Origin of the sequence: Variovorax sp. PvP013, from assembly GCF_050435945.1 — a bacterium.
Classification (GTDB): domain Bacteria; phylum Pseudomonadota; class Gammaproteobacteria; order Burkholderiales; family Burkholderiaceae_C; genus Variovorax.
In genome coordinates this window covers 282,312-338,386 of record NZ_JBNDLF010000003.1, presented here as the reverse complement: position 1 = coordinate 338,386, position 56,075 = coordinate 282,312, and the positions used below count along the sequence as shown (strand labels likewise).

Here is a 56,075-nt window from a genome sequence, read left to right as displayed (position 1 = left end):
TGTCGAGCGTGGTGAAACAGGCCACGGCCAGGATGAGCAAACCGATGCCGGCGAGGATGCGTTCGGATTCGAGGTCGCGCGTCTGCTTCGTCGCGCCCTGGGGCCGGTCGCCGGGCAGGGCGCTCACCGGATGCGGTCTTCGAGCAGTTCCCAGACCGGCTTCAGGGTGCCGGGCAGCCAGGGCAGCTGGCCGAGGTCGGTGTGGCTCTCGTCGGGGCTGTGGAAGTCGCTGCCGCGCGAGGCGGCGAAGCCGTACTCGATCGCCTTCTCGGCGTACTCGACGTACTCGGCCGGCGAATGGCTGCCGGTCACGACCTCGATCGCGCGGCCGCCGTGGGCCTGGAACTCGGTGAAGAGCGCGTGCTCCTCGTTGGCCGTGAAGCGGTAGCGTCCCGGATGCGCCACCACCGCGATGCCGCCGGTGTCGGTGATCCAGTGCACGGCGTCCTTCAGGCTGGCCCAGCGGTGCGGCACGTAGCCGGGCTTGCCTTCCGTGAGGTACTTGCGGAACACCTCGGGCGTGTCCCTGCAGACGCCGGTCTCGACCAGGAAGCGCGCGAAGTGCGTGCGCGAGACCAGCTCCGGATTGCCGACGAAGCGCAGCGCGCCTTCGTAGGCCCCGGCGATGCCGACCTTGGCCAGGCCGGCGGCCATCTCCTGCGCCCGCGCGCCGCGGCCGCCACGCGTGGCGCGCAGGCCCTCGCGGATGCGTTCGTCGTCGGCGTCGAAGCCCAGGCCGACGATGTGCACGGTCTCGCCGGCGAAGGTGACGGAGATCTCGGCGCCGGTGAGGTAGCGCATGCCGTGGGCATGCGCGGCGTCGCGGGCGCGCCGCTGGCCGGCGACCTCGTCGTGGTCGGTCAGGGCCCAGAGTTCGACGCCGTTGGCGGCGGCGCGCTCGGCCAGGGCCTCGGGCGTGAGGGTGCCGTCGGAGACCACGGAGTGGCAGTGCAGGTCGGCGTTGAGGATGGAGGACACCCGTCGATCTTATTCGCGAAGCCCGGCCGGCCGCGGCGCGGGAGCGACAAACCCCCGTCGCCGCGTCGGCCTCCCGACGGGCGTCGGCGCGGCTTCTCTGCGGCCTCTCAGCCGTTCCGGTGACGCCGGAAGGCGACCCAGCCCGCCACGACGGTGAAGCCCAGGACGATCGCCACCACGATCCAGAACCCGTGCGCGTGATCGGCCAGCGGGATGCCGCCGACGTTCATGCCGAACAGGCCGGCGAGGATGTTGATCGGCAGCGCCAGCACCGTGACCACCGTCAGCACGAACAGGCTGCGGTTGTTGTCCTCGTTGACGCTGGCGGCGATCTCCTCCTGCAGCAGCTTGATGCGCTCCTGCAGGCCCTGCATGTCGCGCAGCACGACCGAGAACTCCTCGCTCGCGCCGCGCAGCTCCTGCAGGTCGTCCTCCGGCACCCAGGCCGGCGGGTGCTGCAGCAGGCGGAACAGGGCGGCCGGCTCGGGCGCGAGCAGGCGCTGCAGCCGCACCAGCAGCCGGCGCAGCACGCCCAGGCGCGCGCGCTTGCGGTCGAGCCGGCCGCTCAGCAGCGCGTCCTCGACGTCGTCGACGCGCGTGGTCACGCCGCGCACGATGCCCACCAGCCCGTCGGCCTGGGTGCGCATGAGCTGCTCCAGCAGGCCGATGCTCGAGCCCGGCGCCTCCCCCCGGCGCACCGCCGTGCGCAAGGCGTCCACCGAGCGCAGCGGCCGCGTGCGCGCCGTCACCACCAGGCGCGCGCCGACGCTGACCCACAGCGTCGCGATGTCGGAGGGCTCGAAGCCGAAGTCGAAGTGCACGTCGTTGATCACCGCGACCAGGGCGTCGTCGTCGCGCTCGATGCGCGTCGAGTGCGAGCCGTCCTTGAGCGCCTCGAAGAAGGCGTCGGAGAGGCCGGCGTGGCGCTCGATCCAGCGCTCGGCCTGGGCATGGCTGAGGTTGAAGTGCAGCCAGGCGAAGGCGCCCGGCGCGGCGGCGTCGCCCCGTGCCAGCCACGTGGCGGCCTCGCCGATGTCCAGCGCCCGGGCCGCGCCCGTGCCGCCGCCGGCGAACAGGTAGCCGCAGATCAGGCCGGCGTCGTCGCCGGAAGGGGCGGTGAGACCCGTTGCGTCGGGCACGGGCGTCGTCATGGAAACTCGCGTTGCGTCGGAGAGGGAGGCGGTGCGAGGATGTTCGCGCCGGCATGTGACAGGCGCGTGTCGGTTTCGCGAAACTGTCATGCGGACGTCATGCCGCGCCGGCAGCATCGCGCGCAGTTTTCTCCACTCCTCTTTCTTCGAGCGACGACACCATGCCGGCCAGCTTCACCCCCGACCAAGACGACCTGATGCAGCGCATCGCCCGCGACCTCGTCGACAGCTACGACGAGGAACTGGAACTGGAGATCGAGGACCGTCACGTCGACGAGGCCGGTGACCCGATCGGCGTCGACCGGGTCGCGCGGGCTTCTTACTTCAAGGAGCTGTTCCGCCTGCAGGGCGAACTGGTCAAGCTGCAGGACTGGGTGCAGCACAGCAAGCAGAAGGTGGTGATCCTGTTCGAGGGCCGCGACGCGGCCGGCAAGGGCGGCGTGATCAAGCGCATCACGCAGCGGCTCAACCCCCGCGTGGCGCGCGTGGCGGCCCTGCCCGCGCCCAACGACCGCGAACGCACGCAGTGGTACTTCCAGCGCTACGTCGCCCACCTGCCGGCGGCCGGCGAGATCGTGCTGTTCGACCGCAGCTGGTACAACCGCGCCGGCGTCGAGCGGGTCATGGGCTTCTGCAGCGACGACGAGTACGAGGAGTTCTTCCGCAGCGTGCCGGACTTCGAGCGCATGCTGGTGCGCTCGGGCATCAAGCTGATCAAGTACTGGTTCTCCATCACCGACGACGAGCAGCACCTGCGCTTCCTCGGCCGCATCCACGATCCGCTCAAGCAGTGGAAGCTGAGCCCGATGGACCTGGAGAGCCGCCGCCGCTGGGAGGAGTACACCAAAGCCAAGGAGATCATGCTGGAGCGCACCCACATCGAGGAGGCGCCCTGGTGGGTGGTGCAGGCGGTCGACAAGAAGAAGGCGCGCCTCAACTGCATCGCCCACCTGCTGGGCCAGCTGCCCTACCACGAGACCGAGCACGCGCCCATCAGCCTGCCCGCGCGCATGCGCAATCCGGACTACTTCCGCCAGCCGGTGCCGGAGAACATGATCGTTCCCGAGATCTACTGAGCGGGCGACGAGCGGCCGGCATTGGGGTCGACGGCCGACGCCCGGCCCCGCGGCGACGCGGCACACTGTCGGTCATGTCCCGACGTTCCTCTTCCTCCGCTGCTTCCGTGTTCACGCGCGTCTACCAGCGCAACCTCCAAGCCTTCGCCAAGGCCACGATCAGTGGCTCGCGCCGCATCGCCAAGCAGGTGACGAAAAAGGTCGTCGACGCCGCGGCCGAGCAGCGCAAGCCGCCGCCCGGACCGGGCGACTGGATCAGCGGCATCGCCATGGGCCCCGGCGGCACGCGCGGCTACCACCTCTACCGGCCGCCGGGCCTGAAGCTGGCCTTCGGCGAGAAGGTGCCGCTGATGGTGATGCTCCACGGCTGCGGCCAGACCGGGCGCGAGTTCGCCACCAGCACCCGCATGAACCGCCTGGCCGCGCGCCATCGCTTCCTGGTGCTCTATCCCGAGCAGGACCGCCTGCACCACCCGCAGGGCTGCTGGAACTGGTACGACACGCGCTCGGGCAACGCCGACCGCGAGGCGGCCACGCTGATGGCGGCCATCGACCAGGTCTGCCTGCTGTACGCGGTCGACCGCGCGCGCGTGGCGGTGGCGGGGTTGTCCGCCGGCGCCGGCATGGCGGCGCTGCTGGCCACGCGCCATCCGAACCGTTTCGCGGCGGTGGCGATGCATTCGGGCGTGGCGCCGGGCGCCGCGCAGTCCACGGCCACCGCCATCAGCGCCATGCACGGGCGCCGCGCCGCCTCCATCCCGACCACCGCCGTGGGCAAGGCCATCGGCGCCGCGGCGCAGGGCGCGGTGCTGCCGCCATTGCTGGTGCTGCACGGCGACGCCGACCACGTGGTGGCGTCGAGCAACGCCCAGAGCGCCGCGATGGTGTGGGCGTCCGCCACGGCGGCGCGGCCGTCCGTCGAGCGCCTGGTGCGGCGCGGCCAGCGCCACCCGATGCGCGTGACCGACTTCAAGCGCGGGCGCCGGGTCCACGTCACGCTCTGCCAGATCGAGAAGCTCGACCACGCCTGGAGCGGCGGGCTCAAGAGCGTCGCCTTCAGCGACCCGGCCGGGCCGGACGCCTCGCGCCTGGTGTGGGCCTTCGTGGAGAAGCAGTTCGCCTACGCGGCCCCGGGCGCGGCCGCGCCGGTTCGCCGGGGCGTCGACCCGTCCTGACAGGAACCGGCATGACGACGCTCACGCTCGACGACCTGCGCGCGGCCACCGCGCGCCACGTGCCCGACGCCGCCTGCCCCTGCGAGGCGCTGCGGTGCCCGGGCTGGGAGAGCCTGCCGGCGACCTTCGACGCCGCCGCGCTGCTCGAACGCGTGGGCAGCCTGCGCGCGGGCGACGCCTACGACGAGCCGACGCTGGAGGAGCACCACCCCGAGGGCACGCGCTACGACGCGCCCGAGGCCCCCGTCTCGCTGGCCCACTTCCCGTACAACCGCTGCGAGCTGTGGCGCTGCGTGCGTTGCGCCCGGCCGTTCCTGCGCTACACCGAGTACGGCGGTTACTACGTCGACGCGCGCATCCGCGAGCTCGACGCGCGCCGCCTGGTCGATCCGGCGTAGGCCGGACGGCCGGTCGTCCGTCCTCCATACGCCACCCGGCGTATTGGCCGAAAGGCCTCCGCTGCGCAGACTCCTTCCATCCCAGACACCACCGAGAAGGAAGTCACCATGCAGCAGCAGCAACGCCGTTTCACCCTCAAGGCGATCACCGCCGCCGTCGCGCTCGCCGGCCTCGGCGCCGCGCCGGCCTTCGCCGCCGACACCATCAAGGTCGGCATCCTGCACTCGCTCTCGGGCACCATGGCCATCTCCGAGACCGCGCTCAAGGACGTGGCGCTGATGACCATCGAGGAGATCAACGCCAAGGGCGGCGTGATGGGCAAGAAGCTCGAGCCCGTGATCGTCGACCCGGCCTCCAACTGGCCGCTGTTCGCCGAGAAGACCAAGCAGCTGCTCGGCCAGGACAAGGTCGCCGTGATCTTCGGCTGCTGGACCTCGGTGTCGCGCAAGTCGGTGCTGCCGGTGGTCGAGGAGCAGAACGGCCTCTTGTTCTACCCCGTGCAGTACGAGGGCGAGGAGCTGTCGAAGAACGTGTTCTACACCGGCGCGGCGCCCAACCAGCAGGCCATCCCGGCGGTCGAGTACCTGATGAGCAAAGCCGGCGGCGGCGCCAAGCGCTTCGTACTGCTGGGCACCGATTACGTCTATCCGCGCACCACCAACAAGATCCTGCGCGCCTTCCTCAAAAGCAAGGGCGTGAAGGACTCGGACATCGACGAGAAGTACACCCCCTTCGGCCACAGCGACTACCAGACCATCGTCGCCGACATCAAGAAGTTCTCCCAGGGCGGCAAGACGGCCGTGATCTCCACCATCAACGGCGACTCCAACGTGCCGTTCTACAAGGAGCTGGGCAACGCCGGCCTGAAGGCCAAGGACGTGCCGGTCGTCGCCTTCTCGGTCGGCGAGGAGGAGCTGCGCGGCGTCGACACCAAGCCGCTGGTGGGCCACCTGGCCGCATGGAACTACTTCATGTCGATCAAGAACCCGACCAACGCCGCCTTCATCAAGCAGTGGAGCGACTACGCCAAGGCCAAGAAGCTGCCCGGCCAGGCCGACAAGCCCCTGACCAACGACCCGATGGAAGCCACCTACATCGGCATGCACATGTGGAAGCAGGCGGTGGAGAAGGCCAAGTCGACCGACACCGACAAGGTCATCGCCGCCATGGCCGGCCAGACCTTCAAGGCGCCGGACGGCTTCACGGTCGAGATGGACGCCAAGAACCACCACCTGCACAAGCCGGTGTTCATCGGCGAGATCAAGGCCGACGGCCAGTTCGGCGTGGTGTGGAAGACCCCGGCGCCGATCAAGGCCCAGCCGTGGAGCCCGTTCATCGAAGGCAACGACAAGAAGCCGGACCAGCCCGCGGGGAAGATGTAAACCCCCCAGGCTTGCCCACTTCGTGTGGCAGCGCCTACCCCCCTGCCGGGGGCAACACCGGCGGCCCGGCGGAGCCGGTTCCGCGGTGTTTCTGGCACACCCCCGGCTGGCCTGCTTCGCGGGCCAGCCTGCCCCCTGAGGGGGCCAATACCCGAGGACCGGCAGCGCTGGTTCCCGCTGGTTTCCACATCCAACCATGCCGTGTCGCATCCATCCATGACCATGCGCTTTCTCCAATCCTGCGCGGTGGCGCTCGCGCTGCTGGCCATCTGGCCGGCGCATGCGCTGACGGCCGACGAGGCGAAGGCCATGGCGACGGGCGAGACCGACGATCGCGTGGCCGCCATCAACAAGGCCGTGCTCACGGCCGATGCCAGGACGGCCGACTTCTTCCAGGCGATGGCCGACGACGCCGTCAGGACCACGCCCGATCGCGTCTTCGCGATCAAGGACGACAAGGGCTTCGACCCGGTCACCGGCGCCGAGGCCAAGGTGCCCGACGACGCCGAGGACATCGTCAACAACAACCTGCTGCGCAGCACGCTGGAATCGGCGATGGCCGCGCTCCGGCTCACGAGCGTCGACGAGAAGGTGCGCGGCGACGCCGTGCAGACGCTCCTGAACGAGCCCGACGAATCGCGCCTGCCGCTGATCGAGAAGGCCCTGGCCGCCGAGCAGGTGCCGGCCATCAAGACCAAGCTGGAGCGCGTGCGCGCGGCCGGCATGCTCGACAGCGCCGACCGCGCGCGCCGCATCGAGGCCGCCGGCGCGCTGGCCGGCAGCGGCAGCCCCGAGGTCAAGCTGCTCCTCAACGAGCGCCTGGGCAAGGAGGACGACGCCGAGGTCAAGACCGCGCTGCTCGCCGCGATCCGGAGCATCGACGACCGCCTGGTCTGGGGCGACCGCATCAACGCCGTCTTCAGCGGCGTCAGCCTGGGCTCGGTGCTGCTGCTCGCCGCGCTCGGGCTGGCGATCACCTACGGCCTGATGGGCGTGATCAACATGGCGCACGGCGAGCTGATGATGATCGGCGCCTACGCCACCTACCTGATGCAGGGCGTGTTCCAGCGCTACCTGCCCGAGGCCTGGTTCGGCGGCTACCTGATCGCCGCCATCCCGGTGTCGTTCCTGGCCTCGGCGCTGGTCGGCGCGGTGCTGGAACGCGGCGTGATCCGCTTCCTCTACGGCCGGCCGCTGGAGACGCTGCTGGCCACCTGGGGCATCAGCCTGATGCTGCAGCAGCTGGTGCGCTCGATCTTCGGCGCGCAGAACGTCGGCGTGGAGAACCCGTCCTGGATGAGCGGCGGCTTCACCATGCTGGGCAACGTCTCGCTGCCGTGGAACCGCATCGGCATCATCGTCTTCGCGGTGGCGGTGCTGCTGGCGATGGGCTGGCTCATCGGCCGCACGCGGCTCGGGCTGTTCGTGCGCGGCGTGACGCAGAACCGCCCGATCGCCTCCTGCATGGGCGTGAACACGGCGCGCATCGACACCTACGCCTTCGCGCTGGGCTCGGGCATCGCCGGCCTGGCGGGCTGCGCGTTGAGCCAGATCGGCAACGTCGGCCCGGACCTCGGCCAAAGCTACATCGTCGACTCGTTCATGGTGGTGGTGATGGGCGGCGTCGGCCAGCTCGCCGGCACGGTGTACGCGGCCATGGGGCTGGGCATCCTCAACAAGTTCATCGAGGGCTGGGCCGGCGCGGTGCTGGCCAAGATCGCGGTGCTGGTGTTCATCATCGTGTTCATCCAGAAGCGGCCGCAGGGCATCTTCGCCATGAAGGGTAGAGAAGCATGACCGCCGCAGTGACATTGCCGACCAAGGGGCCGCTGCTGCGCGGCAAGGGCTGGACGGCCTTCTTCGTGGCGCTGATCGCGGTGTGCGCGGTGGCGCCGATGCTCAACATGTGGGTGAGCCCGGACAGCCCCCTGCACATGAGCGACTACGCCGTGGCGCTCGTGGCCAAGATCATGTGCTACGCCATCTGCGCCCTGGCGATGGACCTGATCTGGGGCTACACGGGCATCCTGTCGCTCGGCCACGGACTGTTCTTCGCGCTCGGCGGCTACATGATGGGCATGTACCTGATGCGCCAGATCGGGCGCGACGGCAACTACAAGAGCGACCTGCCCGACTTCATGGTGTTCCTCGACTGGAAGGAACTGCCCTGGCACTGGACCTTCAGCGGCAGCTTCGCGATGACGCTGATCCTGGTGGTGGCGGTGCCGGGCCTGATCGCGCTGGTGTTCGGCTTCTTCGCCTTCCGCTCGCGCATCAAGGGCGTGTACTTCTCGATCATCACGCAGGCCCTGACCTTCGCGGCGATGCTGCTGTTCTTCCGCAACGAGACCGGCTTCGGCGGCAACAACGGCTTCACCGACTTCAAGCGCATCCTGGACATCCCGATCGCCACCCAGGCCACGCGCATGACGCTGTTCGCCATCACCGGGCTGACGCTGCTGGGCTTCTTCCTGTTCGCGAAGTGGCTGGTGGCGAGCAAGTTCGGCCGCGTGCTGCAGGCCATCCGCGACGCCGAGACGCGGGTCATGTTCTCGGGCTACAACCCGCTGCCCTACAAGCTGACGATCTGGGTCGTCTCGGCCGTGATGTGCGGCGTGGCCGGCGCGCTGTACGTGCCGCAGGTGGGCATCATCAACCCGGGCGAGATGAGCGCGGCCAACTCGATCGAGATCGCGATCTGGGCGGCGGTGGGCGGTCGCGCCACGCTGATCGGGCCGATCGTGGGCGCCTTCATCGTCAACGGCGCCAAGAGCTGGCTGACGGTGGCGTACCCGGAGTACTGGCTGTACTTCCTCGGCGCGTTGTTCATCGCCGTGACGCTGTTCCTGCCGCAGGGCATCGTCGGGCTGGTGCGCAAGTGGCGCGCGCCCAAGGGACAGGGCGCGGTGGCGTCGGGCGACGCCCGGCAGGAGGCGCAGCGCGCCCTGGCCGCCGGCGAGGGCATGGAGCCGGAGGCGCTGCCCGTGGCGGGCGTGACGGCCGCCGTCGCCACCGGTGGCGGCATCGAGACGAAGGGAGCGCGCGCATGACGCCCGATCTGATGGAAGCGGGCGCGCAGCGCCTGTCGCAGCGCGGCGGCGCGCTCGCCCCGACGGGCAACACCGAATCGGGCGGGCGCGAGGCCGGCTCGGGCCGCATCGCCACGCCGGGCGAGGTCGACGTGACGCACGGCCGCATCCTCTACCTGGAGGACGTATGCGTGAGCTTCGACGGCTTCAAGGCCATCAACAACCTGTCGCTGGACATCGCCCCGGGCGAACTGCGCTGCATCATCGGCCCCAACGGCGCGGGCAAGACCACGATGATGGACATCATCACCGGCAAGACGCGGCCCGACTCGGGCACCGTGTTCTTCGGCAGCACCATCGACCTGCTGCGCCACCGCGAGGCCGAGATCGCGCAGCTGGGCATCGGCCGCAAGTTCCAGAAGCCCACGGTGTTCGAGCAGCTGACGGTGTTCGAGAACCTGGAGCTGGCGCTCAAGACCGACAAGGGCGTGGCGCGCTCGATGCGCTTCAGGCTCGATTCGGCCCAGAGCGACCGGCTCGCCGAGATCATCGGCACGATCCACCTGGCCGACAGCGTCGCGCGCATGGCCGGCACGCTCAGCCACGGCCAGAAGCAGTGGCTGGAGATCGGCATGCTGCTGATGCAGGACCCCAAGCTGTTGCTGCTCGACGAGCCCGTCGCCGGCATGACCGACGAGGAGACCGCCCGCACGGCCGAACTCTTCCTCACGCTCAAGGGCAGGCACTCGCTGATGGTGGTGGAGCACGACATGAGCTTCATCCGCACGATCTCCGAGATCGTCACGGTGCTGTGCGACGGCTCGGTGCTGGCGCAGGGGACGCTCGACGAAGTGCAGGCCGATGAAAGAGTCATCGAGGTCTACCTTGGTCGTTGAGCTCGTCGTTCCCGGACTTCCTCTTTTCCCTCTCCCGGGGGGAGAGGGAGCAAGACAGGACCGCGCAGCTCATCGCCCCAAGCCCTCGACCCCACTTTCGCTGAAGGCCGAGAGAGCAAGAAAGAAGGACACGCCATGCTCACCGTAAAAAATATCCACCAGTACTACGGCGGCTCGCACATCCTGCGCGACGTCAGCTTCACGGCCGCGCTCGGCAAGGTCACGGTGCTGCTCGGACGCAACGGCGTGGGCAAGACGACCCTGCTGAAGTCGCTCATGGGCCTGGTGCCCATCAAGAGCGGCAGCATCGAGTTCGACGGCCAGCCCATCCAGAAGCGCACGCCCTACGACCGCGCGCGCGCGGGCATGGGCTTCGTGCCGCAGGGCCGCGAGATCTTCGCCCGGCTCACGGTGGAGGAGAACCTGCGCATGGGCCTGGCCTACAAGAGCGGCGGCACGCCGATCCCGGCCGAGCTCTACGAGCTGTTCCCGGTGCTCAAGCAGATGCTGCACCGGCGCGGCGGCGACCTCTCCGGCGGCCAGCAGCAGCAGCTGGCCATCGCCCGCGCACTGGCGCCGGGGCCCAAGCTGCTGATCCTCGACGAGCCGACCGAGGGCATCCAGCCGTCCATCATCAAGGACATCGGCCGCGTCATCCGCATGCTGGCCGACCGCGGCGACATGGCCATCGTGCTGTGCGAGCAGTACTACGACTTCGCCCAGGAGCTCGCCGACGAGTACCTGGTGATGGAGCGCGGCGAGGTCATCGCGCGCGGCCAGGGCAAGGACATGGAAGCGCAGGGCGTGCGCCAGCTGGTGGCGATCTGACGGGGCGGGGCGCGGCGAGGGCGGCGCACCTAAAGCCGCCTCCGGCCGGCTGCCTTTCCAGGGTGTGCGTGTTAAGGTCGCGCGACAGGGTTAACCCCTAGACCACCGCGCCGACTCCCGGCGCGGCATCCCCCGCATTCCGTTCGCGCCTGCGCCCGTCCACCATGACCACGCCCATCTTCTCCGACGACCTCGACGCCGCCGCGTCCTCCTCGACCTCTTCCGTCCGCGATGCCGAAGCCGACCGCACGCTGCTGCGCGCCGTGCTGGCGCTGGGCGTGGGCGGCTTCGCGCTGGGCACGGGCGAGTTCGTCATCATGGGCCTGCTGCCCGAGGTGGCCCGGGACATCGGCGTGAGCATCCCGCAGGCCGGCCACGTGATCAGCGCCTACGCCGTGGGCGTGGTGCTCGGCGCGCCCCTGCTGGCGGTGCTGGCGGCGGGCTGGCGGCGGCGCACGCTGCTCATCGCGCTGATGGCGGTGTTCGCGCTCGGCAACTTCGCCTCGGCGCTGGCGCCGGGCTACCTCTCGCTCAACCTCATGCGCTTCCTGACCGGCCTGCCGCACGGCACGTACTTCGGCGTGGCGGCGCTGGTAGCCGCCTCGCTGGCGCCGCCGGGCAAGCGCGCGCGCGCCGTCGGGCTGGTGATGCTGGGGCTCACCGGAGCGACGCTGGTGGGCGTGCCCATCGCGGCCTGGCTGGGGCAGGAATACGGCTGGCGCGCGGCCTTCGTCTTCGTCGGCGCGATCGCGCTGCTGGCGATGGTCATGCTGCGCCGCGGCCTGCCCGACATGCCGCCCGCGCCCGGCGCGAGCCCGATGCGCGAACTCGACGCGCTGCGCCGCAAGCAGGTCTGGCTGACGCTGGGCATCGCGGCCATCGGCTTCGGCGGCATGTTCGCGGTCTTCAGCTACATCAAGCCGACGCTGACCGAGGTCGCGGGCATGCCGCTGGGCGGCGTGCCCTTCGTGCTGGCGCTGTTCGGCCTGGGCATGGTCACGGGCAACCTGGTGGGCGCGCGGCTGGCCGACCAGGCGCTGATGCGCACCATCGGCACGCTGCTGGTGTGGTCGGTCGCGGTGCTGGTCGCCTTCGTCTTCATGGCGCACCACGTGGCGACGGCGGCGCTGGGCACCTTCCTGATCGGCACCATCGTCGCCATCGGCCCGGCGTTGCAGATCCGCCTGATGGACGTGGCCGGCGAGGCCCAGACCCTGGCCGCCGCGCTCAACCACTCGGCCTTCAACATGGCCAACGCGCTGGGCGCCTGGCTCGGCGGCGTGGCGATCACGGCCGGCCTGGGCTGGACCTCGACCGGCTGGGTCGGCGCGCTGCTGGGCCTCGCCGGCCTGGGCATGTTCGCGTGGTCGCTGTCGGTGGAGCGGCGCACGCTGCGGGGCGTGGCGGCGCACGCCTGACGGCGGCGATGCCCCGGCGCCGGACCGGCGCCGGAACCCGCTAGCGCGGCGTCTTGCCGACCATTTTCGCGGCGCGCAGGAAGTCGAAGTCCACGCCCTGGTCGGCCTGCGTCACCGACCGCAGGAACAGCTTGCGGTAGCCGCGCTCGGCGGAGGGCTGCGTCACCGGGGAGGCCTGGATGCGCCGGGCGAGTTCCTCCTCGGAGACGAGCAGGCTGATCTCCCGGTCCTTCACGCTCAGGCGGATGCGGTCGCCCGTGCGGACGTGGGCCAGGGGGCCGCCGACGGCCGACTCCGGCGTCACGTGCAGCACGATGGTGCCGAAGGCGGTGCCGCTCATGCGGCCGTCGGAGACGCGCACGATGTCCTTGACCCCGGCGCGGGCCAGCTTGCGCGGAATGGGGATGTAGCCGGCCTCGGGCATGCCCGGCGCGCCTTTCGGGCCGATGCGCTTGAGCACCAGCACGTCGTCGGCCGTGACGTCGAGGTCGTCGCGGTCGATGCGCTCGGCCAGGTCCTCCAGCCCCTCGAAGACCACCGCGCGGCCTTCGTGCTCCATGAGCCGCGGGTCGGCGGCGGACTGCTTGATGAGGGCTCCGCCGGGCGCCAGGTTGCCCCTGAGCACGGCGATGGCGCCCTGCGGATAGATCGGATCGCCCATCGGCCGCACCACGTCCTGCGGGAAGCCCGGGCCGGCGCGTTCGAGTTCCTCGCCCAGGGTCCGGCCCGTCACGGTCAGGGCGTCGAGCTTCATCAGCGGGCCGAGCTGGCGCAGCAGCGTGGCCATGCCGCCGGCGGCGTGGAAGTCCTCCATGTAGTGCTGGCCGGACGGCTTCAGGTCCAGCAGCACCGGCGTCTCGCGCCCCATGCGGTCGAGCGCGGCCAGGTCGAGGTCCAGGCCCATGCGTCCGGCGATGGCGGCCAGGTGCACGATGCCGTTGGTCGAGCCGCCGATGGCCAGCAGCACCCGCAACGCGTTCTCGAAGGCATCGGGCGTGAGCACCTTGTCGATGGTCAGGCCGGTGCGCGCCATCTCGACGGCCTGCGCGCCGGTCAGCTCGGCGATGCGGATGCGCTCGGCCGTCACGGCCGGCGGCGACGCGCCGCCCGGGACCGTCATGCCCAGGGCCTCGGCGACGCACGCCATCGTGCTGGCCGTTCCCATCACGGAGCAGGTGCCCACGCTGGCGACCAGCTGGTTGTTGACGTCCATCGACTCCTGCACGTCGATCTCGCCGGCGCGGAACCGGCCCCAGTAGCGGCGGCAGTCGGTGCAGGCGCCCACGCGTTCGCCGCGGTGGCTGCCCGTGAGCATCGAGCCGGTGATGAGCTGGATGGCGGGAATGCCGGCCGAGGCGGCGCCCATGAGCTGCGCCGGCACGGTCTTGTCGCAGCCGCCGATGAGCACCACCGCATCCATCGGCTGGGCCCGGACCATCTCCTCGGTGTCCATCGCCATCAGGTTGCGCAGGTACATGCTCGTGGGCGCCGAGAAGCTCTCGTGGACCGAGATGGTCGGGAAGTCCATCGGCAGGCCGCCGGCGAGCATCACGCCGCGCTTGACCGCCTCGATCAGCTGCGGCGCGTTGCCGTGGCAGGGGTTGTAGGCGCTGCCCGTGTCGGTGATGCCGACGACGGGCCGGTCCAGCGCGGCGTCGGTGTAGCCCGCGCCCTTGATGAAGGCCTTCCGCAGGAACATCGAGAAGCCCTGGTCGCCGTAGCTGGTCAGGCCCTTGCGCATGCCGGCGTCGACCGTGTCCGCGTCCGGTTCGAAGGGTGATTTTTCCTGTTCCATGGTGTGCTGGCTTTCTTCGTGTGCGGCGACGACGGCCGAGGCGGCAGTGTGACGAACGCCGGCACCGCGACGACGCGGAGCATCCAGCGATAGACAACAAATTTATTGTTGTCTGCCGTAGATCGCCTGGGCCTCGACGAGGAACGCCCGGGCGAGCGCGGCGCGCGGTCCCTGGCTCGCCCACACGATGCCCATGCGCCGCACCGGTGCGCGCTCGGGCAGCGCGATGCCGGCGATCTCGAAGCCGCCCTTCCACATGGGCGCCCAGTCCGGCAGCAGGGCGACGCCCAGGCGCTGGTCCACGAAGGCGGCGATGGCCATGAGGCTGTCGATCTCCAGACGCTGGCGCACCACGATGCCGTGGTCGCGCAGGTAGCGGTCGGCCAGCTGCCCGCCGAGCACCGAGCGGTCGTACCGGATGAAGGGCTCGTCGGTCAGGAGCTGGTGCGCCGGCCGGTGCTGCAGGTGCCGGGGCGCCACGACGACGAGGCGTTCCTCGACCAGCAGGCTCCATTCGCAGCCCTTGCTGATGGCGAACTGCGGCTCGACCACGATGGCCGCGTCCAGCGCGCCGGTGGCCACCTGCCGGCAGAGCTCGACGGAACTGCCCGGAGCGACGAACACGGACAGTTCGGGATAGCGGTCGTAGAGACGCCGCAGCAGCGGAGGCAGCATGCCCGTCATGGCCGAGGCGAAGACGCCCGTGCGCAGTTCGCCGAGCGACACGCCGTCGTCCGCGGCGGCGCGCAGATCGCGGACCTCGCGCAGTAGGTTGCGGGCGCGGTCCAGCATCCGCAGTCCGGTCGCGGTCGGCCGCACGGACCGGCCCGAGCGCTGCACCAGCGGGGCGCCGATGTCGAGTTCCAGGGCCTTGACGCGCGCGGCGATGGCCGCCGGGGTCAGGTCCAGGCGGCGCGCGGCTTCGGCCATGGAGCCCAGTTCGACCACGGCCACGAAACTCTGCAGATAGCGGGTGTCCATCTCGCGAATGTACGGCGGCCATGACGCGGAGCATAAGAATCTTGTTGTCTGACTGTCCGTTCGGCGCGGCTTCGCCGTGCCCGCGTCCGCGAGACTTCCGATCCCGTGGCGTCCGCCTTCGACGGCGGTGCGTCGCCGATCGACCCGGAGACACACGACCCATGACGCAGATCCTCCGCGGCACCCCCGCGCCCGAGCCCGCCACCCCCGCCGCCCCGGCCTGGCGCCCGACGCGCCGTGCCGCCCTGATCGCCGGCGCCTGCCTCGCGGCGACGGGGCATGTCCGGGCCGAGGACTGGCCCACCAGGCCGATCGTGATCGTGGTGCCCTTCGCGGCCGGCGGCACCACCGACCTCGTGGCGCGCGCGCTGGGCGAGCAGCTCGGTCGCGGCCTGGGTCAGCCGGTCGTGATCGAGAACCGGCCCGGCGCCGGCACCACCCTGGGCGCGGACCACGTGGCCAAGTCCAGGCCCGACGGCCACACGCTGCTCATGGGCGCAGTGCACCACACCATCGCGCCGAGCGTCTACAAGAGGCTGCCCTACGACTTCGCGAAGGACCTGGCGCCCATCACCACGGTGGCGATGGTGCCCAACGCCCTGGTCGTCAATCCCGAATTCACGCCCGTCGACAGCGTGGCCGAACTCGTCGCGCTGGCCAAGGCCTCGCCCGGCAAGCTGTCCTTCGGCTCGAACGGCAACGGCACGGCCCAGCACCTGATGGGCATGCTGTTCCAGAGCTCGACCGGCACCGCCCTGCTGCACGTGCCCTACAAGGGCAGCGCGCCGCTCACCACCGACCTGCTCGGCGGCCAGGTCAACATGTCGTTCGACAGCCTCACGACGCTGACGCAGCACATCGCCAGCGGCAAGCTGCGCGCCCTGGCCGTGACGACGCGCGCGCGCACGCCCTTCCTGCCCGACGTGCCGACGCTGGAGGAGGCGGGCCTCAAGGGCTTCGGCATCGAGACCTGGTACGGCGTGCTGGCCCCGGCGGCGACCCCGAAGCCGATCGTGGAGCGCCTCAACGCCCAGATGCTGGCGGTCATCCGGAGTCCGGAATTCGTCAGGCGCATCGCCCTGGGCGGCTGCGAACCGCTGGGGAGCTCGATGCAGGAGTTCGAGGCGCGCATCGCCTCGGAGACGGCCCGGTTCGCCAGGATCGCCAAGGACGGCAACCTTCAGGTCGAGTAGCGCGACCCGTCCTCGCTCCCCATCGGCGGCGCGATGTCCTCCAGCGAGCGCCGCTCCGCGTCCACGCCCCAGCGCAGCGCGATCAGGCCGGCGGCGACCACCAGCACGGCGCCGACGGCGTAGCCCGCGGCCACCGCGCCGCGGCTGCCGGTCTCGATCAGCAGGCCGAACAGGAACGGCGCGGCGAAGCCGCCGGCGCCCGTGCCGACGGCGTAGAACAGCGAGATCGCCAGCGCGCGCATCTCCAGCGGGAACACCTCGCTGACCGTCAGGTAGGCCGAGCTGGCCGCCGCCGAGGCGAGGAAGAACACCGCCGACCAGCACAGCGCCTGCGTCAGCGCGTTCATCCAGCCGGCCATGAAGGCCGCGCCCGTGAGCGCCAGGCCGACGCCCGACAGGGTGTACGTCAGCGCGATCATCCGGCGCCGTCCCACGCGGTCGAACAGCGGCCCCAGCAGCAGCGGCCCGAGCACGTTGCCCAGCGCGAACGGGAAGATGTAGAGCGCCACGCGACCGGCCGGCACGCCGTGGAAGCGCGTGAGCACCAGCGCGTAGGTGAAGAAGATCGCGTTGTAGAAGAAGGCCTGCGACACCATCAATGCCAGCGCGACGATGCTGCGCTGGCGGTAGCGGTGGAACAGCACCTGCGCCACCCGCCGCAGCGAGGGCGCCGTGCCGCCGGGCACGAAGGCGTGATGCCGCTCGACGGGCACCGGCGGCAGCGGGCCGTGCTCGGCGGCGACCTGCGCCTCGATCCCTTCGATCACGGCCAGGGCCTCGGCCTCGCGGCCGTGCGCCATCAGCCAGCGCGGGCTCTCGGGCACGTCGCGCCGGATCAGCAGGATCGCCAGCGCCAGCAGCGCGCCCAGCCCGAAGCCCACGCGCCAGCCCCACACGGGGCCGAGCACGCGCGGATCGAGCAGCACCAGGCTCAGGCCCGCGCCCAACGCCGCGCCGAGCCAGAAGCTGCCGTTGATCGCCAGGTTGACGCGCCCGCGCACGCGCGCCGGGATCAGCTCGTCGATGGCCGAGTTGATGGCCGCGTACTCGCCGCCGATGCCCACGCCGGTGACGAAGCGGCAGACGGCGAAGAACAGGAAATCGGTCGAGAACGCGGTCGCGAAGCTCGCCGCCGTGTAGACCGTCAGGGTGATCAGGAACAGCTTCTTGCGCCCCAGCCGGTCGGCCATGCGCCCGAACACCAGCGCGCCGAGCACCGCGCCGCCGATGTAGAGCGAGCCCGCGCCGCCGATTTGCGCCGCCGACAGGCCCAGCGTGTCGGGCCGCTCCAGCACGCTCCCCACCGAGCCGACCAGGGTCACCTCCAGGCCGTCGAGCACCCAGGCGATGCCCAGCGCGATCACCACGCGCCAGTGCCAGCGCGACCAGGGCAGGCGGTCGAGCCGGGCGGGGATGTCGGTGGTGCGCTGGAGCGCGGGCGATGCGACGGTGGCGACGTTCATCCACCGCACTCTATGCCGGGTGCCGGCTTCCCGCCCACAGCAACCGCATCCCGAGCAGCGCCGTCGCCCGGCCGGCGGTCACGAGCACGCGCGAGCTGGGGAGCGGCAGCGGACCGCAGGAGCGACCGCGCAAGCGTGCGGAACCGTATCCATCGCGTGACATGCTGGCACGCTTCTGGCGTCGGAGGCCGTTCCTTCACACCGCTCAAGGACAAGATGCCGGACCGCAAGCTGCTCGGGATGCTCACTCCCTCGTCGAACACCATCCTCGAACCCGTCACCGCCGCCATGCTGGCCGACCTGCCCGAGGTCAGCGCGCATTTCGGGCGCTTCCGCGTGACCCAGATCGCGCTGTCGGCCGACGCGCTGGCGCAGTTCGACAACCGGGAGATCCTGGCCGCCGCCGAGCTGCTCTCGCACGCGCGCTGCCACGTGATCGGCTGGAACGGCACGGCCGCCGGCTGGCTGGGGTTCGAGTCGGACCGCGCGCTGTGCGCGGCCATCGAGCGCACCACCGGGGCGCTGGCCTGCACCTCGATCCTGGCGCTCAACGAGATCCTGCGCGAGACCGGCGTCAAGCGGCTCGGGTTGGTGTCGCCCTACCGCGACGACGTGCAGGCGGCCATCGTGCGCAACTACGCGCGCGAGGGCATCGACTGCTCGGCCGAGCGCCACCTCGGCCTGCAGGACAACTTCTCGTTCTCGCAGGTGACCGAGGACGAGATCTGCGAGATGGCGCGCGAGGTGATGGCCGGCCCCGGCGCGACGCGGCCCGAGGCCATCGCCGTCTACTGCACCAACCTGTGCGGCGCCCCGGTCGCCGCGCGGCTGGAGGCCGAGCTCGGCGTGCCGGTCTACGACACCATCGCCACCGTGGTGTGGAAGTCGCTGCGCCTGGCGGGCGTGGACACGCGCCGCCTGGCGCGCTGGGGCCGCCTGTTCGAGCGCTGACGGACCGGCGCCGCCGCTCGGGGCCTCGGACGGATCAGGCCGCCGCGCCTTCCGCGACCGTCGCCATGTCGACCACGAAGCGGTACTTCACGTCGCTCTTCAGCATGCGTTCGTAGGCCTCGTTGATCTGGGACATGCGGATCGGCTCGATGTCCGAGACGATGCCGTGCTCGGCGCAGAAGTCGAGCATCTCCTGGGTCTCGGCGATGCCGCCGATGAGCGAGCCGGCCAGACGGCGGCGCTTGAAGATCAGGTTGAACACGGTGGGCGAGGGGTGCGGCGTGGACGGCGCGCCGACCAGCGTCATGGTGCCGTCGAGCTTGAGCAGCGCGAGGAAGGGGTCGAGGTCGTGCGCGGCGGCGACGGTGTTGAGGATGAAGTCGAAGCTGTTGCCGTGCGCGGCCATCTCGTCGGCGTTCTTCGACACCACGACCTCCTTGGCGCCCAGGCGCAGGGCGTCCTCGCGCTTGTCGGGCGAGGTGGTGAACAGCACCACGTGCGCGCCCATCGCGGCGGCGATCTTCACGCCCATGTGGCCGAGGCCGCCCAGGCCGACGATGCCGACCTTCGAGCCCGGTCCGACCTGCCACTGGCGCAGCGGCGAGTAGGTGGTGATGCCCGCGCACAGCAGAGGCGCGACGGCGGCGAGGTCGGCCTCCGGGTGGTTGACCTTGAGCACGAACTTCTCGTGCACCACGATGTGGTCGGAGTAGCCGCCCAGCGTGTTGGCGCGCGAGACCTGCTCGGGGCTGTCGTAGGTGCCGGTGAAGCCGTTGTCGCAGTACTGCTCCACGCCGTCGGCGCAGTGCTGGCAGTGCTGGCAGCTGTCGACCATGCAGCCCACGCCGACGACGTCGCCGACGGCGAACTTCGACACGCCCTCGCCGATGGCGGTCACGCGGCCGACGATCTCGTGGCCGGGCACGCACGGGTAGGTGGCCGCGCCCCATTCGCTGCGCGCGGTGTGCAGGTCGGAATGGCAGACGCCGCAGTGCAGGATGTCGATGGCGACGTCGCGCGCGGTCGGGTCGCGCCGCTCGAAGGTGAAGGGCGCGAGCGGGGTGGTGGCGGAACGGGCCGCGTAGGCATGGGTGAGTCGGGTCATGGGAGGGGTCCTCGCGAAGTGGGAAAAGCCATCGACCTTACGCCACGCCGGCGCCGCGCGCACGTCGATGGCGAACGTCCCCGGCAACCCCGCGCGCGCAGCGGAACGGGTCGCGTGCTAAGGTCCCCGCCGCCCGGAGCCCTTCCGGCCGCGACCCTGGAACCGAGCCTCCCGTGCCCCTCCCCGAACCCCCCGTCCCCAGCGCGGCGGCCCTCGCCGCGCGCACCGCCCGCGCCGATGCGGCGAACGCCGCCGAGCGCTCCGCCGCTCCGCCGGTCGTCGGCCTGTCGCCGCGCCTGACCCTGCTCTTCGCCGTCGCCTGCGGCCTGTGCGTGGCCAACCTGTATTTCGCGCAGCCGCTGGTCGGCCCCATCGCCGAGACCCTGCGGCTGCACGCCGGCCTCGCGGGGCTGGTCGTCACGCTCACGCAACTGGGCTACGGCACCGGCTTGCTGCTGCTGGTGCCGCTGGCCGACGTGGTGGAGAACCGGCGCCTGATCCTGCTGTCGATGGCCGGCGCGGTGCTGGGGCTGGTGGGGGTGGCGCTGTCGAACTCGGCGGCGACCTTCCTGGCGGCGTCCTTCGTCGTCGGGCTGTGCGCGGTGGCGGCGCAGGTGCTGGTGCCCTTCGCCTCGCACCTCGCGCCGGAGGCCGGCCGGGGCCGGGTGGTCGGCAACATCATGGGTGGGCTGATCGCCGGGATCATGCTGGCGCGGCCGTTCTCCAGCCTGGTGGCGTCGGCCTTCGGCTGGCGCGCGGTGTTCGCCGTCTCGGCGGTGTTGATGGCGGTGCTGATCGCCGTGCTGTGGCGCGCGCTGCCGCGCCGCGTGCCGCACGGCTCCATCGGCTACGCACGCACCATGGCGTCGCTGCCGGGCATCGCGTGGCGCACGCCGCTGCTGCAGCGCCGGGGCTTCTACCAGGGCATGCTGTTCGCGGGCTTCCAGGCCTTCTGGACGGCGGTGCCGTTGCTGCTGGCGCACGAGTTCGGCCTGGGGCAGGGCGGCATCGCGCTGTTCGCCCTGGCCGGCGCCGCCGGCGCGCTGGCGGCGCCCTGGGCCGGGCGGCTGGCCGATCGCGGACTGACGCGGCCGGCCACCGGCGCGGCCATCGGCGCGGCGCTGCTGTCCTTCGTCATCGGCGCGGTGTCGGTGCACTTCCACTCGCTCGCCGGGCTGGTGCTCGCGGGCATCCTGCTCGACGGCGCGGTGCAGCTGTGCCAGGTGCTCAACCTGCGCAGCCTCTACATGCTGGCACCGGAGCTGCGCGGCCGGCTCAACGGCCTGTTCATGACCTTCATCTTCCTGTGCGCGGCCGTCGCCTCGGGCGTCTCGGCGGCGGTCTACGCCTTCCACGGCTGGAGCGGCGTGTGCCTGATGGGCGGCGCGCTGGCGCTGGCGGCGGGCGTGCTGTTCCTGAGCGACCGCGCCGCGCCGGTGTCCCGGGCGGCCTGAGCCGGCCGAGCGGCGCCGCGTCCGCCGCGACGCCGCGGCGGGTCGCCTATCCGCCGCGCGCGCCGGCCGCGGGCGGCGTCCATTCGTACACCCACGTCTCGCTGACCGCCGCGCCGCCGCTGCGCAGGTACAGGCGCAGCGCCACGGAGCCGCCGCCATCGCCGCCGCCGTCGGGCACCAGGTCGAACATCGCCCGGATGCCGCCGACCGCCGCCAGCGGCCGCGCCGAGGTGATCTCCACCCGGCCGCGCGAGACCTCGATCACCGGCTCGACCGTCGCGCCCGCGGTCACCAGCGCCGCCAGCGGCCCGCCCGCGAAGTCCAGCGCGAAGCGGTAGGACGCGTAGGCGCGCGGCCGGCCGATGACCCCGCCGATGCCGGTGCGCGTGGCCACGCAATGCGCCAAGCCGGACTGCGCCGGCGCCACCGGCGCGCGGGCGCCCCAGTGCAGCCGGTAGGCCCAGAGCAGTTCCTCGCCGGCCCGGGGCGGCCTCGCCGGGTTCCAGAAGGCGACGACGTTGTCGAAGGTCTCGTCCTCGGTCGGGATCTCGACCAGCTGCACCGAGCCCTCGCCCCAGCCGCCCCGGGGCTCGACCCACAGCGAGGGCCGCTTCTCGTAGAACACGCCGTCGTCCTGGTAGTGGTCGAAGTCGCGGTCGCGCTGCATCAGGCCGAAGCCGCGCGGATCGCGGTCGGCGAAGGCGTTGAAGCGCAGCCGCGCCGGGTTCGACAGCGGCCGCCAGATCCACTCGCCGGCGCCGGTGAACAGCTGCAGGCCGTCGGAATCGTGGATCTCCGGGCGCCAGTCGTCGGCCCGGCGGCGGTCGTTCTCGCCGGTCTGGTACATGCTGGTGCACGGCGCGATGCCGATGCGCTCGATGGCGCGGCGCGGGTACAGCGCGGCGTCGACGTCCATCGTCAGCACCTCGCCGGGCGTGATGGCGAAGCGGTAGGCGCCGGCCACGCTGGGCGAGTCGAGCATCGCGTAGACCACCACCGTGGTCGCGTCGGGCGCGGGACGCTCGAAGTAGAAGTCGGTGAAGTCCGGGAACTCCTCGGGCCGGGGCAGGGCGGTGTCCACCGCCAGGCCGCGCGCCGACAGGCCGTACTGCCCCTCGGCGCCGACGGCGCGGAAGTAGCTCGCGCCCAGGAAGGCCGCCACGTCGTTGCGGAAGGCCGGCGCCGTCAGCACGCGGAAGCCCGCGAAGCCGAGGTCGCCGGGCTGCCTCGCGCCGTCGAGGCCGCTCCTGCCGTAGTCGAACATCGCCGGGTCGTAGGCCAGCTGCCGGGCCTCGTCGCCCACGACGTCGAACATGCGCACCGGCCGCTTGAAGAACAGGCCCAGGTGGAACAGCCGGATCTGGAAGCGCAGGCGCGCGTCGGCCCACAGGCCGTGCTCGGGGCGGAAGCGCAGCGCCTGGTAGCGGTCCCAGTCGAGCGCGGCGACGTCGGCCGGCAGCGGCCGGCCGTGGGGTTCGTAGGGCCGCTCGGAGAGATTGCGCGCCGCGCCCTTGAGCCAGGCGTAGCCGAAGCCGCGCTGCACGTCCCCCAGCGGCTTCAGGCCGGCGGCATGGGCGGCCGGGGCGATCGGCGGCGCGTCGGCCGGTGGCGCCGGGGCGACGGTCGGCGCGACGCCCGCGCAACCCGCGGTGCCGAGGGCGCCGGCGGCGCCGAGGAAGGTTCGTCTGAGCATGGTGGCGAAGCAGGAGGAAAGGGTGGAAAGAGGCTCGCGGCCGCGCCGGACGGCTGCGCGCGCGCCGCCACGACGGCCCGATCGTGCCTGCCCGGCGCCGGTCCCGCCGTGGGCGCGGACGCCGTCCGCGCGCGCACGGGCCGTGACGCACCCGCGTGCCGGCCAGGCCCGCCGCTACATCGACCAGATGCGCGGCGCGCCGGCCGGGCGCCGCCAGAGTTCGGCGCGCCAGGCCTGCCACACCTGCCGCAGCAGCTGCATCGCTGGCTCCACCACGGGCGCCAGCACCCGCAGCACCACGATCCCGCCGTGCGGGCTGGTGGCGCCGGCGCTGGCCGCGAGCGGGTGCGCGTCCGCCAGCCCGCGCGCGAGGTCGAGCAGCGCCTCGCGCCGCGCCCGCGCGAGCGGTGTGCCGGCGACCAGGAACAGCGAGGCGATGCAGCGCTGCCCCGCCAGGCCCAGCGGGCTCTCCAGCAGCCGGCGATCGGCCGCGTCGATGCGCCCGCGCTCCAGCCACACGCCCGGCACCTCGACGTGCTGCAGCAGGCTGCCGCGCTCGAAGGGCTGGCCGGCGGCGGGCAAGCCCAGCGCCGTGACGTCCCAGCCGATCATCTCGGCGCCGGGCGCGGCCTCGATGCGCAGCCGGTTCTCGGCTTGGCAGCCGCTGTAGCACAGCGCTTCCAGCGGCAGCCATTCGAGCCGCGCATCGGCGTCGAGCCGCAGCGTGGTGCGCTGCACCGCCGCCTCGCCCTCGCTGCGGTAGAAGCGCGTCGCGCCCGGCGTGGTGATCAGGCCGTGGCTGCCCGGCGCGGCGGTGACGTCGATGTCGAGCGTGTCGCCGCCCACCAGCCCGCCCGGCGGATGCACCAGCACGTTGTGGCAGACCGCGTCGCCCTCCGGGTACAGGCTCTGCAGGATGCGCAGCGGGCCGTCGTGCCGGAAGCGTGCGACGGTGCGGGAAGGGTTCGTGGCGCTGTAGTCGAGCGCGAGTCGGGCGTGCCAGGGCATCGTGGGAGTCTAGAAGGCGAACCGGCCCGGCCCGTGCCAGGGACACCGCGGAACCGGCTCCGCCGGGCCGCCGATGCCGCCCCCTCGAAAGGGGTGGGCGCCGCTACGCGCAGCGAGCGAGCCTGGGAGTGAGCCCAGGACACCGCGGAACCGGCTCCGCCGGGCCGCCGGTGTCGCCCCCTGGAAGGGGGTTGGCGAAGCGACACGCAGTGCGCGAAGACTGGGGGTGAGTCAAGTCCTCCAGGCGCCTTCGTGCGGGATCGTCGCTTCGTCGACGAGCGCCGGCCCGATGCACTCGATCGGATGCGGCGAGGCGGCGAAGACGTCGCGGCAGGACAGCTCGGCGTCGCGCTGGTCCTGGCGCTCGCCGCGGAACACGCGCAGGCGCTCGGCGTCGATGCCGAACACCACGCGCCCGATGTTCGACCAGAAGATCGCCCCGGCGCACATCACGCAGGGTTCGGCCGACGAGTAGAGCGTGGCGCCGGCGAGTTCCTCGCGCGACGGGCGCCGCGCGGCCAGGGCGCGGATGGCGCCCATCTCGGCGTGCGAGGTGCAGTCGCCGTTCTCGGCGGTGGCGTTGTGGGCCTCGGCGATGACCTCGCCGCCGGCCGAGACCACGATGGCGCCGAAGGGCCGGTTGCCGCGCCGGCTCGCCGCGTGCGACCAGTAGATCGCCTTGCGCAGGTAGCGGCCGTCGCGCTCGTCGAGGGCCTGTTCGGCCGGCAGGCGGGTGCGGGCCGATGTCGATGGGGTGGAGGAGAGGGTCATGTCCGGGTCCGTGCGTGCGTGCCGCCGCTCGAAGGCGGCGCGATGGGTTGGGAGGGAAGGTGTCGAAGGAACGGAAGGCGTCGAGGCAGGCGCGGCGAGGAGGAAAGGGATCGGGGTCGGGATGCCGGGACACGTCGTCGATCCGGTGTCCGGACGGCCATCCGGGCATACACCCGAAGCCGTCGGGACGGCTGTCGGACACGGCCACGTGCCGGCCGCCTCGTTCGACGTCCGACGGCCGGCCAAGCACGACGCATGCCATGGCGCCGGGCCGGCCGGGTGGCGACGGGACCGGCCGGCGCGTGCGGCCGGCCGCCGTTCCGTGCGATGCACCACGGCACGGCGTCATGCACCGGCAAAGTTCGACCCGCCGACGGGGGCACCGCGACGGCGTGTTTGCCGGCAGCGCCGCGACTGGGCATCATCGGCCGCTCAGAGTAGAAGCGTTCACCAGCCGCAGGCCGTCCGGGGCTGGCAGGAAATTGCTCTTGAAGCCCGAGTTCCGACTTCCTTCAGGAGATTTTCCCGTCATGAGCGTCACCGACCATTCCCTCACCGAGCTGCAGCGCGAGTCCCGCATGGGCGCGATGGGCCGCACCAACACGACGCGCGAGATCCGCCGCATCGACCTCTCGGACTTCGAACGCCGCCGCGACGTCATCGCGCAGGAACTGTGGGACGCGGCCGTCGACGTCGGCTTCTTCCAGCTCGTCAACCACGGCATCGACCTCGCGAAGATCCGCGGCGCCTTCGAGATGGCCGAGCGCATGTTCGCGCTGCCCGAACCGGTCAAGGCGCAGTACCCGCTGAAGAAGGCGCTCAACGCCGGCTGGGAGAGCAAGGCGCAGGTCCGGCCCTCCACCGGCACGCCCGATCAGAAGGAGAGCTACCAGATCACCCGCCCGCACATGGCCGGCCTGTGGCCGACCGAGGACGAACTGCCGGGCTTCCGCGCGACGATGCTCGCCTTCGAGCGCGAGAGCTGGGAGGTCGGCATGCGCGTGCTGTCGTGCTTCGCCGCCAAGCTGGGCTTCGAGCGCGACTTCTTCGCCCGCGCGCACGATCCGGAGCGACCCAGCTACCAGAGCACGTTGCGCCTGCTGCACTACTACGCGATCCCACCCGAGGCGCAGGCCGGCCTCGACCTCTGGCGCGCCGGCGCGCACACCGACTTCGACTGCCTGACCCTGCTCTACCAGCGCCACGGCCAGGGCGGCCTGGAGGTGTGTCCCGGCAAGGAGATGGAGGCGCAGGAATGGACCCCGATCGCGCCCGACGGCGACGCCATCACCTGCAACATCGGCGACATGCTCATGCGCTGGAGCGACGACCGGCTGCCGAGCAACTTCCACCGCGTGAAGAACCCGCTGCCGGGCGAGTACATGGGTCCGCGCTACAGCATCGCCTTCTTCGCCCAGGCCAACCGCGACGCGATGATCCAGCCCCCCGGCGGGACGCACGCGCCGATCAGCGCCGGCGACTTCCTGAACCAGCGCATCGCGGCGAACTTCAAAAAGTACTGAAGCTCCCCCCAAGCCGCTTCGCGGCTTCCCCCCTCTCTCGCCTGCGGCGGGAGGGGGGCGCACCCGGCGGCCTGGCGGAGCCAGTTCCGCGGATGCCCTGGCGGGCTTGCGGGGGGTGGCGAAGGTTGCGCGCGGAGCCTCAGGCGCCGGTGGAGGGAGCGTCCGGCGTGCGGGTCGCCTCGGCGGTGTCGACGGGGATCCGTTCGAGTTCGGCCAGCCACACCTCGGCTTCCGAATCGCTGGGGGCGCGCCAGTCGCCGCGCGGCGAGAGCGAGCCGCCGGAGCCCACCTTCGGTCCGTTGGGCACGCAGGAGCGCTTGAACTGGCTGGTCTTGAAGAAGCGCCAGACGAAGGTGCGCAGGTGGCCGCGGATGGCCGCGAGCGGGTAGGCGTTGCGCTCTTCGCCCTCCAGCGCCTCCGGCCAGGGACCGCGCGCGACGTCGCCCCAGGCCGCGTGCGCCAGGAACGCCACCTTCGACGGCCGGAAGCCGTGGCGCGTGACGTAGTACAGGTGGAAGTCCTGCAGCTCGTAGGGGCCGATGGTGTCCTCGGTGCGCTGACCGGGCTGGTCGCGCCGTCCGGCGTCGTCGGCATCGGCATCGGCTTCCGGCGAGGTTGGCGGATCGTTCGGCACCAGCTCCGGGCTGACCTCGGTCGCCACGATGGCCCGCAGCACCTCGCTGCCGGCGGCGTCGAGCACGCCCGCGCCGGCCACCCAGCGCACCATGTGCTTGATCAGCGTCTTGGGCACGCTGGCGTTGACGTTGTAGTGCGACATGTGGTCGCCCACGCCGTAGGTGCACCAGCCCAAGGCCAGCTCGCTGAGGTCGCCGGTGCCCACGACGATGCCGTCGAGATGGTTGGCCAGGCGGAACAGGTGGCTGGTGCGCTCGCCGGCCTGCACGTTCTCGAAGGTGATGTCGTACTGCGGCACGCCGTCGGCGAAGGGATGGCCCAGGTCGACGAGCATCTGCCGGCAGCTCGGCCGGATGTCGATCTCGCGCGCCGTGCAGCCGATGGCCGCCATCAATCCGTGCGCCTGCCGCAGGGTGCGGCCGGTGGTGGCGAAGCCGGGCATCGTGAAGCCCAGGATGTCGCTGCGCGGGCGGCCCAGGCGGTCCATCGCCTGCGCGCACACCAGCAGGGCGTGGGTCGAGTCGAGCCCGCCCGAGACGCCGATCACCAGCTTCCCGATGCGCGCCGCCTCGACGCGCTGCACCAGCGACTGCACCTGGATGTTGAAGACCTCGCGGCAGCGCTCGTCGCGCGTGGCGGCGTTCGCCGGCACGTACGGGAAGCGCTCGACCGTGCGGCGCAGGCCGCCGGGCGCCGCGCGCCCCAGCCCGGGCAGGTCGAACTCGACCGTGCGCCAATGCCGCAGCACGTCCTTGTGGCGCTGCGCCGAGACGCCGAAGGAGTTCTGCCGCATGCGCTCGTGCGCGAGGCGTTCCAGGTCGGCGTCGACGGCGATCAGGTGCGAGCGGTTGCTGAAACGCTCGCTCTCGGCGAGCAGCTCGCCGTTCTCGTAGATCAGCGACTGGCCGTCCCAGGCCAGGTCGGTGGTCGACTCGCCGATGCCGGCCGACGAATAGAGGTACGCCGCCAGGCAGCGCGCCGACTGCGAGCGCACCAGCTGGTGGCGGTAGTCCGACTTGCCCACCGTGATGTTCGACGCCGACAGGTTGACCAGCACCGTCGCGCCGGCCAGCGCCGCCTGGCTCGACGGCGGGATCGGCACCCAGACGTCCTCGCAGATCTCGACGTGGAAGGTCAGGAGCGGCAGGCCGCGCGCCCGGAACAGCAGCTCGGCGCCGAAGGGCACGCGCGCGCCGCACAGGTCGATCTCGGTGGCCAAGGCGCTGTCGGCGGCGCTGAACTGCCGGCCCTCGTAGAACTCGGCGTAGTTGGGCAGGTAGGTCTTGGGCAGCACGCCCAGCAGGGCGCCGCCGGCGACGATCGCCGCGCAGTTGTAGAGCCGGTGGTCGACCCGCACCGGCAGGCCGACGACGGCGACGGTCGGCAGCTCGCGCGAGGCGGCGACGAGTTCGGCCAGGGCGGCCTCGCAGCCTTCGAGCAGGGCGGTCTGGTGGAACAGGTCGTCGCAGGTGTAGGCGGAGATGCCCAGTTCCGGGAAGGCGACCAGGGCGACGCCGTCGGCGGCCGCTTCGCGGTACAGGCGCAGGGTTTCGCGGCCGTTGAAGACCGGATCGGCCACGCGGTTGCGGGGCACGGCGACGGCCAGGCGCGCGAAGCCGTGCGAATAGGGGTTGTCGAAGGGAAGATCGGTGGGCATGACCGCGATCCTAGGCCTTCACGATGGCGACGGCGGATGGCACGTCGTGAGGGCACGGGTCGGTACGGCAGTTGCACGGCCATGGCGAAAAGCGCCACGGCACCACCCGCGATCCGGTCCGTCGGAGCGACGGCAGGTCGTGAGCGGTCAGCGTTCGAAGGTCGCCACTGTCGGAATCTCCCAATCAGCGCTGGCCGCATCGGCCGGTACCGCCAACATGAAGATCGCAGCAGAAGCCGTCGAGATGACAACGGTGATGAGGAAATTGACCATGGGAGAGATTCTCGATCGGTCCTTGTAACGGCTTGTCAGCCATTGGCTCCCCCGCTTGCGCGATTTACGCCCGCGCGGTTGGGAGGTGACTGTAAGTCGCGTGTGCGACACGCCGTACCAGGGTTTCTAGCGATCCGGGGTGTCCATGGCTTCGACGATCTTCCCGTCGCCGACGAAGGCCTCGCCCACCAGCATCCGGAAGCCCGTGCCCGGCGCGAAGCGGGGTCGCGCCACGGCGGGCGACAGGAACTCGACCGGCAGGCGCTGCAGCGCGCCGCGCCGGAACTCGCCGCCCGCGGGCACCCGCCAGCGCCCGGAAAAGCCCTCGTTGCCGACCACGAAGGCGCAGTAGTGCTCGCCCTCGGCGATCAGCACGTCCTCGGCCGGGACGGCGGCGGGGCGCAGGGTGATCTCGGCCAACGCGTGCGCGTGGAACGGCGTTTGCGTCGCCAGGGCGATCCGGTCGGCCACGGCGGCCTCCGAGGCGGGCACCGGCTTCGGCGGTCGCTTCAGGCGTCCCATCAGCCAGCCCACGACGTTGCCGATCACCGGGACCCACAGCAGCAGCATCAGGGTGCCGATGTCGCGCGTCGTCGTGCCGGGCGCGGCGAAGTGCCGGATGGCCGCGCCCGACAGGGCCAGGAACAGCAGCACGACGACGATGAGCTTGCGGCGGGACTGGCGGGTGGTCATGGGCGAGGGATCCGGGTGCGAGAGGAAAAGGCGCACCGGGAGGTCGGGCGCGACGGGGCATTCTCGCGAACGTAGCGCGCGAAGGACGGGAACGACGGGACGTCGGTGCCTGGAGGCCGGCGACGCCTACCGTCCGCGCGAAGCCCAGAAACCGCGATGCGTCTCGACCATCTCGTCGGCCACCTCGTTCACCGGTCCGGTCACCTCGATGGTCTTTTGGCCGCGCGCGAAGACCTCGCGGCAGGGCAGCGCGAGCGTCGGGTTCTCCGGGTGGTCGCCGGTCAGTGCCAACAGAGCCTCCTCCCCGGCGCCGTAGACGACGTGGCCGATGTCGGCCCAGTACACGGTGCCGGCGCACATCGCGCAGGGCTCGAAGGTGGTGACCAGCGTGCACTGCCGCAGGTAGGCGGCAGGGTAGTTCAACGATGCCTGGCGCGCGAGCGTGGCCTCGGCGTGATGCACGGTGTCGATGTTGCCCTGCTCGGCCAGCACCGTCTCGCCGTCCGGCGCCACCAGCACGGCGCCGAAGGGATGGCGCCCCATCGCCATCGCCCGCCGCGCCACCGCGTCGGCGCGCCGCAGCGCGGCGATGGCCTGCGCGCGCGTCATCGTCGTCATCCGCCCTGCGAGCCCCTGTGGGCCCAGCCGGTGGTGTGCTTCTCGATCAGGCTGAACAGCTCGTACATCGCCATCGCCATCGCGCCCACCACCATCAGGCCGGCGAAGGCCAGGCCCATCTGCATGGCGGAGCCGGCGGAGATCAGCAGGTAGCCGATGCCCTCGTTGGCCGCCGTCATCTCGCTGACCGTGGTGCCGACGAAGGCCAGGGTGATGGCGACCTTGAGCGAGGCGAAGAAGTACGGCATGGAGCGCGGCAGGCCGATCTTCATCAGCACGTCCCAGCGCTTGGCGCCCAGCACGCGCAGCACGTCCTCCAGCTCGGGCTCCAGCGTGGCCAGGCCGGTGGCGATGTTGACCATGATCGGGAAGAAGCTGATGAGGAAGGCCGTCAGGATCGCCGGGCCGACGCCGATGCCGAACCACACCACCAGGATCGGCACGAAGGCCGCCTTGGGCAGGGCGTTGAAGGCCGTCATCAGCGGGTACATCGCCGCGTAGGCCAGGCGCGAGCTGCCCACCACGAAGCCCAGCAGCACGCCCACCACGATCGCCAGGCCGAAGCCCGCCATCGTGACCCAGAAGGTGCGCCAGGCGTGGCCGGCGATGATCTCCTTGAACTCCCAGAACTGCGTCCAGATGCGCAGCGGGCTCGGGAAGATGAACTCCGAGATGCCGAAGCCGGCGCAGACGATCTGCCAGAGCACCAGCACGGCCACCAGCAGCAGCCAGGGCGACCAGCGCTCGATCTGCTTCGCGTTCCGGTGCATCGCGCTCATGCCGCCACCGCCGAGGCCGAGGTCTGTGCCGCGCCGATGCCGGTGTTGCGGATGGCGCCGATGTGCCCGCGCAGCTCCAGCACCATGTCGGTGAATTCCTTGGTGTAGGTGAGCTCCAGTTCGCGTGGGCGCGGCAGCTCGATCTCGCGGCGCACCACGAAGCGCCCGGGGCTCTTGCTCATGACGTAGACGGTGTCGGCCAGGAAGACGCTCTCGCGCAGGTCGTGCGTGACCAGGATGACGTTGAAGCGCTGCTCGGTCCAGAGGTCGCGCAGGATGCACCACAGCTCCTCGCGCGTGAAGGCGTCGAGCGCGCCGAAGGGCTCGTCGAGCAGCAGCATCTTGGGCTCGTGGATGAGCGCGCGGCAGATGCTCGCGCGCTGCTGCATGCCGCCCGAGAGCTGCCACGGGAACTTGTCCTCGTAGCCGGCGAGGCCGACCTTCCGCAGCAGCCGGCGGGCGCGTTCCTCGTATTCCTTGCGTTTCGCGCGGAAGGTGGAGCGGTAGGGCTCGACGATCTCCAGGGGCAGCAGCACGTTGTCGACCGTGGTGCGCCAGGGCAGCAGCGAGGGCGCCTGGAACGCCATGCCCGAGATCTTCAGCGGCCCGGTGACCGGCGCGCCGTCGATGCGGATGCGGCCCATCGAGGGCATCTTCAGGCCCGTGGCGAGCTTCATGAAGGTCGACTTGCCGCAGCCCGAGGGCCCGACGATGGCGATGAACTCGCCGCGCCGGATCTTCAGGTCGATGGCCTCGACCGCGAAGTGGTTCTCCCGCAGCAGCTGCTCGTTGTAGGCCAGCCAGACATCCTGGAAATCGACGAAGTGGGTGGGTTCGGACATGGGTTCGACGGTGTGCGCGACGGGCGTCACTTCTTCAGGACGGCCAGTTCGGCGGCCGGCGGCAGCAGCGTGCCGTTCCACACCGTGGCCGGGTCGACGCGCGTCTTGGTGGCGAAGGCGTCCGACACCTGCGAGGCCATCAGCGACAGGCGCCCCGCGTTGACGGCGCCGAAGCCCTCGGCGCGCGCGTCGGCGCTGTTGACCACGGTGTCGATGGCCAGCTGCAGGCGGCGCGTCTCCAGCTTGGCGTCGACGATGCCGTCGCGCGCCTTGACCGATTCGACCGCCACGGCCGGGTTGGCGACGACCTCCTTCGCGCCCTTGGCGAAGGCCGAGAGGAAGGCCTTCACCGCCGCCGGGTTGTCCTTGAGCATCTTGGGCGACACGATGATCGCGTTGCCGTAGAGCTTCACGCCGTAGTCGGGGTAGGGCAGCACCACCACGTCGGCGGCCTTGGCGCCGCGCGCCTCCAGGTTGAGCAGCGAGGTGAAGGTGAAGCCGGTGATGGCGTCGACGTCGCCGCGCATGAGCATGGTCTCGCGCAGCGTCGGGTCCATCGCGGTCCAGGTCACCGCGCCGACGTTGTTGGCCTTGGCGAAGATCGGGAACGCGCGGCGGCCGGCGTCGAACACCGGCGCGCCCAGCTTCTTGCCGGCGAGGTCGGCCGGCTTCGAAATGCCGCTCTTCTTCAGCGCCATGACCGAGGCGGGCGTGTTGTTGTAGACCATCATCACCGCGACGGGCTTGTTGGGCGCGTCGGGGTTGTTGGCGTGGAATTCCATCAGCGCGGCGAGGTCGGCGAAGCCCATGTCGTAGGCGCCCGAGGCCACGCGCGTGACCGTGCCGCCCGAGCCGTTGCCCGCGTCGATCGTCACGTCGAGCCCGGCGTTCTTGAAGTATCCCTTGGCGGCCGGATGCAGGAACAGGGCGGCCGGCCCCTCGAAACGCCAGTCGAGCTGGAACTTCACGGGCGTCTGGGCCCGGGCGGTGCCGGCCAGACCGAAGGCGAGCGCGGAAGCGGCGAGAAGGGACTGGAGCAGGTGGCGCTTGTTCATCGTCGGTGGCATCAGGCAGGAGGATGGGGATGGGTCTGGGGGAAGCAATAACGGTGCCTGCACCAGAGCGGTGCTTCGCTGAATGGCGAATCGGGAAGGGTCGCGACAGCCTCCGGCTGACAAGACGGGGGTGGACGGGGTGCCAGCATTCGCCGCAGAGACCGCGCAGCCCCACCGAACAGCCCCTTCCTTCCCATGACCTCATCGCCCCTCGACCCCCGTTCGGATTCCCTGGCTTTCCTCGACGGCGGAGGCGAGATGGGCGATCTCATGCGCCGGACGGACTGGCGCGACCATGCGCTCGGACCGCCGGCGCAGTGGCCGCAGTCCCTGCGCTCGATGGTCTCGGCCTGCCTGAACTCGCCCCTGCTGTGCACCGTGCTGTGGGGGCCCGACCTGCGGATGCTCTACAACGACGGCTACGTGCCCTCGATGGGCGAGCGGCATCCGGGCGCACTGGGACGGCCGGTGGCCGAGGTCTGGGGCGAGGCCTGGACGGCGGTGGCGCCCGATTTCCATGGCGTGCTGGAAACCGGTCGGGGCATGATGCAGAAGAAGGTGCCGCTCACGGTCCAGCGCCACGGCCGGACCGTGCAGACCTGGTGGGACTTCACCGCCACGCCGATCCGCGGCGAGGACGGCCGCATCGCCGGACTGCTCAACCAGGGCAGCGAGATCACCGAGCAGGTGCTGGCCGAGCAGGCGCGCGACGCCGCGACCGCCGAACTGCGCGAGCTCACGGACCACCTGGCGATGACGGTCGAGGAGCGCACGCGCGACCGCAACGCCCTGTGGGAACTGTCGTCGGACCTGATGCTGCGCTGCGGCTTCGACGGCCGCATCGTCGCCGTCAACCCGGCCTGGACGCGCATGCTGGGCTGGGAGGAGGGCGAACTGCTGGGCATCTCGCTGTTCGATCTGATCCATCCCGACGACCTGCAGCACACCGTCGACGGCGCGAGCGCGTCGGCCGACGGCCGGTCGTTCCGGCGCTTCGACAACCGCTACCGCCACAAGGACGGCAGCTACCGCCAGATCAGCTGGTCGACCCGTTCGGCCCACGGCCTGATCAACGCCGTCGGCCGCGACATGACCGACGAGCTGGCGCAGTCGAGCGCCCTGGCCGCCTCGCAGGAGCAGCTGCGCCAGTCGCAGAAGCTCGAGGCCGTGGGCCAACTCACCGGCGGCGTGGCGCACGACTTCAACAACCTGCTGACGGTGGTGCGCTCCTCGGTCGAGCTGCTGCGCCGCGTCGATCCGGCGGCGGCGGACAAGCGGCGGCGCTACATCCAGTCGATCGCCGACGCCGTCGACCGCGCGGCCAAGCTCACCGGCCAGCTGCTGGCCTTCGCGCGCCGTCAGGCCCTGGTGCCCACGGTGTTCGACGTCGTGCGCAACATCCGCATGGTCGGCGAGATGATGGAGACGCTCACCGGCTCGCGCATCCGCGTGCGCATCGACCTGCCGCCCCATCCGTGCTTCGTGCACGCCGACGCCAGCCAGTTCGACACGGCCATCATCAACATGGCCGTCAACGCGCGCGACGCCATGGGCGGCGAGGGCGAGCTGACGCTGCGCGTGCGCCGCGCCGAGTCGCTGCCGGCCATCCGGTCGCATCCGGTGCGGCCGGGCGCGTATGTCGAGGTGTCGCTCCAGGACAGCGGCACGGGCATCCCGGCCGATCAGCTGAAGAAGATCTTCGAGCCCTTCTTCACCACCAAGTCGGTCGGCCTGGGCACGGGGCTGGGGCTGTCGCAGGTCTACGGCTTCGCCAAGCAGTCCGGCGGCGAGGTCCAGGTCGACAGCACGCCGGGCCGGGGCAGCACCTTCACGCTCTACCTGCCCTGGGCGAACGCGGCGGCGGCCGAGCCGGAGCCCGGCGTGCCGGAGCCGCTGCTCACCGGGCACGGCACCCGCGTGCTGGTGGTGGAGGACAACGTGGAGGTCGGCGCGCTCGCGACGCAGACGCTGGCCGAGCTGGGCTACGTCACGGCCTGGGTGGTCGACGCCCGGCAGGCGCTGGCCGAACTCGACCGCGCGCCCGACGCCTTCGACGTCGTGTTCTCCGACGTGGTGATGCCCGGCATGAACGGCATCGAGCTGGCCCGGGAGATCGAGCGGCGCCATCCGGACGTGCCGGTGGTGCTGACCTCGGGCTACAGCGACGCGCTGGTGCACGGCGGCAGCAGCGGTTTCGAGCTGCTGCAGAAGCCCTATTCCTTCGACCAGCTCTCGCTGGCCCTGCGCAAGGAGGCGGTGAAGCGGCACCGCCGCCGCGCCGGCGCCGCCTCCTGAGCCGAGGGGCGCGGACGCCCCCGCGACCCCGGCGTCCCTACTTCTGGATCGCCGCCTGCGCCACGGCCAGGGCGGTCATGTTGACCAGCCGGCGCACCGTCGCCGAGGGCGTCAGCACGTGCGCCGAGCGCGAGGCGCCCAGCAGGATCGGGCCGACCGTGACGCCGTTGCCGCCGGTGATCTTGAGCACGTTGAACAGGATGTTCGCGGCGTCGAGGTTGGGGCAGATCAGCAGGTTGGCCGAGCCCGTGAGCGTGGTCTCGGGCAGCGCGTGGCGGCGCACGTCCTCCGACAGGGCCGAGTCGCCGTGCATCTCGCCGTCGCACTCGACGTCCGGGGCGAGCTCCATGAACAGCTCGCGCGCGCGGCGCATCTTGCGCGCCGAGGCGCGCTCGGACGAGCCGAAGTTCGAGTGCGACAGGAAGGCGACCTTGGGCGGCAGGCCGAAGCGGCGCACCTCCTCGGCGGCCATCACGGCGATGTGGGCCAGCAGCTCGGCGCTCGGGTCCTCGTGCACGTTGGTGTCGGCGATGAACAGCGTGTGGTTGGTCAGCGTCAGCGCGTTGAGGGTGGCGAAGCCGGGGCCGCCTTCCTTGGCGCCGAGCAGCTGGTCGAGGATCTTCAGGTGGCTGTCGAAGCGCCCGACCAGGCCGCAGATCATGGCGTCGGCGTCGCCCAGCTGCACCATCAGCGAGGCGATGGTGGTGTTGGAGCGCCGCACCATCGCCTTGGAGGCCTCGGGCGAGATGCCGCGCCGGCCCATGGTGCGGTGGTAGGCCTCCCAGTACTGGCGGAAGCGCGTGTCGTTCTCGGGGTCGACGATCTCGTAGTCCTCGCCCAGGCGCAGGCGCAGGCCGGCCTTCTTGATGCGCGCCTCGATCACCGAGGGCCGCCCGATCAGGATCGGCCGCGCCAGGCCTTCGTCGATGGCCAGCTGCGCCGCGCGCAGCACGCGGTCGTCCTCGCCCTCGGCGTAGGCCACGCGCTTGGCGGTGGCGACCTTGGCCGCGGCGAACACCGGGCGCATGAACATGCCGGTCTGGTAGACGAAGCGGGTGAGCTGCTGGCGGTAGGCCTCCAGGTCCTCGATCGGGCGCGCCGCCACGCCCGAGGCCTGCGCCGCCTTGGCCACGGCCGGGGCGATGCGCAGGATCAGGCGCGAGTCGAAGGGCTTGGGGATCAGGTAGTCGGGGCCGAAGGACAGCTCCTGGCCCTCGTAGGCGGTGGCGACCTCCTCGCTGATGTCGGCCTTGGTCAGATCGGCGATCTCGCGCACGCAGGCGAGCTTCATCTCCTCGGTGATCTTGCTGGCGCCGCAGTCGAGCGCGCCGCGGAAGATGTAGGGGAAGCACAGGACGTTGTTGACCTGGTTGGGGTAGTCCGAGCGGCCGGTGGCGATGATGCAGTCCGGACGCACGGCCTTGGCCAGCTCGGGGCGGATCTCGGGCTCGGGATTGGCCAGCGCCAGGATGATGGGCTGCGTGCCCATCGTCTTGACCATGTCGGCCGTCAGCACGCCGGGAGCCGAGCAGCCGAGGAACACGTCGGCCTGGTCGACCACGTCGGCCAGCGTGCGCGCGCCCGTGTCGGGCTGCGCGAAGCGGGCCTTGGACTCGTCGAAGCCGCCGGCGCGGCCTTCGTAGATCAGGCCCTTGGAATCGACGGCGTAGATGTTGGCGGGCTTGGCGCCCAGGCCGACCATCACGTCCAGGCAGGCCAGCGCGGCGGCGCCGGCGCCGGAGACGGCGATCTTCACGTCCTCGATCTTCTTGCCCACCAGCTCCAGTCCGTTGAGCAGGGCGGCCGCCGAGATGATGGCCGTGCCGTGCTGGTCGTCGTGGAAGACGGGGATGTTCATGCGCTCGCGCAGCTTCTTCTCGATGTAGAAGCACTCGGGCGCCTTGATGTCCTCGAGGTTGATGCCGCCGAGCGTGGGCTCCAGCGCCGCGATGATGTCGACCAGCTTGTCGGGGTCGTTCTCGGCCAGCTCGATGTCGAAGACGTCGATGCCGGCGAACTTCTTGAACAGGCAGCCCTTGCCCTCCATCACCGGCTTGGCGGCCAGCGGGCCGATGTTGCCCAGGCCCAGCACGGCGGTGCCGTTGGTGACCACGCCCACGAGGTTGCCGCGCGAGGTGTACTCGGCCGCCATGGCCGGATCGGCCTCGATGTCCAGGCACGGGTAGGCGACGCCGGGCGAGTAGGCCAGCGACAGGTCGCGCTGGTTGACCAGGGGCTTGGTCGGAGTGATGGAGATCTTGCCGCGCACCGGATTGCGGTGGTAGTCGCGGGCGGCATCGCGCAAGGCTTCTTCTGCGGGGGAGAGGGGAGCGGACATGGGGGGAAAGTCTCCTGGTTCAAACGACGAAAACGTCACGGAGGCTACTCCAAAACAGGGACTTTTCGTCTAATGGGAAGCACGGGCTCGCCCCAGGTCTTTCGCCATCCCAGGCCGGCCACCGTGTCGCCGCGCGGCCTGTACTCGCAGCCGATCCAGCCGTCGTAGCCGAGCGCGTCGATGTGTCGCAGCAGCCACGGAAAGTTGATCTCGCCGGTGCCGGGTTCGCCGCGCCCGGGGTTGTCGGCCAGCTGGATGTGGCCGATGCGGCCGATGTGCGCGGACAGCGTGGCGCCGAGCTCGCCCTCCATGCGCTGCGCGTGGTAGATGTCGTACTGCAGCCGCAGGTCGGGCGAGCCCACCTCGTCCATCAGCGCGAGCGCCTGCGCGGTCGTCGTCAGCGCGAAGCCGGGGATGTCGAAATGGTTGACCGGCTCCACCAGCAATCCGATGCCCGCGGCCCGCAGCCGGGGCGCGGCGAAGCGCAGGTTGTCCACCAGCGTGCGCCGGGCGTCCGCCGCGCTCGCGCCCTCGGGCACGCGGCCGGCCAGGCAGTTGACCCGCGGGCAGCCCAGCGCCAGGGCGTGGTCGATGGCCTGGTCGACGCCGGCGCGGAACTCGCCGACGCGATCCGGGTGGCAGGCGATGCCGCGCTCGCCGTCCTCCCAGCGGCCGGCGGGCAGGTTGTGCAGCACCTGCACGAGGCCGTTGGCGCGCAGGGCGGCGGCGAGTTCGGGCTTCGGGAAGGCATAGGGGAAGAGGTATTCCACCGCCTCGAAGCCGGCCGCGGCGGCGGCCTCGAAGCGCTGCATGAACGGCAGCTCGGTGAACAGCATGGAGAGGTTGGCGGCGAAGCGGGGCATGGCGCGGGGCTCCTGGGCGACGTGGCCGGTCAGCTCGGCATGGCCGCGGCGAGCGCGGTGGGGGCGTCGGCGATCGACTCGGCCAGCGGCTCGAACTCGTGGATGGCGTCGATCTCGGTGCCCATGGCGATGTTGGTCACGCGCTCGAGCATCACCTCGATCACCACCGGCACGCGGTGCTGCGCCATCAGCCGCTCGGCCTGCTCCAGCGCCGGCCGCATCTCCTCCTGGCGGTGCACGCGGATCGCCTTGCAGCCCAGGCCCTCGACCACCTTGACGTGGTCGACGCCGTAACCCGCCTCGATGCCGGCGTCCGGGCCGGCGTTGACGTTGTCGAAGCCCAGCTGCACGCAGTAGTCCATGTCGAAGCCGCGCTGGCTCTGGCGGATCAGCCCGAGGTAGCTGTTGTTCACCACCACGTGCAGGAAGGGCAGCTTGAACTGCGCGCCCACGGCCAGCTCCTCGACCATGAACTGGAAGTCGTAGTCGCCCGAGAGCGCGACGATGCGCCGCGTCGGGTCGGCCGCGCGCACGCCCAGCGCGGCCGGCAGCGTCCAGCCCAGCGGGCCGGCCTGGCCGCAGTTGATCCAGTGGCGCGGCCGGTAGACGTGCAGGAACTGCGCCGCCGCGATCTGCGACAGGCCGATGGTGCTGACGTAGCAGGTCTCGGGGCCGAAGTGCGCGTTGAGGCACTGGTAGACGCGCTGCGGCTTCATCGGCGCGTCGGCGAAGTGCGTCTTGCGCAGCATCGTGCGCTTGCGCTCGCGGCATTCGCCCGACCAGGCGGCGCGGTCCTTCAGCCGGCCCTCGGCCTTCATCGCCTCGGCCACCTCGACGAACAAGGCCAGCGCCGCCTTCGCGTCCGAGACGATGCCGAAGTCGGGCGTGAAGACGCGGCCGATCTGCGTCGGCTCGATGTCGACGTGGACGAAGGTGCGGCCCCTGGTGTAGACGTCGACCGAGCCGGTGTGGCGGTTGGCCCAGCGGTTGCCGATGCCCAGCACGAAGTCCGAGGCCAGCATCGTCGCGTTGCCGTAGCGGTGGCTGGTCTGCAGGCCGCACATGCCGGCCATGAGCGGGTGGTCGTCGGGGATCGCGCCCCAGCCCATCAGGGTCGGGATCACCGGCACGCCGGTGGCCTCGGCGAAGCGCACCAGCAGCTCGCTCGCGTCGGCGTTGATCACGCCGCCGCCGGCCACGATCAGCGGGCGCTCGGCGGCGTCCAGCATCGCCAGGGCCTTCTCGACCTGGGCGCGCGTGGCGGCGGGTCGGTAGGGCACGAGCGGCGCGTAGGCGTCGATGTCGAACTCGATGGTCGCCATCTGCACGTCGAAGGGCAGGTCGATCAGCACCGGCCCCGGCCGGCCCGAGCGCATCAGGTGGAAGGCCTGCTGGAACACCTGCGGCACCTGGCCGGGCTCGCGCACCGTGACCGCCCACTTGGTCACCGGCCGCGCGATCGACTCGATGTCGACGGCCTGGAAGTCCTCCTTGTACAGCCGCGCGCGCGGTGCCTGCCCGGTGATGCACAGGATCGGGATCGAGTCGGCCGAGGCCGAATAGAGCCCGGTGATCATGTCCGTGCCCGCCGGCCCCGAGGTGCCGATGCACACGCCGATGTTGCCGGCCATCGCGCGCGTGTAGCCCTCGGCCATGTGCGAGGCGCCCTCGACGTGGCGCGCCAGGATGTGGGCGATGCCGCCGTGCCGGCGCAGTGCGGCGTAGAGCGGGTTGATGGCGGCCCCGGGCACGCCGAAGGCCTGGGTCACGCCTTCCTTCTCCATCACCCGCACGGCGGCCTCGATGGCGGTCATCTTCGTCATGTGAACGTCTCCTTGTGTTCGGGTGTCGATGGAGCGACTCTAGGAACGGGGGCCGTCGGCCGGAAGACGGCGCCGCGCCATAAAAGCTATTCCGCCGGGGAATGACCGGAGGCGGATCCATGGCTAGCATCCGGTCCATGGACCGACTGCAGGCGATGGCGATGTTCGTGCGCGTGGTGGAGACCGGCAGCTTCTCCCGGGCGGCGCGCGAGTTCAACACCACCCAGCCCACCGTGACCAAGCAGGTCGCGGCCATGGAGGCGCGCCTGGGGGTGCGGCTGCTCCACCGCAACACGCGCGGCGTCAGCCCGACCGAGGCGGGCGCGCGCTACTGCGAGCGGTGCAAGGCCGTCGTGCGCGACGCCGAGGAGGCCGAGCAGGCCGCGCGGTCGCAGCCCTCGGCCATGGAGGGGCTGCTGCGCATCGGCACCTCGGTCGCCTTCGGCCGCCGCGTGGTGGTGCCGCTGGCGCTCGAGTTCATGGCGGCGCATCCGCAAGTGCGGCTGGACCTGAGCTTCGAGGACCGCTACGTCGACCTCGTCGCGCAGGGCATCGACGTGGCGATCCGCATGGGCCGGCTGGCCGACTCCTCGCTCGGCGCGCGCTTCCTGGGCCTGAACCCGTGGACGGTGGTGGCCGCGCCCGGCTACTTGGCGCGCCACGGCACGCCCCGGCGCGCCGCCGACCTGAGCGCGCACGTGGCGATCATCTACAGCAGCGTGGTGGGCGACGACGTCTGGCACCTGCGCTCGCCCCGGGGCGAGCCGGTGGACGTGCCGGTGGCCGCGCGGCTGCGCTCGAACAACGTCTCGGCCGTGCTGGCGGCGGTGCGCGACGGCCTGGGGCTGGCGATGATGCCGCGCTACGTGGCGGCGGAATCGCTGGCCGCGGGCCGGGTGGTGGAGGTGCTGGCCGACCACGCCCTGGCCGCCCAGGAGATCCACGCCGTCTTCCCCTCGCCCCGGTTGGTGGGCGGCAAGGTCGCGGGGTTCGTGGCCTTCCTGCAGGGGCGCTTCGGCGATCGCTGGTGGGAGGCCCGGGCGCCCGAGCCGTCGGACGCCTCGGAGACGCCGGCGGCCTGAGGGCCGCGCGCCGGCCGCCTCAGATCATCGCCAGCGGCGTCTTGCGCTGCGGCCGCGGGTGCAGCCGGTCGATCGCGGCGATGTCCTCGGCCGACAGCGCGATCGACGCCGCCGCCAGGTTCTCGCGCAGGTGCGCTTCCCGCACGGCCTTCGGGATCGCGACCACCCCGGGCTCGGCCAGCAGCCGGGCCAGCGCCAGCTGCGCCGCCGTCGCGCCGCGCGCCTCGGCCAAGGCGGCCAGGGCGCGGTCCGACGCCAGCGCGCCCTGGTCGATCGGGCTGTAGGCCATCAGGGCCTGGCCGCGCGCGCGCAGCCACGGCGCGAGGCTGAATTCCGGCCCGCGCTCGGCGATCGAGTAGTAGACCTGGTCGGTCGCGCAGCGGTCGCCGCCGGGCACCTCGGCGAGTTCGGCCATGTCGTCGGTGTCGAAGTTGCTCACGCCCCAGGCGCCCGTGAGGCCGTCGGCCACCAGCGACTCCAGGGCGGCCACGGTGTCGGCCAGCCGGTGCGGCCCGCGCCAGTGCAGCAGGTAGAGGTCGACGCGCGCCAGCCCCAGGCGCGCCAGGCTCCGGGCGCAGGCCTGCGCCGTGCCCCGCCGGCTGGCGTTGTGGGGCAGCACCTTGCTCACCACGTAGAGCGAGTCGCGCCGCACCTCGCCGGCGTCGATCGCCTCGGCGATGGCCCGGCCGACGACCTCCTCGGCGCCGCCGTCGCCGTACATCTCGGCCGTGTCGATCAGCCGGTAGCCCATGCGCAGGGCAGCGCGCACGGCGGCCACCTCGGCGGCGCGGCGGGCCGGGTCCTCGCCCAGCCGCCAGGTGCCCAGGCCGAGCACGGGCATCGCCGGTCCCGCCGGCAGGTCGAGGGTCCTCGGGGTGTTCGCATCGCTTGTCATGCGTCGGATGATGCGCCGCGCACGGTACTTGCTCGAGTCGGCCGACGCCCCGGGAATACCCTCTGCGTCCGTCGCGACCGTCTTGCCTACATTACTTGCATGCAAGTTTGAGCGATGTTGCATGCAACCTTGCAACCCCAGGAGCTTCCCATGCCCCGCTTCGCCAAGTCCCTCTTCGGTCAGGTCGTCATCGCGCTGGTGCTCGGCGTGCTGGCCGGCCTGCTCGTGCCCGACCTCGCCGTCAAGCTCAAGCCGCTGGGCGACGGCTTCATCAAGCTGATCAAGATGATCATCCCGGTGCTGGTGTTCTGCGTCGTGGTGCACGGCATCGCCGGCGCGGGCGACCTCAAGCGCGTGGGCCGGGTCGGCGTCAAGGCGCTGATCTACTTCGAGGTGCTCACCACCCTCGCGCTGGTGCTGGGCCTGGTGCTGGCCTTCGTCTTCAAGCCGGGCGTGGGCATGAACGTCGACCCGCGCATGCTGGACGCGAGCGCCATGAGCGCCTACGCCTCCAACGCCGAGAAGCTCACCAGCGGCGGCACGGTCGACTTCCTGATGAAGCTCATCCCCACGACGGTGGTCAACGCCTTCGCCACCGGGGACGTGCTGCAGGTGCTGCTGTTCGCGGTGCTGTTCGGCTGCGCGCTGGCGCTGCTGGGCGAGCACGGCAAGCCGGTGGCGCAGGTGGTGGACTCGCTCTCGCTGGTGCTGTTCAAGATCATGGGCATCATCATCAAGCTCGCCCCGCTGGGCGTGCTGGGCGCCATCGCCTTCACGGTGGGCCGCTACGGCATCGGTTCGCTCAAGCAGCTGGGCATGCTGGTGGCGCTGTTCTACGGCGCGGTGCTGATCTTCGTCTTCGGCGTGCTGGGCCTGGTGATGCGGATGTCGGGCTTCAGCCTGGTCAAGCTGCTGCGCTACCTGCGCGAGGAGCTCACCATCGTCTTCGCCACCACCTCGTCGGACAGCGTGCTGCCGCAGATCATGGCCAAGCTGCGCCGCATGGGCATCCGCGACTCGACCGTCGGCCTGGTGATCCCGACGGGCTACTCGTTCAACCTCGACGCCTTCTCCATCTACATCACGCTGGCGGCGGTGTTCATCGCGCAGGCCACCAACACGCCGATCTCGATGTCGGACCTGCTGGCGATCCTGGCGATCGCGCTGGTCACCTCCAAGGGCGCGCACGGCGTGCCGGGCTCGGCCATCGTGGTGCTGGCCGCGACGCTGCAGGCGATTCCGGCCATCCCCGCGATCGGGCTGGTGCTGGTGCTGTCGGTGGACTGGTTCATGGGCATCGCCCGCGCCCTGGGCAACCTGATCGGCAACTGCGTCGCCACGGTGGCCGTCGCCGCCTGGGAGGGCGACATCGACCGCGAGCGCGCCCATGCCGTGCTCGACGGCACCTGGACGCCCGACGACGCGCCGCTGGCCGACGCGCCCGTCGACGCGACGACCCCCGCCACCGCGCGCCATGCCTGAGGCGGGCGCCGCCATGGACGAGGTCTCGCCCACCGTCATCGCCGAGCGCGTGGTCGAGGCGATCCTGGCGCAGAAGCTCGCGCCGGGCGAGCGCCTGGGCGAGCAGGCGCTGGCCGGCAACTTCGGCGTCAGCCGCACCATGGTGCGCGAGGCGCTGATGAAGCTGCAGGCGCGCGGCTTCGTCGAGGTCCAGAGCAAGCGCGGCTGGTACGTGGTGCAGCCCTCGGCCGAGGAGGCGCGCGACGCCTTCGCGGCGCGGCGCATCGTCGAGGCCGGCATCCTGGCCGAGGCCGGGCGGCCGCTGCAGGCCGTCACGCGCCGCCTGCGCCGGCACATCGCCGACGAGCAGCGCGCCATCGACGACGCCGACGCCGCCACGCGCGCCTTCCTGCTGGCCGACTTCCACGTCTGCCTGGCCGAGCAGATGGGCCACCGCCTGCTGGTCGACGTGCTGCGCGACCTGACCGCGCGCACCACGCTGGCGGCCACGCTCTACCAGTCGCGCCACGACGCCGGGCAGTCGTGCGCCGAGCACGGCGCCATCGTCGACGCGTTGGAGGCGGGCGACACGGCGCGCGCTCGCGCGCTGATGCTGGCGCACATCGGCAACGTCGAGCAGGCGCTGGAGGTCGAGCCGATGGCGCCCGAGCCCGATGCGCCGGCCCGCCTGCGCGCGACGCTGGCGCCGCTGGGCGTTGCGCGGCCACCACGGCCGATGCCGGATGGCGCCAAGTCCGGCCCCTGACGTACACGGACGCGCCCCGGGGCTGGACTACATTGCGACACCTATGAATTCCCCCCAACTCCAGCGCGGCGTCTTCTTCGCCCTGCTCGCCATCGTCACGGTCGCCTTCATCTGGATCCTGATGCCCTTCTTCGGTGCCGTGCTGTGGGGGGTGGCGCTGGCGATCCTGTTCACGCCGCTGTACCGCTGGTTGCTGCGCAAGTTCCCGCGCCGCAAGAACACCGCCGCGCTCTCGACGCTGGCGATCTGCTTGGTGATCGTGATCCTGCCGCTGGCCATGATCGGCGTGTCGCTGGTGCAGCAGGTGCTCGTGGTGGCGCAGGACATCCGCACGGGGCAGATCAACTTCGCCGCCTACTTCCAGCAGATCCTGGGCGCGTTGCCGCGCTGGGTCATGAACATCCTGGAGCGCTTCGACCTGACCAACATGGCCTCGCTGGAATCGCGCATCACCGCCGGCGCCGCACAGGGCAGCCAGATCGTCGCCGGCCAGGCGTTGACCATCGGGCAGAACACCTTCGACTTCTTCGTCAGCTTCTTCGTGATGCTGTACCTGCTGTACTTCCTGCTGCGCGACGGCCCGGTGCTGTCGAAGACCGTGCGCGACGCGCTGCCGCTGGCCAAGCCGCACACGCACTACCTGCTCAACAAGTTCACCACCGTGATCCGCGCCACCATCAAGGGCAACGTGGCCGTGGCGATCGCGCAGGGCACGCTCGGCGGGCTGGCGTTCTGGTTCCTGGGCGTGCAGGGCGCGCTGCTGTGGGCGGTGCTGATGGCCTTCCTGTCGCTGCTGCCGGCGGTGGGCGCGGCGCTCATCTGGGGTCCGGTGGCGGTCTACTTCCTGGCCACGGGACGCATCTGGCAGGGCCTGGTGCTGATCTTCGTGGGCGTCTTCGTCATCGGCCTGGTCGACAACATCCTGCGCCCGATCCTGGTGGGCAAGGACACGCAGATGCCCGACTACATCGTGCTGATGTCGACCATCGGCGGCATGGCGCTGTTCGGCATCAACGGCTTCGTGATCGGCCCGGTCATCGCCGCGCTGTTCATGGCGGCCTGGAGCCTGTTCGCCAATTCCGGCGACATCGGCGACCGGCACGACGAGAAGGGCACGCCGATCTGAGATCGGCCGGCCCCGCCCGCGCCGCGCGGGCGCCTCAGGTGCGCCTGGCGCCGCGCATCATCGCGACGTAGATCAGGGCGCCGGCGACCGCGCCGATGACCCAGCCGAAGTTGTTCTCCGGCAGCACCTTGAGCAGCTGGGTGCACAGCTCCCAGCCGATCGAGATCGCGCTGGCGAGGACGAGGGCCGTCACGCCCACCCTGTTCCAGCCGCCGTCGTAGTGGTAGCGCCCGCCCGGGGCCATGGTGTAGAGGTCCTCGACCTTCAGGACCTGCTTCTTGAGCAGGTAGAAGTCCGCCACCATGACGCCGAAGAGCGGCGCCAGCACGGCGCCGAACACGCTCACGAAGACCGTGATCGCCTTCGGGCTGTCGACGAAGATCCACGGGCACACCGCCACCGCCAGCACCGAGGTGATGAGGCCGCCGCGCTTGAAGTCGACGTGCTTCGGGAACAGGTTGGCGAAGTCGTAGGCCGGCGAGACGAAGTTGGCGACGATGTTGATGCCCATCGTGGCGACGATGAAGGTCACGCTGCCCAGCACCACGGCCCACTTGTTGTCGATCTTCGAGACGATCTCGATCGGGTCCATGATCATGTGGCCGAACACCTTGGCGCTGCCGGCGGTGACGATCACCACGATGATCGCGAACAGGATGAAGTTGACCGGCAGGCCCAGGAAGTTGCCGACCTTCATGTCGCGCTCGGTGCGGGCGTAGCGCGAGAAGTCGCCGAAATTCAGCAGTAGCGCGGCGAAGTAGCTCACCACCAGCAAGATGGCGCTGCCCATGGCGACGAAGGACTCGCCGCCGGTGAGCACCTTGTCGCTCAGCGACAGGTCCAGCGAGTCCCAGCCCGCCTTCCAGACGATCCAGCCGGCCAGCAGGAACATCACCACGTAGACCGCCGGACCGCAGAAGTCGATGAACTTGCGGATCGAGTCCATGCCGCGCTGGAAGATCAGCAGCTGGAAGATCCACATGAACATGAAGCTCGCCCAGCCCAGCAGGTCCAGCCGCAGGAAGCTGGTCGACTGCAGCGCCGCGGCGGCCGGGAAGAACACCAGCACCAGCGTGGCCACGGCCTTGGAGGCGAAGTAGGTCTGCACGCCGTACCAGACCACGCCGACGATGCCGCGGATGAGCGCGGCGAAGTTCGCGCCCATCACGCCCATGCTCACGCGCGCCATCACGGGGTAGGGGATGCCGTGCCGCTGGCTGGGCTTGCCGATCCAGTTCATCAGCACGTTGACGATGGCGATGCCCACCACCAGCGCGGCGAGCACCTGCCAGCCGCTCAGGCCCAGCAGGAACAGGCTGGCCGCGAAGGTGTAGCCGCCCACGCTGTGGATGTCGGACATCCACATCGCGAAGATGCTGTAGCTCGACCAGTTCTTGCGCTCGCCCGTGACGGGCGCGAGGTCGTGGTTGATGAGGCGCTCGTCCGAGCCGGGAACGCCGTGGAGGCCGGTGGATTGCATGGGCGGTGTCTCCTGTCTGTTGTCGTGGATCTCGGGGAGACGGCGCTCAGTGCGCCTCGGCCTGCTTGGCCGCGGCGATGACGGCGGCCTCGTCGTGCTTCGCGCCGTTGAGGAACAGGTTGAGCAGCACCGCCGTGATGGAGGCGAGCAGGATGCCCGACTCGATCAGCGAGTGCAGCGCGTGCGGCATCCACTGCTTGAAGTTGGGCGCGATCAGCGGAATCATGCCGATGCCGATCGACACCGCGACGATCATCGGGTTGTGGCGGTTGCCCTTGAAGTCCACGCCCGAGAGGATGCGGATGCCCGTGGCCGCCACCATGCCGAACATCACCAGGCCCGCGCCGCCGAGCACCACGGTGGGCAGCGACTCGATCAGCGCCGCCATCTTCGGCAGCAGGCCCAGCACGATCAGGATCACGCCGCCGGCCACGCAGACGTAGCGGCTCTTGACGCCGGTGACGGCCACCAGGCCGACGTTCTGCGAGAAGCTGGTGTAGGGGAAGGTGTTGAAGATGCCGCCGATCAGCGTGCCCAGGCCGTCGGTGCGCAGGCCCTTGGCGAGGTCCTTCTGGTCGATCTTCCGCTCGGTCATCTCGCCCAGCGCCAGGAACATGCCGGTCGACTCGATCATCACCACGATCATGATCAACGTCATCGTCAGGATGAGCACCGCGTCGAATTGCGGCATGCCGAAGTGGAAGGGCAGCACGACGTCGAACCACGGCGCGCGGCCGACCTTCTCGTAGGTCATGATGCCCATCGCCGAGGCCACCACCGCGCCGATGGCGATGCCCAGCAGCACCGAGATGTTGGCCACGAAGCCCTTGGCGTACTTCACGATCAGCAGGATCGACACCAGCACGACGGCCGCCACGCCGAAGCCCGTGAGGTCGGCGTAGCGCGGGTTGGGCACCGTCGGCAGGATGGCGAAGCCCTTGGGCACCGGCGGCAGCGCGCTGCCCGGGGAGGTCACGTCGGCCAGCCACTTGGCGTAGACCGGGTCGACGATGGCCGGCGCGGTCGGGCCGAAGGGGTTGCCGAAGATCCAGTTGATGCCCACGCGCATCAGGCTGATGCCGATGACCGCGATGATCGTGCCGGTCACCACCGGCGGGAAGAAGCGCAGCATCTTGCTCACCAGCGGCGCGATCGCGATCGAGATCACCCCCGCGCCGATGATCGATCCGAAGAGCAGTTGCGCCCCGGCGACGCCGGGGTTGGCGTTGGCGATCGCCACCATCGGCGCCACCGAGGCGAAGGTCACGCCCATCATCACCGGCAGCTTGATGCCGAACCACTGCGTCGCGCCGAGCGACTGGATCAGCGTGGCGATGCCGCAGCAGAACAGGTCGGCCGAGATCAGCAGCGCCACCTCGTCCGGACTCAGGCGCAGCGCGCGCCCGACGATCAGCGGCACCGCCACCGCGCCGGCGTACATCACCAGCACGTGCTGCAGGCCCAGGGCGGTGAGCCGCCCCATGGGCAGGCGCTGGTCCACGGGATGGACGGAGGAGGAGGAAGCGGCCGCGGCGGACGAGGCGGCGGCGGGAAGAGAGGACATCACGTGGCTCCTGAGGAAGGACGACGGTGGCGATCGCGGCGGGCCATGGCGTGCGACACCCGCTTTGTACGCGAAACTGTATACAAAACATGCGCCCGCACGCATCGAGGAAAACGCTTAGTCGGCGATCGCTTCGGTGGGACGGAAGCCGCGTTGCAAGTTGCGCGCCAAATGGAAACGGCGCCGAAGCGCCGTTTGTCAGGGTGCCGATCCGGACGTGACTATCGGAGCAGGTCCGCCAGCGTGCGAGCGACGACCTTCGTCGCCCGGCGCAGGTCCTCCAGCACCAGGCGCTCGTCGGCGCGCTTGGCGTGCGACTCCAGCACGGTGCGCGGGCCGGCGCCGTAGATCACGCCGGGGATGCCGGCCTCGCCGTAGAGCCGCACGTCGGTGTAGAGCGGAGTGCCCATGGCGGGAATCGGCTCGCCGAAGATCGCCTCGCCGTGCTTTTGGATGGCGTCGACCAATGGCTGGTTGCCGGCCAGGGGCTTCATCGAATTGGCCAGCAACAGGCGCTTGATCTCGACCGTGATGCCCGCGAGCGGCGCGGCGGCGTCGGCGATGACCTGGCGGATGGCGGCCTCGACCTCGACCGGGTTCTCCTCCGGGATCATGCGCCGGTCGAGCTTGAACACCACCTTGCCGGGCACGACGTTGGTGTTGGTGCCGCCCTCGATGCGCCCGACGTTGAGGTAGGGGTGCGTGATGCCGGCGACGGCCGAGCGGACCTGCTTGTAGCGCGTGTTCTGCGCGTAGAGCGCGTTCAGGATCCCGACGGCGCCCTGCAGCGCGTCGACGCCGGTGTCGGGGATGGCGGCGTGGGCCATCTTTCCGTGCACCGTCACCTCCATCTGCAGGCAGCCGTTGTGCGCCGTCACCACCTCGTAGCTGAAGCCGGCGGCGATCATCAGGTCGGGCTTCGTCAGGCCCTGGGCCAGCAGCCAGCCCGGACCGAGCAGGCCGCCGAACTCCTCGTCGTAGGTGAAGTGCAGTTCGACGGCGCCCTTCGACGGCTTCGCCACCGCCTCCAGCGCGCGCAGGGCGAAGGTGAAGCTGGCGAAGTCGCTCTTGCTGACGGCGGCGGCGCGGGCGTAGAGCCGGCCGTCCTCGATCTCGCCGCCATAGGGGTCGTGGGTCCAGCCCTCGCCGGGCGGCACCACGTCGCCGTGGGCGTTGAGCGCCACCGTCCGACCGCCGTCGCCGTAGCGGCGGCGCACGATCAGGTTGGTGATCGATTCGAGGCCGTAGTCGCGCACGGCCTGCTCGGGCACGGCGTGGCGCTCGGCGTCGAGGCCGAAGCCGGCGAGCAGTTCGGCGGTGCGCTCGGCGTGCGGCGCGTTGTTGCCCGGCGGCGTGTCGGTCGGCACGCGCACCAGCTCCTGCAGGAAGCGCACCTCCTCGTCGAAATGGGCGTCGATCCAGGCGTCGAGGCGGTCGTGGTCGGTCATGGGCAGCGGTCCGGAGAGATCGGAAGGGATCGGAGAAGGAAGGGAGGAAGGGGAAGGGCGGGGTCAGGCCGACGGCGAGGGGGCGGTGGCCACGGCCACGTCCTGCGCCAGGCCTTCCAGCAGGTGCTGGAAGGCGCGCACCGAGAGGTCGATGTCGGCCGCCGTGCTCGATTCGAGCGGGTTGTGGCTGATGCCCGAGTTGATGCCGCGCACGAACAGCATCGCCTGCGGCATCACCTCGTGCAGCTTCATGGCGTCGTGGCCGGCGCCGCTGGGCATGCGGTGCACCGGCAGGCCGAGCGATTCGACCGCCCGCTCCCAGCGCCGCTGCCATTCGGGCGCGCTCGGCGCGGCGGAAGCGCGCATGGTCTCCTCCAGCGTGTGGCGCACGAAGCGGCGCTCGCAGATGGCGGCCAGCGCGGCCAGCACGTCGGCGGCGACGGCGTCGCGCTGCGCGTCGTTGGGCGCGCGGATGTCCAGGCTGAAGCGGCACAGGCCGGGCACGACGTTGATCGAGCCGTTGGGCACCTCCAGCATGCCCACGGTGGCGACCGAGTCGCCGTCGCGCGCGGCGCGCTGCTCGGCGAACAGGATGAGTTCGGCCACCGCGGCGGCGGCATCGCGGCGCCGGTCCATCGGCGTGGTACCGGCGTGGCTGGCCATGCCGTGGACCTCGCCGACGTAGCGCACGCTGCCGTTGATCGACGACACCACGCCCAGGGGCAGGTCGAGCTCGGTCAGCACCGGGCCCTGCTCGATGTGCACCTCGACGAAGCCGAGGTAGCGCGCCGGGTCGCGCCGGATGGCGGGGATGTCGGCCTCGTCCAGCCCGGCGTGGCGCATCGCCTCGCGCATGGTCACGCCGTCGGCGTCCTTCTGGTCGAGCCAGGCCGGGTCGAAATGCCCGATCAGCGCGCCCGATCCCAGGAAGGTCGCCTTGTAGCGCTGTCCTTCCTCTTCCGCGAAGCCGACCACCTCGATGGCGAAGGGCAGGCGCCGGCCCTGGCGGTGCAGTTCGCGCACGCAGACCATGGGCACGAAGATGCCCAGCCGGCCGTCGTACTTGCCGCCGTTGCGCACGGTGTCGTAGTGGGAGCCGGTCAGGAGCGCCCTGGCGCCCGGCGTGGCGGCCTCGTAGCGGCCGACCACGTTGCCCACGGCGTCGATGCCGACCGAATCGAAGCCGCAGTCGCGCATGCCCCGGGCGATCTGCGCGGCGCAGGCGCGGTGCGCGTCGGTGAGGTAGGTGACGGTGAGCTGGCCGAGTTCGGCGTAGCCCGGGTCGGTGTGCGCGGCCAGTTGCTCCTGCCAGTCCCAGACCTCGTCGCCGAGCGTGGTCCGGGCGCCGAACTTGTCGTGCAGGCGGATCTCGGCGATGCGGTGGATGTTGCGCAGGGCCTCGCCGCGCTCGAAGGACGGGTGGTGGTGCAGCCGGCGCTCGAAGGTCTGGACGATCTCCTGCTTGGCGAGGCCGGTGCCGCGCGGCCCGCGCACGGCGAGGATGAAGGGGAAGCCGAACTTCTCGCCGTAGGCGGCGTTGAGTTCGCGGATGTGCGCCAGTTCTTCCGGCGTGCATTGGGTGAGGCCGGCCTTGCCCTGCTCGTTCGTCGATTCGGCGGTGAGCGCGCCGCGCTCCATCGCCTTGCCGGCGAGTTCCGGGTGGGCGCGGATGAGGAACAGCTGGCGCTCGGCCGGCGCCGCGTCGACCGCCCGCGCCAGCGCGTGCTTGAGGTGCTGCAGCGAGCGGAACGGCCGCTCGGCCAGGGCCGCCTCCGCCACCCAGGGCGAATGCTCGTAGGTGCCGTCGAGCAGCGCGACGGCCGCCTCGGGCGTGGCGGCGTTGAGGGCGTCGAGGGTCAGCGGCGCGCGGGAAGCGGCCGACGTCGAGGTCGGTGCGGTGGTCATGGTCTCAGGCTCCTGTGTCGTCGGCACGAAAGGGATGCGTCGCCCGCCAGTGCCGCGCGATGTCCACGCGCCGGCACACCCACACGTCCGGATGGGCGGCGATGTGGTCGAGGAAGCGCTGCAGCGCCGTGATGCGGCCGGGCCGGCCGAGCAGGCGGCAGTGCATGCCCACGCTCATCATCTTGGGCCGGTCGTCGCCCGCGGGGTCGCCTTCGGCGTAGAGGGCGTCGAAGGTGTCCTTCAGGTACTGGAAGAACGGGTCGGCGTGCGAGTAGCCCTGGGGCAGCGCGAAGCGCATGTCGTTGCAGTCGAGCGTGTAGGGCACGATCAGCTGCGGCACCACCTCGCCGTCGCTCTTGGCGACGCGCATCCAGAAGGGCAGGTCGTCGCCGTAGTAGTCGCTGTCGTATTCGAAGCCGCCCCAGTCGGCCACCAGGCGGCGCGTGCGCGGGCTGTCGCGGCCGGTGTACCAGCCGAGGGCGCGCCGGCCGGTGAGCTTCTCGATGGCGGCCATGCCCAGCGCCATGTGCGCGCGCTCGGTCGCCTCGTCGATGGCCTGGTAGTGGATCCAGCGCCAGCCGTGGCAGGCGATCTCGTGGCCGAGCTCGACGAAGGCGGCGGTGAGCTCGGGATGGCGCTCCAGCGCCATGCCGACGCCGAACACCGTCAGCGGCAGGCCGCGCTTCTCGAACTCGCGCAGCAGGCGCCACACGCCGGCGCGCGAGCCGTACTCGTAGATGCCTTCCATGCTGATGTGGCGCTCGGGATAGCTCGCCGGATTGAACATCTCCGAGAGGAACTGCTCCGAGCCGGCGTCGCCGTGCAGCACGCTGTTCTCGCCGCCTTCCTCGTAGTTCAGGACGAACTGCACCGCGATGCGCGCGCCGCCGGGCCAGCGCGCGTGCGGCGGATTGCGGCCGTAGCCGACCAGGTCGCGGGGGTAGGGGAGCGTCGAGTCGTAGACGGGCATGGCGGTGAAAAACGCAGGACAGGAGGGATGGATCAGGCGAGCGCCAGTGCCACGTCGTGCGTGGGCACCTTGCGGTCGAAGGTCAGGCTGGCCTCGACGTGGTCGAGGTGCTCGCTCATCAGGCGCACGGCCAGGTCCTCGTCCCGGGCGGCGAGGGCGCGCACGATGTCGGCGTGTTCGTCGTTGGAATGCGCGGCGGCGCTCGGGCTCTGGTACATGAGCGTGATGAGGGCGCAGCGCGAGATCAGCTCGCCGAGCATCTGCGCCAGCACGCGGTTGCCGATCAGCTCGGCCATGCGCACGTGGAAGTCGCCCAGCAGCTCGGTGCGGCCGGTGGCGTCGCCGGCGGCGACGGCCGCCTTCTCGGCGGCGACGTGCTCGCGCAGGGCCTTCAGGCGCGCCGGGGTCACGCCGCGCACGAAGCTGCGCGTCATCTCGACCTCCAGCATCCGGCGCACCGCGAACACCTCGCGCGCCTCGTCCACCGAGGGCGAGGCGACGAAGGCGCCGCGCGCGGGTTCGAGCCGGATCAGCCGGTTCTGCGACAGCTGGAACAGGGCCTGCCGCACCAGCGTGCGGGAGACGCCGAAGTGGTCGGCCAGCTTCTGCTCGGCGAGCTTGCTGCCCGGATGCAGCCGGTGCTCGACGATGGCCCGGGTCAGGGCGTCGACGATGGCGGCGGTGGTGGAGGACTCCATGACATCCATGATAGGCGGCAACGAGGAATGTGTATACACTTTTGTCCACCGGAATTACCAGGAGCTTTCCATGGGCCTCAGCACCCACGTCCTCGACACGATGCACGGCGCGCCCGCCGCCGGCATGTCGGTCGCGCTCTTCACCACGCGGGGCGACGAGGCGACGCTCGTCCGGCGCTTCGTCCTCAACGCAGACGGCCGCAGCGACGGCCCGCTCTACGACAACCAGACGCTCCAGGTCGGCACCTACCGGCTGGTGTTCGACGTCGCCGCGTACTTCAGGTCGCGCAACGTCGCGCTGCCCGAGCCCAACTTCCTCGACCGCGTGTCGCTCGACTTCGGCGTCGCGCGCACCGACGAGCACTACCACGTGCCGCTGCTGGTGAGCCCGTGGAGCTACTCGACCTACCGCGGTTCCTGAGCGCGCCTTGCAAGCTTCGCGCCCGCCGCCCGTGCTACAGCTGCCCCTCGGTCAACGTGTCGAGCTGGAAATGACCTCCCTTGTCCCACAGCCAGGTGTCCGTCCACGTGACCCGGCCCAGGCGGGCCGCCGCCGGGAAGGGCGAGGCCTCCAGCACGGTGCGCTCGATCTCGGCGATGACCTCCGGCGCGTGCTTCGGTGCCCGCATCCAGTGCATCGAGAGCACCTTGCCGTTGGCGTCGAGATTCACCTGCAGCGTGCCGATCGCGTAGAGCAGCGCGGGCAGCTTGCCGCCGTAGATGCGTTCGCGGTTGCCGTCGTAGACGTGGCGGGCGGCGTCGCGGCGGTAGTCGCGCGCATTGGCGGCGTCGGAGGCACGCGGCATCGGCGAGCGGCCGGGCGTCGGCTCGGGCGTGGCGTCGGTGAGCTGGCCGGGCACGGGCCGCGTGATCGGGGCCGTCGGGCTGCCGGCGCAGCCGGCGAGCCACAGTGTGGCGAGGAGGGCGCCGGCCAGGGCGAGGCGGCGCGGCGCGAGCGGGAGGTGGGTCATCGGCGCGGTTATACCGTGCGGGTCGACGGTGGGCGCAACCGGAGGTTTCGGTGCGCCCGCGCCATCCCGGCGGGCGCGCGACGCCCCGGCCGGAGCGCCGCATGACGTCGATGCTCGACCTGCTGCTGCAGCGCCTGCGCGTCGAGGACGGTGTGCTGGTGCGCATCGACGCCACCCAGGGCTCGGTGCCGCGCGAGACCGGCACCTGGATGGCGGTCTGGGCCGACGGCACGCTGACCGGCACCATCGGCGGCGGCCACCTCGAATTCCAGGCCGCGCGCGCCGCGCGCGACTGGCTCGGCGGCGGGCCGGCCATCGAAGGGCCGCAACGCCACGCGCTCGGCCCGGCCCTGGGCCAGTGCTGCGGCGGCGTCGTGGTGCTGTCCTACCGGCGGGTCGGCGTGGCCGACGCGCCGGCGCTGCGCGACGCGTTCGTCGAGCGCCTGAGCCCGGTGGCGCTGTTCGGCGGCGGCCACGTCGGCGCGGCATTGGCCCGGCTGCTGGCCACGCTGCCGTTCGCGGTGCGCTGGATCGACAGCCGCGAGGGCGTCTTCGCGCCCGCGCTCCCGGCGCAGATCGCCACCGAGCATTCCGAGCCCGTGCAGGACGCCGTCGCCGGTCTGGCGCCGGGCTCGCGCGTGCTGGTCATGAGCTTCAGCCACGCCGAGGACCTCGACATCGTGATCGCCTGCCTGAAGCGCCTGCGCGCGCGCGACGACCTGCCCTACGTCGGCCTGATCGGCAGCCGGACGAAATGGGCCACCTTCCGCCACCGCCTGGCCGCGCGCGGCTTCACCGAGGCCGAGATGGACCGCGTCACCTGCCCCATCGGCCTGCCCGGCATCGCCGGCAAGGAGCCCGAGGTGATCGCGGTGGGCGTGGCGGCACAGTTGTTGCAGTCGCTCGGCCCGCGCGGCTGAGGAGTTTCCCGGAGACCCGCACCCACCCACCGACACCCGTGTTTACACTCCCGACCCCACGCCGCAGCGGAGCGAGGCCCCCAGAGCCTGCGTTCGCGGCATTCTTTCTGCTTACAGCGCCCGCAGTGGTGAGCAGGCACCGACCGTCCGGCGCAGCCACGCGCCGGCACGGCTGAGAGAGAAAGAAGAAAGCCATGGAAAGCTATTACCTCGACTGGGCCAACCTGCTGCTGCGCTGGGTCCACGTCATCACCGCCATCGCCTGGATCGGCGCCTCGTTCTACTTCGTGATGCTGGACAACAGCCTGGAGAAGCCGCAGGACCCCGAGTCGCTCGACAAGGGCGTGGGCGGCGAGCAGTGGGCCGTGCACGGCGGCGGCTTCTACAACATGCAGAAGTACGCCCTGGCGCCCAAGAAGCTGCCCGACCACCTGCACTGGTCGTACTGGGAGAGCTACTCGACGTGGATCACCGGCTTCTCGCTGTTCACCATGTCCTACCTGTGGAACGCGAGCACCTACCTCATCGACAAGTCGAAGATGGACTGGCAGCCCGGCGCGGCCATCTCGGTGGCGCTGGCCTTCTTCGTCGTCTTCTGGATCGTCTACGACGGCATCTGCCAGGTCTTCGGCCGGCGCAAGAACGGCG

49 protein-coding genes (2 of these 49 cut by a window edge) are annotated in these 56,075 nt (G+C 71.0%); 21 read left to right on the top strand and 28 right to left on the bottom strand.

The annotated features are described in order from the left end of the window. The 3 genes from ABID77_RS11925 to ABID77_RS11915 all read right to left on the bottom strand — a co-directional run. Positions 1-127 carry the 5' portion of a DMT family transporter gene (locus tag ABID77_RS11925; RefSeq protein WP_429595634.1) on the bottom strand. 818 nt of this gene lie to the left of the window's left edge, so the window shows 127 of its 945 coding nt (coding positions 1-127); the start codon lies at positions 125-127; its stop codon lies off the left edge, out of view. Next, positions 124-978 (bottom strand): 3',5'-nucleoside bisphosphate phosphatase, encoded by an 855-nt coding sequence (locus ABID77_RS11920; protein WP_429595631.1) that lies wholly within the window; start codon positions 976-978, stop codon positions 124-126. The genes ABID77_RS11925 and ABID77_RS11920 overlap by 4 nt, the downstream gene beginning before the upstream one ends. 107 nt (positions 979-1,085) lie before the next feature. Next, on the bottom strand, positions 1,086-2,129 hold the full coding sequence (locus tag ABID77_RS11915; RefSeq protein ID WP_429595628.1) for a transporter: 1,044 nt from the start codon (positions 2,127-2,129) through the stop codon (positions 1,086-1,088). A gap of 161 nt (positions 2,130-2,290) precedes the next feature. On the opposite strand from ABID77_RS11915, the gene ppk2 reads away from it, so the two are divergent. The 9 genes from ppk2 to ABID77_RS11870 all read left to right on the top strand — a co-directional run bounded on the left by ppk2 (position 2,291) and on the right by ABID77_RS11870 (position 12,332). Next, positions 2,291-3,205, top strand: a complete 915-nt coding sequence (ppk2, locus tag ABID77_RS11910; RefSeq protein WP_429595625.1) for a polyphosphate kinase 2 — start codon at positions 2,291-2,293, stop codon at positions 3,203-3,205. A 74-nt stretch (positions 3,206-3,279) separates the two neighbouring features. Then, positions 3,280-4,380, top strand: a complete 1,101-nt coding sequence (locus tag ABID77_RS11905) for an extracellular catalytic domain type 1 short-chain-length polyhydroxyalkanoate depolymerase (protein ID WP_429595622.1) — start codon at positions 3,280-3,282, stop codon at positions 4,378-4,380. Between the two features lie 11 nt (positions 4,381-4,391). After that, positions 4,392-4,778 (top strand): hypothetical protein, encoded by a 387-nt coding sequence (locus ABID77_RS11900; RefSeq protein ID WP_429595619.1) that lies wholly within the window; start codon positions 4,392-4,394, stop codon positions 4,776-4,778. A gap of 108 nt (positions 4,779-4,886) precedes the next feature. Next, positions 4,887-6,161 carry an urea ABC transporter substrate-binding protein gene (gene urtA / locus ABID77_RS11895; RefSeq protein WP_429595616.1) on the top strand — a complete coding sequence of 425 codons (1,275 nt, stop codon included), beginning with the start codon at positions 4,887-4,889 and terminating at the stop codon, positions 6,159-6,161. Between the two features lie 222 nt (positions 6,162-6,383). After that, positions 6,384-7,958 (top strand): urea ABC transporter permease subunit UrtB, encoded by a 1,575-nt coding sequence (urtB, locus tag ABID77_RS11890; protein WP_429595613.1) that lies wholly within the window; start codon positions 6,384-6,386, stop codon positions 7,956-7,958. After that, positions 7,955-9,211 (top strand): urea ABC transporter permease subunit UrtC, encoded by a 1,257-nt coding sequence (urtC, locus tag ABID77_RS11885; RefSeq protein WP_429595610.1) that lies wholly within the window; start codon positions 7,955-7,957, stop codon positions 9,209-9,211. The genes urtB and urtC overlap by 4 nt, the downstream gene beginning before the upstream one ends. Then, on the top strand, positions 9,208-10,086 hold the full coding sequence (gene urtD, locus ABID77_RS11880) for an urea ABC transporter ATP-binding protein UrtD (RefSeq protein WP_429595608.1): 879 nt from the start codon (positions 9,208-9,210) through the stop codon (positions 10,084-10,086). The genes urtC and urtD overlap by 4 nt, the downstream gene beginning before the upstream one ends. A gap of 135 nt (positions 10,087-10,221) precedes the next feature. Beyond that, positions 10,222-10,914, top strand: a complete 693-nt coding sequence (urtE, locus tag ABID77_RS11875; RefSeq protein ID WP_429595605.1) for an urea ABC transporter ATP-binding subunit UrtE — start codon at positions 10,222-10,224, stop codon at positions 10,912-10,914. A 164-nt stretch (positions 10,915-11,078) separates the two neighbouring features. Further along, positions 11,079-12,332, top strand: a complete 1,254-nt coding sequence (locus ABID77_RS11870; protein ID WP_429595602.1) for an MFS transporter — start codon at positions 11,079-11,081, stop codon at positions 12,330-12,332. A gap of 40 nt (positions 12,333-12,372) precedes the next feature. On the opposite strand, the gene ABID77_RS11865 is transcribed toward ABID77_RS11870, so the two are convergent. Together ABID77_RS11865 and ABID77_RS11860 are read right to left on the bottom strand one after the other, a co-directional pair. Further along, positions 12,373-14,127, bottom strand: a complete 1,755-nt coding sequence (locus ABID77_RS11865; RefSeq protein ID WP_429595599.1) for an IlvD/Edd family dehydratase — start codon at positions 14,125-14,127, stop codon at positions 12,373-12,375. 102 nt (positions 14,128-14,229) lie between these two features. Then, the gene (locus ABID77_RS11860) at positions 14,230-15,108 is read right to left on the bottom strand and encodes a LysR family transcriptional regulator (protein ID WP_429595596.1); all 879 of its coding nucleotides are present in this window, start codon (positions 15,106-15,108) and stop codon (positions 14,230-14,232) included. Positions 15,109-15,269: 161 nt separating this feature from the next. Here ABID77_RS11860 and ABID77_RS11855 point away from each other — a divergent pair, with 161 nt between their 5' ends. Then, positions 15,270-16,301 carry a Bug family tripartite tricarboxylate transporter substrate binding protein gene (locus tag ABID77_RS11855; RefSeq protein ID WP_429595593.1) on the top strand — a complete coding sequence of 344 codons (1,032 nt, stop codon included), beginning with the start codon at positions 15,270-15,272 and terminating at the stop codon, positions 16,299-16,301. Here ABID77_RS11855 and ABID77_RS11850 read toward each other — a convergent pair. After that, positions 16,289-17,764, bottom strand: a complete 1,476-nt coding sequence (locus ABID77_RS11850) for an MFS transporter (RefSeq protein ID WP_429595590.1) — start codon at positions 17,762-17,764, stop codon at positions 16,289-16,291. The two genes, ABID77_RS11855 and ABID77_RS11850, sit on opposite strands and share 13 nt — an antisense overlap. A gap of 216 nt (positions 17,765-17,980) precedes the next feature. On the opposite strand from ABID77_RS11850, the gene ABID77_RS11845 reads away from it, so the two are divergent. Then, positions 17,981-18,715, top strand: coding sequence for a maleate cis-trans isomerase family protein (locus ABID77_RS11845; protein ID WP_429595588.1), 735 nt, complete (start codon positions 17,981-17,983; stop codon positions 18,713-18,715). Positions 18,716-18,749: 34 nt separating this feature from the next. Here ABID77_RS11845 and ABID77_RS11840 read toward each other — a convergent pair whose 3' ends face one another. Continuing rightward, entirely contained in the window at positions 18,750-19,820 is a 1,071-nt protein-coding gene (locus ABID77_RS11840) for an NAD(P)-dependent alcohol dehydrogenase (RefSeq protein ID WP_429595585.1), read from the bottom strand. Between the two features lie 284 nt (positions 19,821-20,104). Between ABID77_RS11840 and ABID77_RS11835 the strand changes: the two genes are divergently transcribed. Further along, positions 20,105-21,274, top strand: coding sequence for an MFS transporter (locus tag ABID77_RS11835; protein ID WP_429596141.1), 1,170 nt, complete (start codon positions 20,105-20,107; stop codon positions 21,272-21,274). A gap of 46 nt (positions 21,275-21,320) precedes the next feature. Here the strand turns inward: ABID77_RS11835 and ABID77_RS11830 are convergent, their stop codons facing one another. The 3 genes from ABID77_RS11830 to ABID77_RS11820 form a co-directional block, all read right to left on the bottom strand. Next, positions 21,321-22,967 carry a glucan biosynthesis protein gene (locus tag ABID77_RS11830; protein WP_429595582.1) on the bottom strand — a complete coding sequence of 549 codons (1,647 nt, stop codon included), beginning with the start codon at positions 22,965-22,967 and terminating at the stop codon, positions 21,321-21,323. 174 nt (positions 22,968-23,141) lie between these two features. Further along, a complete protein-coding gene (locus ABID77_RS11825; protein ID WP_429595579.1) occupies positions 23,142-23,975 on the bottom strand; it encodes an urease accessory protein UreD in 834 nt (277 codons plus the stop codon). Between the two features lie 231 nt (positions 23,976-24,206). Beyond that, positions 24,207-24,746: a nucleoside deaminase gene (locus ABID77_RS11820; protein WP_429595576.1), complete on the bottom strand. Its 540-nt coding sequence runs from the start codon at positions 24,744-24,746 to the stop codon at positions 24,207-24,209. A gap of 530 nt (positions 24,747-25,276) precedes the next feature. Between ABID77_RS11820 and ABID77_RS11815 the strand changes: the two genes are divergently transcribed. Further along, on the top strand, positions 25,277-26,269 hold the full coding sequence (locus ABID77_RS11815; protein ID WP_429595574.1) for an isopenicillin N synthase family dioxygenase: 993 nt from the start codon (positions 25,277-25,279) through the stop codon (positions 26,267-26,269). A 139-nt stretch (positions 26,270-26,408) separates the two neighbouring features. Here the strand turns inward: ABID77_RS11815 and ABID77_RS11810 are convergent, their stop codons facing one another. The 7 genes from ABID77_RS11810 to ABID77_RS11780 form a co-directional block, all read right to left on the bottom strand. Then, positions 26,409-28,562: an NAD(+) synthase gene (locus tag ABID77_RS11810; RefSeq protein WP_429595571.1), complete on the bottom strand. Its 2,154-nt coding sequence runs from the start codon at positions 28,560-28,562 to the stop codon at positions 26,409-26,411. 147 nt (positions 28,563-28,709) lie between these two features. After that, positions 28,710-28,835 carry a hypothetical protein gene (locus ABID77_RS11805; RefSeq protein WP_429595568.1) on the bottom strand — a complete coding sequence of 42 codons (126 nt, stop codon included), beginning with the start codon at positions 28,833-28,835 and terminating at the stop codon, positions 28,710-28,712. Positions 28,836-28,961: 126 nt separating this feature from the next. Then, complete coding sequence (locus tag ABID77_RS11800; RefSeq protein WP_429595565.1) at positions 28,962-29,528, bottom strand: hypothetical protein; 567 nt, start codon at positions 29,526-29,528, stop codon at positions 28,962-28,964. A 126-nt stretch (positions 29,529-29,654) separates the two neighbouring features. Then, positions 29,655-30,137 carry a nucleoside deaminase gene (locus tag ABID77_RS11795; RefSeq protein WP_429595562.1) on the bottom strand — a complete coding sequence of 161 codons (483 nt, stop codon included), beginning with the start codon at positions 30,135-30,137 and terminating at the stop codon, positions 29,655-29,657. A 5-nt stretch (positions 30,138-30,142) separates the two neighbouring features. Further along, entirely contained in the window at positions 30,143-30,925 is a 783-nt protein-coding gene (locus ABID77_RS11790; protein WP_429595559.1) for an ABC transporter permease, read from the bottom strand. Next, complete coding sequence (locus ABID77_RS11785; protein ID WP_429595555.1) at positions 30,922-31,767, bottom strand: ABC transporter ATP-binding protein; 846 nt, start codon at positions 31,765-31,767, stop codon at positions 30,922-30,924. The genes ABID77_RS11790 and ABID77_RS11785 overlap by 4 nt, the downstream gene beginning before the upstream one ends. Before the next feature lie 26 nt (positions 31,768-31,793). After that, positions 31,794-32,822, bottom strand: a complete 1,029-nt coding sequence (locus ABID77_RS11780) for an ABC transporter substrate-binding protein (RefSeq protein WP_429595553.1) — start codon at positions 32,820-32,822, stop codon at positions 31,794-31,796. A gap of 195 nt (positions 32,823-33,017) precedes the next feature. Between ABID77_RS11780 and ABID77_RS11775 the strand changes: the two genes are divergently transcribed. After that, a complete protein-coding gene (locus ABID77_RS11775; protein WP_429595550.1) occupies positions 33,018-35,117 on the top strand; it encodes an ATP-binding protein in 2,100 nt (699 codons plus the stop codon). A gap of 37 nt (positions 35,118-35,154) precedes the next feature. Here ABID77_RS11775 and ABID77_RS11770 read toward each other — a convergent pair whose 3' ends face one another. The 3 genes from ABID77_RS11770 to gcl are packed head-to-tail and all read right to left on the bottom strand — an operon-like array spanning position 35,155 to position 40,141. Then, entirely contained in the window at positions 35,155-37,455 is a 2,301-nt protein-coding gene (locus ABID77_RS11770; RefSeq protein WP_429595547.1) for an NADP-dependent malic enzyme, read from the bottom strand. Positions 37,456-37,499: 44 nt separating this feature from the next. Beyond that, the gene (hyi, locus tag ABID77_RS11765; RefSeq protein ID WP_429595544.1) at positions 37,500-38,318 is read right to left on the bottom strand and encodes a hydroxypyruvate isomerase; all 819 of its coding nucleotides are present in this window, start codon (positions 38,316-38,318) and stop codon (positions 37,500-37,502) included. A 29-nt stretch (positions 38,319-38,347) separates the two neighbouring features. Beyond that, the gene (gene gcl / locus ABID77_RS11760) at positions 38,348-40,141 is read right to left on the bottom strand and encodes a glyoxylate carboligase (protein ID WP_429595541.1); all 1,794 of its coding nucleotides are present in this window, start codon (positions 40,139-40,141) and stop codon (positions 38,348-38,350) included. Positions 40,142-40,278: 137 nt separating this feature from the next. On the opposite strand from gcl, the gene ABID77_RS11755 reads away from it, so the two are divergent. Beyond that, positions 40,279-41,223 (top strand): LysR family transcriptional regulator, encoded by a 945-nt coding sequence (locus ABID77_RS11755; protein WP_429595538.1) that lies wholly within the window; start codon positions 40,279-40,281, stop codon positions 41,221-41,223. 19 nt (positions 41,224-41,242) lie between these two features. On the opposite strand, the gene ABID77_RS11750 is transcribed toward ABID77_RS11755, so the two are convergent. Further along, positions 41,243-42,118, bottom strand: a complete 876-nt coding sequence (locus ABID77_RS11750) for an aldo/keto reductase (protein ID WP_429595535.1) — start codon at positions 42,116-42,118, stop codon at positions 41,243-41,245. A gap of 150 nt (positions 42,119-42,268) precedes the next feature. Here ABID77_RS11750 and ABID77_RS11745 point away from each other — a divergent pair, with 150 nt between their 5' ends. The 3 genes from ABID77_RS11745 to ABID77_RS11735 are packed head-to-tail and all read left to right on the top strand — an operon-like array spanning position 42,269 to position 45,471. Further along, a complete protein-coding gene (locus ABID77_RS11745) occupies positions 42,269-43,600 on the top strand; it encodes a C4-dicarboxylate transporter DctA (RefSeq protein ID WP_429595533.1) in 1,332 nt (443 codons plus the stop codon). 13 nt (positions 43,601-43,613) lie between these two features. After that, positions 43,614-44,345 (top strand): GntR family transcriptional regulator, encoded by a 732-nt coding sequence (locus tag ABID77_RS11740; protein WP_429596138.1) that lies wholly within the window; start codon positions 43,614-43,616, stop codon positions 44,343-44,345. Positions 44,346-44,388: 43 nt separating this feature from the next. Beyond that, entirely contained in the window at positions 44,389-45,471 is a 1,083-nt protein-coding gene (locus ABID77_RS11735) for an AI-2E family transporter (protein ID WP_429595530.1), read from the top strand. 34 nt (positions 45,472-45,505) lie between these two features. On the opposite strand, the gene ABID77_RS11730 is transcribed toward ABID77_RS11735, so the two are convergent. From ABID77_RS11730 to ABID77_RS11705, 6 genes are all read right to left on the bottom strand, one after another. Beyond that, positions 45,506-46,951 (bottom strand): NCS1 family nucleobase:cation symporter-1, encoded by a 1,446-nt coding sequence (locus ABID77_RS11730; RefSeq protein WP_429595527.1) that lies wholly within the window; start codon positions 46,949-46,951, stop codon positions 45,506-45,508. Between the two features lie 46 nt (positions 46,952-46,997). Beyond that, positions 46,998-48,515 (bottom strand): nucleobase:cation symporter-2 family protein, encoded by a 1,518-nt coding sequence (locus ABID77_RS11725; protein ID WP_429595524.1) that lies wholly within the window; start codon positions 48,513-48,515, stop codon positions 46,998-47,000. Positions 48,516-48,736: 221 nt separating this feature from the next. Next, positions 48,737-49,963, bottom strand: a complete 1,227-nt coding sequence (locus ABID77_RS11720; RefSeq protein ID WP_429595521.1) for a M20 family metallopeptidase — start codon at positions 49,961-49,963, stop codon at positions 48,737-48,739. A 63-nt stretch (positions 49,964-50,026) separates the two neighbouring features. After that, on the bottom strand, positions 50,027-51,868 hold the full coding sequence (gene uraD / locus ABID77_RS11715) for a 2-oxo-4-hydroxy-4-carboxy-5-ureidoimidazoline decarboxylase (protein WP_429595518.1): 1,842 nt from the start codon (positions 51,866-51,868) through the stop codon (positions 50,027-50,029). A gap of 4 nt (positions 51,869-51,872) precedes the next feature. Beyond that, the gene (puuE, locus tag ABID77_RS11710) at positions 51,873-52,838 is read right to left on the bottom strand and encodes an allantoinase PuuE (RefSeq protein ID WP_429595515.1); all 966 of its coding nucleotides are present in this window, start codon (positions 52,836-52,838) and stop codon (positions 51,873-51,875) included. Positions 52,839-52,870: 32 nt separating this feature from the next. After that, on the bottom strand, positions 52,871-53,545 hold the full coding sequence (locus ABID77_RS11705) for a GntR family transcriptional regulator (RefSeq protein WP_429595512.1): 675 nt from the start codon (positions 53,543-53,545) through the stop codon (positions 52,871-52,873). A gap of 61 nt (positions 53,546-53,606) precedes the next feature. On the opposite strand from ABID77_RS11705, the gene uraH reads away from it, so the two are divergent. After that, positions 53,607-53,957 (top strand): hydroxyisourate hydrolase, encoded by a 351-nt coding sequence (uraH, locus tag ABID77_RS11700; RefSeq protein ID WP_429595509.1) that lies wholly within the window; start codon positions 53,607-53,609, stop codon positions 53,955-53,957. 34 nt (positions 53,958-53,991) lie between these two features. Here the strand turns inward: uraH and ABID77_RS11695 are convergent, their stop codons facing one another. Further along, a complete protein-coding gene (locus ABID77_RS11695) occupies positions 53,992-54,507 on the bottom strand; it encodes a hypothetical protein (RefSeq protein WP_429595507.1) in 516 nt (171 codons plus the stop codon). A gap of 101 nt (positions 54,508-54,608) precedes the next feature. Between ABID77_RS11695 and xdhC the strand changes: the two genes are divergently transcribed. Both xdhC and ABID77_RS11685 read left to right on the top strand, forming a co-directional pair. Continuing rightward, complete coding sequence (xdhC, locus tag ABID77_RS11690; RefSeq protein WP_429595504.1) at positions 54,609-55,427, top strand: xanthine dehydrogenase accessory protein XdhC; 819 nt, start codon at positions 54,609-54,611, stop codon at positions 55,425-55,427. Positions 55,428-55,621: 194 nt separating this feature from the next. Further along, a protein-coding gene (locus ABID77_RS11685; protein WP_429595501.1) for a urate hydroxylase PuuD crosses the window boundary here: on the top strand, positions 55,622-56,075 show its beginning. 752 nt of this gene lie beyond the right edge of the window; the window shows 454 of its 1,206 coding nt (coding positions 1-454); the start codon lies at positions 55,622-55,624; its stop codon lies off the right edge, out of view.

Coding starts and splice junctions, on each gene's coding strand:
- ABID77_RS11805 (WP_429595568.1), bottom strand. CDS start 28,835: ATGGTCAATTTCCTCATCACCGTTGTCATCTCGACGGCTTCTGCTGCG.
- ABID77_RS11780 (WP_429595553.1), bottom strand. CDS start 32,822: ATGAACAAGCGCCACCTGCTCCAGTCCCTTCTCGCCGCTTCCGCGCTC.
- ABID77_RS11725 (WP_429595524.1), bottom strand. CDS start 48,515: ATGTCCTCTCTTCCCGCCGCCGCCTCGTCCGCCGCGGCCGCTTCCTCC.
- urtA (WP_429595616.1), top strand. CDS start 4,887: ATGCAGCAGCAGCAACGCCGTTTCACCCTCAAGGCGATCACCGCCGCC.
- ABID77_RS11905 (WP_429595622.1), top strand. CDS start 3,280: ATGTCCCGACGTTCCTCTTCCTCCGCTGCTTCCGTGTTCACGCGCGTC.
- urtC (WP_429595610.1), top strand. CDS start 7,955: ATGACCGCCGCAGTGACATTGCCGACCAAGGGGCCGCTGCTGCGCGGC.
- ABID77_RS11730 (WP_429595527.1), bottom strand. CDS start 46,951: ATGCAATCCACCGGCCTCCACGGCGTTCCCGGCTCGGACGAGCGCCTC.
- ABID77_RS11705 (WP_429595512.1), bottom strand. CDS start 53,545: ATGGATGTCATGGAGTCCTCCACCACCGCCGCCATCGTCGACGCCCTG.
- ABID77_RS11860 (WP_429595596.1), bottom strand. CDS start 15,108: ATGGACACCCGCTATCTGCAGAGTTTCGTGGCCGTGGTCGAACTGGGC.
- ABID77_RS11815 (WP_429595574.1), top strand. CDS start 25,277: ATGAGCGTCACCGACCATTCCCTCACCGAGCTGCAGCGCGAGTCCCGC.
- ABID77_RS11790 (WP_429595559.1), bottom strand. CDS start 30,925: ATGAGCGCGATGCACCGGAACGCGAAGCAGATCGAGCGCTGGTCGCCC.
- ABID77_RS11735 (WP_429595530.1), top strand. CDS start 44,389: ATGAATTCCCCCCAACTCCAGCGCGGCGTCTTCTTCGCCCTGCTCGCC.
- urtE (WP_429595605.1), top strand. CDS start 10,222: ATGCTCACCGTAAAAAATATCCACCAGTACTACGGCGGCTCGCACATC.
- ABID77_RS11850 (WP_429595590.1), bottom strand. CDS start 17,764: ATGAACGTCGCCACCGTCGCATCGCCCGCGCTCCAGCGCACCACCGAC.
- ABID77_RS11915 (WP_429595628.1), bottom strand. CDS start 2,129: ATGACGACGCCCGTGCCCGACGCAACGGGTCTCACCGCCCCTTCCGGC.
- ABID77_RS11845 (WP_429595588.1), top strand. CDS start 17,981: ATGCCGGACCGCAAGCTGCTCGGGATGCTCACTCCCTCGTCGAACACC.
- ppk2 (WP_429595625.1), top strand. CDS start 2,291: ATGCCGGCCAGCTTCACCCCCGACCAAGACGACCTGATGCAGCGCATC.
- uraH (WP_429595509.1), top strand. CDS start 53,607: ATGGGCCTCAGCACCCACGTCCTCGACACGATGCACGGCGCGCCCGCC.
- ABID77_RS11825 (WP_429595579.1), bottom strand. CDS start 23,975: ATGCCCTGGCACGCCCGACTCGCGCTCGACTACAGCGCCACGAACCCT.
- ABID77_RS11795 (WP_429595562.1), bottom strand. CDS start 30,137: ATGACGCGCGCGCAGGCCATCGCCGCGCTGCGGCGCGCCGACGCGGTG.
- ABID77_RS11755 (WP_429595538.1), top strand. CDS start 40,279: ATGGACCGACTGCAGGCGATGGCGATGTTCGTGCGCGTGGTGGAGACC.
- ABID77_RS11865 (WP_429595599.1), bottom strand. CDS start 14,127: ATGGAACAGGAAAAATCACCCTTCGAACCGGACGCGGACACGGTCGAC.
- ABID77_RS11855 (WP_429595593.1), top strand. CDS start 15,270: ATGACGCAGATCCTCCGCGGCACCCCCGCGCCCGAGCCCGCCACCCCC.
- gcl (WP_429595541.1), bottom strand. CDS start 40,141: ATGACGAAGATGACCGCCATCGAGGCCGCCGTGCGGGTGATGGAGAAG.
- ABID77_RS11840 (WP_429595585.1), bottom strand. CDS start 19,820: ATGACCCGACTCACCCATGCCTACGCGGCCCGTTCCGCCACCACCCCG.
- ABID77_RS11775 (WP_429595550.1), top strand. CDS start 33,018: ATGACCTCATCGCCCCTCGACCCCCGTTCGGATTCCCTGGCTTTCCTC.
- ABID77_RS11740 (WP_429596138.1), top strand. CDS start 43,614: ATGGACGAGGTCTCGCCCACCGTCATCGCCGAGCGCGTGGTCGAGGCG.
- urtB (WP_429595613.1), top strand. CDS start 6,384: ATGCGCTTTCTCCAATCCTGCGCGGTGGCGCTCGCGCTGCTGGCCATC.
- ABID77_RS11750 (WP_429595535.1), bottom strand. CDS start 42,118: ATGACAAGCGATGCGAACACCCCGAGGACCCTCGACCTGCCGGCGGGA.
- ABID77_RS11900 (WP_429595619.1), top strand. CDS start 4,392: ATGACGACGCTCACGCTCGACGACCTGCGCGCGGCCACCGCGCGCCAC.
- urtD (WP_429595608.1), top strand. CDS start 9,208: ATGACGCCCGATCTGATGGAAGCGGGCGCGCAGCGCCTGTCGCAGCGC.
- ABID77_RS11870 (WP_429595602.1), top strand. CDS start 11,079: ATGACCACGCCCATCTTCTCCGACGACCTCGACGCCGCCGCGTCCTCC.
- ABID77_RS11770 (WP_429595547.1), bottom strand. CDS start 37,455: ATGTCCGCTCCCCTCTCCCCCGCAGAAGAAGCCTTGCGCGATGCCGCC.
- ABID77_RS11785 (WP_429595555.1), bottom strand. CDS start 31,767: ATGTCCGAACCCACCCACTTCGTCGATTTCCAGGATGTCTGGCTGGCC.
- ABID77_RS11830 (WP_429595582.1), bottom strand. CDS start 22,967: ATGCTCAGACGAACCTTCCTCGGCGCCGCCGGCGCCCTCGGCACCGCG.
- ABID77_RS11800 (WP_429595565.1), bottom strand. CDS start 29,528: ATGACCACCCGCCAGTCCCGCCGCAAGCTCATCGTCGTCGTGCTGCTG.
- xdhC (WP_429595504.1), top strand. CDS start 54,609: ATGACGTCGATGCTCGACCTGCTGCTGCAGCGCCTGCGCGTCGAGGAC.
- uraD (WP_429595518.1), bottom strand. CDS start 51,868: ATGACCACCGCACCGACCTCGACGTCGGCCGCTTCCCGCGCGCCGCTG.
- hyi (WP_429595544.1), bottom strand. CDS start 38,318: ATGCCCCGCTTCGCCGCCAACCTCTCCATGCTGTTCACCGAGCTGCCG.
- ABID77_RS11810 (WP_429595571.1), bottom strand. CDS start 28,562: ATGCCCACCGATCTTCCCTTCGACAACCCCTATTCGCACGGCTTCGCG.
- ABID77_RS11820 (WP_429595576.1), bottom strand. CDS start 24,746: ATGACCCTCTCCTCCACCCCATCGACATCGGCCCGCACCCGCCTGCCG.
- ABID77_RS11720 (WP_429595521.1), bottom strand. CDS start 49,963: ATGACCGACCACGACCGCCTCGACGCCTGGATCGACGCCCATTTCGAC.
- ABID77_RS11695 (WP_429595507.1), bottom strand. CDS start 54,507: ATGACCCACCTCCCGCTCGCGCCGCGCCGCCTCGCCCTGGCCGGCGCC.
- puuE (WP_429595515.1), bottom strand. CDS start 52,838: ATGCCCGTCTACGACTCGACGCTCCCCTACCCCCGCGACCTGGTCGGC.
- ABID77_RS11745 (WP_429595533.1), top strand. CDS start 42,269: ATGCCCCGCTTCGCCAAGTCCCTCTTCGGTCAGGTCGTCATCGCGCTG.